This window comes from Roseicella aerolata (genome assembly GCF_020523605.1).
GTDB classification, from domain to species: domain Bacteria; phylum Pseudomonadota; class Alphaproteobacteria; order Acetobacterales; family Acetobacteraceae; genus Paracraurococcus; species Paracraurococcus aerolatus.
The window spans coordinates 1-56,822 of the sequence record NZ_JAJAQI010000016.1; the positions used below are offsets into that span (position 1 = coordinate 1).

Below are 56,822 nucleotides of genomic sequence, written 5' to 3' on the forward strand. Positions count from 1 at the left end.
CACCCGCAGCGGATGGTCGGCCCGGACCCGTTGTTCCAAATCCACGTAGCTGAACAGCGACCCAACCACCGCATCACTGCCACGCATCCTCACCCCGCTCGCTGCCGGGGGTAGGGAATCACGCAGGCGGCATCACCACAATGAATTTCAGCAGCCTGCTAGAGCAGATCGCCAGAGGCCATGAAGGACCGAAGGCGTGAATCTGCTCGGAAAACAAGGAGCTACAGCGGATGAGCGTTCAGTTCTGAACGCAATCCGCTGTAGTCTGTCATGCGCCAGACATGAACATGCGCCAGACATGAAGCGGTAACTCGACGGTCGCGAGGGGCAAGGTGCCGTTGCGGGCGATGCCTTCGCGGACATCCCCCCTTGCATCGCGCCGTCTTGTTTCGAGCGCGACCTGCCGATGTGCCGCACCGGCCCCGCCCCGCTCGATCCGAGAAGGAAGGAGTCCGGCCGCAATGCCATGCGAAGGCTGACCCTGGCCGTGCCCATGACGCCTATCCACTACAGCGGATTGCGTTCAAGACTGAACGCCCATCCGCTGTAGACCGCTGTTTGTAGAGCAGATTCACGCTGCGGGGCGTTCACGCCCCTCCGCGATCTGCTCTATCCCAAGCGCGCGGCCTTTCGCCGGCCCTACCGTCCGCGCCCGGTCTTCGCCTGCAACTCGTCGATCCGGCGGGAGGCCTCGGCCTTGGTGAGGTCCGGGTCGAACTCCTCGCCCGCCTCCTCGCTCAGCGTCTTCAGATAGCTCGCCTGCGCGCCGGTCATCTGCTCGTCGCCGGTGGTCCAGTCATCCGGGTCCTTGATGGTGTTGGAGCCCGGATCCGGATCCCGCTTCGGGTTTTCGGGCGCGTCATGCTGTGGCTGCTTCGCCATACCTCTGGAGTCCTTATTCCCGTTGCGTGTTCCCTCAACGTTCGCCTGTGCCTCGCGTTGCCTCAGGCCGTGCTGCAAGTCTGCATCGCAAGACGCCAGAAAGTTATGCTGCAGCGCAGCGAAACCCGTTCCGTCCGCTGGCGCTGCTCTCAAAAGCCATGTGGCGTGGCCCCTGGAAGGACCCTCGTCTTGACCCCTCCCCGCCTCGACCTCGCCGATCTCGTCCGTCGCAGCCAGAGGCTGGCCCTAGGGTCGGCCCAGGGGAAAGCCCTTCTCGGCGGGGCTCCTGCCGGGGACGGCGTCCTGCGGGAGGTGACGGGTTTCGGCGGCAATCCCGGACGGCTTCGCATGCTGGCTTTCGTGCCGGAGGGGTTGCCGCCCGGTGCGCCGCTGGTCGTCGCCCTGCATGGCTGCACCCAGACCGCCGGCGACTATGACCGTGGCACCGGCTGGTCCATCCTGGCAGCGCGCCAGGGCTTCGCCCTACTGCTGCCGGAGCAGCGCCAGGCCAACAATCCCAACCGTTGCTTCAACTGGTTCGAACCGGCGCATACGCGCCGCGACCAGGGCGAGGCAGCCACCATCCGCCAGATGGTGGCCCATCTGGTGGCCCGGCACCGGCTGGACCCTCGGCGTATCTTCGTCACCGGCCTGTCGGCCGGCGGCGCGATGGCTTCCGTCATGCTGGCGACCTATCCGGAGGTCTTCGCCGCTGGCGCCATCCTGGCCGGCCTCCCCTATGGCGCGGGCCGGTCGATGTCGGAGGCCTTCGAGGCCATGGCGACCGGCCGGCCACGCCCCGCAAGGGACTGGGGCTCGCTGGTCCGCGCCGCCTCCCCGCATCCCGGGCCTTGGCCACGCGTCTCCGTCTGGCAGGGGGAGGCCGATACCACCGTGCGCCCGGCCAATGCCGAGGAAATCCTGAAGCAGTGGCGTGACCTGCACGGCCTCACCGGAGTGCCGCTGGCGGGCGAGGCGCGCAGCCCGGCCCATCGCCACCGTCTCTGGCGCGGCCCGGACGGCCTGCCGCTGCTGGAGCACCACGCCGTCACCGGCATGGCGCATGGCGTGCCGATCGCGCCGCGTCATGGCGATGCGCCGCTCGGCCAGGCGGGCCCCTACATGCTCGATGTCGGGCTGTCCTCCACCGAGGCGATCGCCGCCTTCTTCGGCCTCGGTCCGGAGGTCCAGCCGACGCCGCAGCCTTCCGCACCGGGCTGGCTGGACCGCATCATCGCCGTCGGGCGCGATGGCGGGGCACGGGTCGAGCAGACACGGTCGGTGCCCGGGCCCGTCCATGCGCCATTGCGGCAGGCGGCGAAGCCGGACCGCGAGGAGACAGCGGCGGACCCTGCGGCGCCCACCCCCCGGTCGGCCTCCGCTTGGCTCGACCGGATGGCCTTGACACGCCGGGCGGAGACGGGAAAGCCGCCGCCGGACATGCCCGATGCCGGCGGCGGCTTCGATCCCGGCCGGATCATCCGCCGCGCCCTCAAGGCCGCGGGGCTGCTCGAGCGCTGACGGTCGGGAATTGCCGGCTGGCCGCGCCACGCGCATCCTGCATGCGAGCGAGAGGAGGGGCGCGTGGAACAACGGCAACTCGGGCGGACCGGCATCGCGGTGCCGCCCATCGTCTTCGGCGGCAATGTCTTCGGCTGGACGCTGGACAGGCAGGCGTCCTTTCGAATCCTCGACAAGCTGCTGGATATGGGGCTGACCTGCATCGATACGGCGGATGTCTACTCCGCCTGGGTACCGGGAAACCAGGGCGGCGAGTCGGAGACGATCATCGGCGAGTGGATGGCTGCACGCGGCAACCGTGCGCAGGTGACCATCCTGACCAAGGTCGGCATGCAGATGGGCCCGCGCGACGCCCAGGGGAACGGCCCAAAGCATGCCGTCGGCCTGTCCCGCCGCTGGATCATGCAAAGCGTGGAGGACAGCCTCCGCCGCCTGCGCACCGACGTCATCGACCTCTACCAGGCGCATAAGGATGACCCGGAGACGCCGCTGGAGGAGACGCTCGGCGCCTTCGCCGAGCTAATGAAGGCGGGCAAGGTGCGCGCCATCGGTGCCTCCAACTATTCGGCGCAAAGGCTGAAGGCGGCGCTGGACACCAGCGCCAGGCTTGGCCTACCGCGCTACGAGACGTTGCAGCCGCACTACAACCTGATGGAGCGGGAGGGCTTCGAGGCGGAGCTTGGTCCGCTCTGCGCCGGGGAGGGCCTGGGCGTGATCAACTACTACGCCCTCGCCTCCGGCTTCCTCACGGGCAAGTACCGGTCGGAGGCGGATTTCGGCAAGAGCGCGCGCGGCGCCGGCATGGCGAAATACCTGACGTCGCGTGGCCAAGCGGTGCTCGGCACCCTCGATGCCATTGCCGGGGAGGTGTCGGCGACGCCGGCGCAGGTGGCGCTGGCCTGGCTGCTGGCGAAGCCTGTCGTCACCGCGCCGATCGCCAGCGCGACGAACGAGGCGCAGATCGAGGATCTCGTGAAGGCGGCGGCACTGAAGTTGCCGGCGGAAGCCGTCGCCAGGCTCGACAAGGCCAGCAGCTGATGCCGACCGGCATAGGGTGGCAGCCGCCATGGACGGCTGAAGCCGCGAATACGGCCCGCGGCCCATGCCGCGTCGCCAGACTGCCGGCGGCGGCAGCGGTGATAAGGCCGCATTGATGTCTCGGCATTGATGCGGGACGATGCAGGCCATGCGGGGGCTCCGCGCGCTCCGCATCGCGCAAGCGCGATGGGCTGCCTCGCCCCTCGCGCTCCCGTGCTGGCCGGTTGAAGGCGTCCATCCAGCCGGCCCGCAAACCACACCCTGAACGGGCAGAAACCTCCACCCGTCTCCTGCCGTTCCCGCAGCAGCGCGGCCATCCCGGCCGCGAAGGACGGGGACGCAGTCCATGGACGAGATCAACAAGCTGATGATCGAGCAACTCCGCGATGCCTACAGCGCGGAGAAGCAGGCTCTCCGCGCCATGCCGCGGATGATGAAGAAGGCCACGGCGCAGTCCCTGAAGGACGCGCTGCAGATGCATGTCGACCAGACCGAAGGCCAGATCGAGCGGCTGGAGAAGGCGCTCGAGCTCATGGGCGGCAAGGCCGGCCGCAAGGTCTGCGAAGGCATGCGCGGCATCATCGAGGAAGGCCAGCACGAGCTGGAGGACCACGACAAGGGCCCGCTGATGGACACCCTGATCGTCGCCTGCCAGCAGCGGATCGAGCATTACGAGATCGCCTCCTACGGCACCATGGCCGCGCTGGCCAAGGCGGCCGGGCAGAAGGAGGTTGCCGACCTGCTCGCCCAGACGCTGCAGGAGGAGAAGCAGACCGACGAAAAGCTGACCCAGCTGGCCGAGAGCGAGCTGAACCCGGCTGCCCTGCAGGGCATGCAGGAGCCAGAAGCCGCGAACGATCGCCGCGGCGGCAGCAAGAAGTCGGCCTGACGCGAGCGGCAGCGGCGGGCACACAGGCCCGCCGCACGCTTTCGGGAGCCGCTGGCATCATTGCGCCTTCGCGCCCGAACCTTGGGCGGCACATCCTGTTGGCGCCCGGTCACCAGCCCACCGGGAGAAAGCATGTTCTACACCGACGGCAAGCTGCAGTACCCCGTTCGCGTCGAGAAGCCGAACCCCATCTTCGCCCGCGCGCTCCAGCAGGCGATCGGCGGCGTGGAGGGCGAAATCCGCGTCATGATGCAGTACCTCTTCCAGGGCTGGGGCAGCCGCGGTCCGAAGAAGTACCGCGACATGCTGATCAACACCGGCACGGAGGAGATCGGCCACATCGAGATGCTGGCAACCGCCGTCGCGCTGAACCTGGAAGGCGCGCCGCTCTCGCTGCAGGAGGATGTGGCAAATGACGGCGTCGCCGGCGCCATCCTCGGCGGCATGAACCTGCGCCACATCCTGAGCACCGGCTTGGCCGCGACGCCGGAGAACGCCAACGGCGTGCCCTTCAACGCCAGCCATGTCTATGCCAGCGGCAACATCACGGCCGACATGGTTGCTAACGTCACCGCCGAGGCCACCGGCCGGGCGCTCGCCGTCCGGCTCTACGGCATGACGGACGATCCGGGCATGCGCGACATGCTCTCCTTCCTCATCGCCCGCGATACCATGCACCAACAGCAATGGCTGGCGGTAATCGAGGAGCTGGGCGGCTGGGAGAAGGCGCTGCCAATTCCGAACAGCTTCCCGCAGGAGCAGGAGGCGAACCGCTTTTCTTATGCCTATTTCGGCCACCGCACGGACAAGCAGGTCCCGGCCGGCCGCTGGACCACCGGTCCGTCCTATGACGGCAACGGCAAGTTCGAGCCGATGATCAGCGAGCCGCTGGGCCAGGAGCCCGTGCTGGCTCCGCCGCGGCCCGACAGCGGCGCGCAGACGGAGCAGGTGAAGGGCGGGCCGGCGACGCCGCAGGCGGCGAACGATCCGACGATGGGCGGATCCCCGAACGTCGCCTGACGGCAGCGAAAGGTGCGGGCCGCGACGGATCGGTTTCGTCGCGGCCCTTTCCTTGACAGCACCGCGCCGCCTTCCGCAGGATGATCGCATGGGGTTCCGCGATCACCCCGTGAGGCCTCGGCCCAAGCGTCGCGTCCATCCCCTGGAGTGGACGCCATGCCTGCGCCCGATGCCATCACTGTCCCACAACTGTCCCGCCTGACCGGGACGCCCGACGCCCCGACCATCATCGATGTTCGCCTGCCCGAGGACCGCGCCGCCGACCCGCGGCTGTTGCCGGCGTCGATCACCCGCGATCATGCGGATGTCGCCGCCTGGGCACCGGGTTTCGCCGGCCGGCACGTGGTCGTCGCCTGCCGGCGCGGCCTGAAGCTCAGCCAGGGCGTCGCCGCCTGGCTGCGGCATGAAGGCGCGCGTGCCGAGGTGCTGGAAGGCGGCTTCGAGGCCTGGGCTGCGGCCGGACAACCCCTGCTGTGCCCTGCGCGCATCCCGCCACGGGACGCGCTCGGCCGCACGGTCTGGGTAACCCGCACGCGGCCGAAGGTCGACCGGATCGCCTGCCCCTGGCTGATCCGCCGCTTCCTCGATCCTGCCGCCATCTTCCTCTTCGTCGCGCCCGCCGAGGTGCCGGCCGTCGCCGAGCGCTTCGGCGCGACGCCCTTCGACATCGAGGGCGTCTTCTGGAGCCATCGCGGGCCGCTCTGCACCTTCGACATCATGCTGGCGGAATTCGGCCTGGAGACGGAGGCGCTGCGGCGCCTGGCGGTGATCGTGCGCGGGGCCGACACGGCGCGTCTCGACTTGGCGCCGCAGGCGGCGGGGCTGCTGGCCGCCTCGCTCGGTCTCTCGCGGATGCATCGCGACGACCTGGCGCAACTCGATGCCGGCATGAGCCTCTATGACGCTTTCCACCGCTGGTGCCGCGATGCGGTCGAGGAGACGCATAACTGGCCGGCGGCGCGCCCGGCATGACGCCCTCCGCAAAGCCGCCGGCCTCGCCTATCCTGCCGTCCGCGACGGCTGGGGGAGCAGGACATGCGCTGGGTCAGCAGGATGCGGGCAATGCTGCGACCGAGCATCGCACCTTGACGGCCGAATCTCGACCGCCGGCCCCCTTTCCCGGCTTCGGCGAGGCGCTGCGGGTCTGGTTCCGCATCGGCTGCCTCTCCTTCGGCGGTCCCGCCGGGCAGATCGCGCTGATGCACCGGGAGGTGGTGGATGAGCGTCGCTGGGTCTCCGACTCGCGCTTCCTGCATGCATTGAATTTCTGCACCCTGCTGCCGGGGCCGGAGGCAACGCAGCTCGCCACCTATCTCGGCTGGCTGCTGCATGGGGTGAAGGGCGGCGTCGCCGCCGGCGTGCTGTTCATTCTGCCCGGCGCGCTGGTGATGCTGGCGCTCTCGGCCATCTATGCCGCCTTCGGCGGGGTGCCGCTCGTCGATGCGCTGTTCTTCGGCCTGAAATGCGCCGTCCTGGTGCTGGTGGTCGAGGCGTTGCTGCGCGTGGCGAAGCGCGCGCTCAAGGGCCGGGTGCCCTGGGCGGTCGCGATCGCAGCCTTTGTGGCACTGTTCCTGCTGAACCTGCCCTTCCCCGTCGTCGTGCTGGCGGCCGTGCTGCTCGGCTATGCGCTGCCGGGCATCTTCGCGGGCGGCGGCCATGGCGCGACGAAGGAGGGGCCGCCCTCGCTGCTTGATGCGATGCTGGCGGCCGAGCCGGACCGGATCACGCGCCTGACCGGCGCCGCGCGCCGGGCCGGGCTCGTCGCCCTCGTGCTCTGGCTCTGGCCGGCGGCGATGCTCATGGGCTCCGGCGTCTGGGGCGACATCGCCTGGTTCTTCTCAAAGATGGCGGTCGTCACCTTCGGCGGCGCCTATGCCGTGCTGGCCTATGTGGCGCAGGAGGCGGTGGAGCATTACCGCTGGCTGACCGCGGGGCAGATGTTGGCGGGGCTCGGCCTGGCGGAGACGACGCCCGGGCCGCTCATCCTCGTGCTGCAATTCGTCGGCTACCTCGCTGGCCATGCCGAGGGCGGGTTCTGGGGCGGCGCGCTCGGTTCATTGCTGACGCTCTGGGTCACCTTCACGCCCTGCTTCGCCTGGATCTTCCTCGGCGCCCCCTATGTCGAGCGGCTGCATGACGCACCGCGGCTGAAGGGCGCGCTGGCGGCGGTGACGGCGGCGGTGGTCGGCGTCATCGCCAACCTCGCGGTCTGGTTCGGGCTGCGCGTCCTGTTCAGTACGGTACGGGAGGTGCCGGTCGGGCCGGTGGCGTTGGAACTGCCGGTGCTGACGAGCCTTGACCCGCTGGCGGCGCTGCTGGCGATGCTGGCGGCGGTCTGCCTGTTCCGGATGAAGCTCGGCGTGGTGACGACGCTGGCAGTGGCGGCGCTGGCGGGGCTGGTGCTGAGAACAGCCTCCGGTTGGCTGCTGGGGTAGAGCGCTACGCCGCCTGCCCCGCCACCCAGCCGCTGCTCCAGGCCCATTGGAAATTGTAGCCGCCGAGCCAGCCAGTGACGTCCACTGCCTCCCCCACCACGAAGAGGCCGGGGACGGATTTCGCCTGGCAGTCGCGGGAGGAGAGCGCGGCGGTGTCCACGCCGCCCAGTGTCACCTCGGCCTTGGCATAGCCTTCCGTGCCGCTCGGGGTCAGGTGCCAGCCCTTCAGCAGCGCGGCAAGGGCATCGAGTGCGCGGTCGGGCAGATCGGCCATGCGCAGCCCCGGCAAATGCTGCGTGGCGAGAGCCTGGGCCAGGCGCTGCGGCAGCAACTCGCCCAGCACCGTGCGCGGCTCCGCCCTCGGGCGGGCGCGCTTGGCGGCGCGCAGCAGTGCGGCGGCCTCCCGGCCGGGCAGCAGGTCCAGCAGCAGCGGCTCCCCCTCCCGCCAGTAGGAGCTGGCCTGCAGGATGGCGGGGCCGGAGAGGCCGCGATGGGTGAAGAGCATCGCCTCCCGGAAGGCGATGCGGCCGCAGCGGGCGATGCTGTCGAGGGCGACGCCGGAGAGCGGGCGCATGAGCTCCAGCAGCTCCCCCTGGAAGGTCAGCGGCACCAGGCCCGGGCGCGGCGGGACAAGAGGCAGGCCGAAGCGGCGGGCGATGTCGTGGGAAAGGCCGGTCGCGCCCATCTTCGGGATGGAGAGGCCGCCGGTGGCGAGCACCAGCGCCGGGGCCTCGAAACCGCCATGATCGGTTACGACGCGGAACTGATCGGCGCGGGTCACGCCGATGATGCGATGCGCCAAGCGCAGATCGACCTGCATGGCGCGCGCCTCGGCCAGCAGCATGGCGACGATCTGCCGGGCGGAGCCGTCGCAGAAGAGCTGGCCCAGCGTCTTCTCATGGAAGGCGATGCCATGCTTCCGCACCAGCGCGATGAAGTCGTGCTGGGTGTAGCGGGCCAGCGCCGATTTGGCGAAGTGCGGATTGGCCGAGAGGAAGCGGTCCGGCGCGCAGTGCAGATTGGTGAAATTGCACCGCCCGCCGCCGGAGATAAGGATCTTCTTGCCCGGCTCATCGGCATGGTCGAGGAGGAGGACACGACGCCCGCGCTGCCCGGCCGCGATGGCCGCGAACAGCCCCGCCGCCCCCGCCCCGAGCACGATGACATCGTAATGTTGGTTGTGCGGCAGAACGGCGGACTCACGAAAATCGATGGGGTGCGGGGGGAATGCCTTCCCCCGCTCTTTCCTAGCTCAGTGTGAACGCCTCGTGCACGGAGGACTGCACGTCGCGGCCGCTACCGCATGGCGGGGGTCGGCATGGGCAGGTGCCTGTGCCAAGCGTCGGTCACCGGGTCGTGGCTCTCCATTCGGCCGAAGTCCCTGGCGTCGCGCGGCATGCCGCGCTTGATGATGCTGCCCCTATCGGCCCCGGATCGCCGCCACCATCCGCCGCAGCCCGACCACCTGCTGCCGGAGCCACCCGCCCGTCGCCAGCGCCTCCGGCCCCTCCGGCACGCCGGTCGGCAGGTAGGTCTTGCGCTGGAAATCCGCCGTGCCGAAGACCCAGTCCCAGACCGGCAGCAGCACTGCGTAGTTCTTGCCCGACGCACCGGCCGAGAGCACGCCATGGTGCAGCCGGTGGAAGCGCGGCGAGACCAGCAGCCGCTCTCCCAGCCAGCCATAATCCAGCCGGACATTGGCGTGGGACAGGCTCTCGGCCAGGCGCAGCAGCAGAACGACCAGCGGGAACTGCCCGGGGGGCACGCCGATCAGCAGCGCGATCCCGCCGAACCAGAGCGCCGCGATGACGTCGTCCAGCAGGTGGTTCCGGTCGTCGGTCCAAAAGGTCATCTGCCGCTGGGCATGGTGGATCTCATGCAGCGCCCACCACCAGCGGAACCGGTGCTGGGCCCGGTGCCGCCAGTATTCGCCGAAATCGAGGATGACGACATAGCAGGTGAAGGCCAGCACCGGGTGGTCGCGCAATGCCGGGACCAGTTCCTCCAGCGTCGGCGGCAGCAGCCCGTTCTCCGTCAGCCAGCCTTCCCAGGCCGACTGCATCGTGGCCAGGAAGACGAAGGCGATCAGCGGCAGCAGGCCGAGCCGCGTCAGCGCGGTATAGAGGATGTCGGTGCGGATCGCCCGGCGGTCCGCCACGGGCTCGACCGGCCGCCAGGCCTCCAGCGGCCGGCAGACCAGCCAGACCACGGCGATGCCGATGAGGCCGAACAGCGCGAAGTCCAGCCATTCGTAGATGTCTTCCGCCCAGTCCATGAGCCCGGCAGCGTAGAGCCATGGCTGCAACGCGTGCTCGAACAGCCAGCCGGTGAAGCCGGCATACAGATCGGCGATGGCGTTCATGCCCTTCCCAATCACCTTCCCCCAGCCGGCAGTGAGGCGAAGCAGAAGCCCCGCGCCTGCAGTCCCTCGATCACCTGCTCCAGCACGCCGGCGAAGGGCTCCCGCCGGCTGCGCACGCCCCAATGAAGCACGACCACCTCCCCGTCCCGGGTCCGCTCGATGGCACGGCGGGCCAGCATGGCGTTGGGGTGGGCGGCACTGTCCAACTCATCGCCCCAGAATCCGTTGGCCGTCCAGCCCTGGTGCCGCAACCCGCAGGCGGCAGCCATTGCCAGGGCGTTCGGCGTGGTGATGCCGCCCGGGGCGCGCCAGAGCGGCAGGACCTGCGCCTCCGGCACAAGTTGCTTCAGGCGCTCCATCGGACGGCGCAACTCGGCGCAGAGGGCGGCGGCGTCGAGCACCTCCTCCCCCTCCCTCTGCCGCGACACGTAGCGCACGCGGTCCGGCGCCGGGTCACCGCGGAAATACCAGTGCCGCCAGGTATGGCTGGCGAAGACATGCCCCTCCGCCGCCCGGGCCCGCCAAAAGGGCGCCCAGTTCTCGTCGAGCGTGCGGTCGCCCCGCCAGGTCGGCTCATCCGCGAGGAAGAGCGTCGCGCGCACGCCGCGGCGGGCCAGGATGGCGGCGATCTGCTCCGCCTCCCGGCTCCAGCCCGTGTCGATGGTCAGGTAGATGGTGCCGCGGCAGGAAGCCTGCGGCCGGGCGGGGACCGGCAGCAGGGCAGCGGCCGGGAGCCCTGCCAGCACCGCCCGCCGGCGGAGGCAACTCATCGGACCGGGTCGCGCTGCCACACTGCCGGCTGGGGAGTGGGAGCGTCCTGGCCAGCCTTGGCCGGAGCCAGCGCGGGCTCCGCGGTCGCGACGAAGGGCTCCGTCCCGGCGGCCGGCAGCGGCTCCCGCCGCGGATGCACGTAGATTCCATGCGGGGAGCGGCCGACCGGGATGGTCTCGACCGCGCCGGTCGCCGGGTCCAGCACCGCGATGCGGGCGATCCAGCGCAGCGTCATCCAGATCCGTCCCTGCGGGTCGAAGGACATGCAGTCCGGCCCGCCGGGAATGTCCCAGCGGTCGCGCGGCTCGAGCGTCTCGGCATCCAGGGCCGTGACCCGGCTGTCCACGCGGCTGGTGGCGTAGAGCGTCTTGCCATCCGGCGAGGGAAAGATGGTATGCGCGCCACGCCCGACCGGGATGGTCCGCTCCAGCCTGCCATCCGCGGGGTTGACCACCGCAACGTGGTCGGCGCCCATGATGCCCACCAGCAGCCTACCGCGATGCCAGATCACCCCGGCCGGCTGGGAGCCGACCTGGGCAGTCCAGAGCGGCTTGCGGTCCTGCAGGTCGATCGCCATCAGCCCGCGGGCGCCTTGCAGGGTGACGAAGACGACACGGCTGTCCGGCGTATAGGCGAGGTGGCTCGGCTTGTCCGGCACCTTCAGCCGGGCAAGCAGGGTCCGGGTCGGCGCATCGTAGATGTCCACTTGGTCCCGGCGCAGGCTGGTGATGACCAAGTGCTTGCCGTCCGGGCTGTGCTCCAGGTGGTAGGGGTTGCTCAGCTTCTCCCGCCGCGTCACCTCGGCGGTGGCGGGGTCGATGAAGATCAGTTCATTGGCCACGCTGTCGCCGACGATGAGTTCCCGCCCGTCGAGCGTCGGGATCAGGTGGTGCACCTCCCGCAGGACGGGGATGCGCCGCACCTCCTCCCGGGTGGAGCTCTCGATCACGCTGATGGAGGCGTCGCCGCTGTTCAGCACATAGACAAGGTCGGCCCGGACCGCGGCGGGCGCGAGGCCGAGCAGCCCGAGGGAAAGCGCGAGACAGGCGCGCCGCATGGTCCTGGCATCCGGTAAAAGGGGCCGCAAAATTCCCCGGGGCGCGCGGAAACGCAAGCGGCGTTCCGCTCTGCGCGCCGGAGTTGAACAATCTGTCCCGTATCTTACTCCTGCTCCGCGGCTTCGAAGCGCATCGCAGCCCCGTTCATGCAGTAGCGCTGGCCGGTCGGCGGCGGCCCGTCCGGGAAGACATGCCCCAAATGGCCGCCGCAATTGGCGCAATGCACCTCCGTCCGCACCATGAAGAAGCTGCGGTCCGTGGTGGTGCCGACGCCGCCCTCCAGGGGCTGCCAGAAGCTCGGCCACCCGGTGCCGCTCTCGTACTTTGTCGCGGCGTCGAACAGGGGCTGGCCGCAGCCGGCGCAGACGAAGGTGCCCGGGCGCTTCTCCCGGTTCAACGGGCTGGTGCCCGGCCTCTCCGTGCCGTGCTGGCGGAGGACACGATAGGCCTCGGGCGACAACTCACGTCGCCACTCGGCATCGGGTCTCTCGACCGGATAGTGCCCGGCAGGCTTTTCCTTACGGAACAGGGACATGGCAGCAGTCCTTGAGAAGATGCGCGGTGTCGCCGCGGGGCTCAGGCGGCCGGACGTTTCAGGCGCTCGGCATAGGTCTTGCGAAATTTCGCGACCTTGGGCGCGACCACCACGCGGCAATAGCCGCTCCAGGGGTTATGGGCGAAGTAGTCCTGGTGCTCCGGTTCGCCCGGCCAGTAGCGGTCGAAGGGCACCAATTCGGTCACCAGCCTGTCGCGCCAGATGCCGGCCTCGGTCACCTCCGCCATCACCTGCTCGGCCGCCGCCTTCTGCTCCGGCGAGTGATACAGGATGATGGAGCGGTATTGCGGGCCGATATCGTTTCCCTGGCGGTCCTTGGTGGTGGGGTCATGGATGGTGAAGAAGACCCGCAGCAGGTCGGCATAGCTGAGCTCCTTCGGATCAAAGGTCACCTGCACCACCTCGGCATGGCCGGTCTGCTTGCCGCAGACCATCTCATAGGTCGGGTTGGGCACATGGCCGCCGGCATAGCCGGAATGGACCCGGGTAACGCCGCGCAGATCCCGGAACACGGCATCGAGGCACCAGAAGCACCCGCCGCCGAGGGTTGCGACCTCCAGGTCCGCCCCCTCGCCTTCCGTCCCGCTCATTGCATCTCTCCTTGGCTTTCCCCCCTAGATAGGGTCGTGCAGCCGCCGGTGCAGCGGGCAAGGCTGCTGGAGCCCGCCGGTTCATCGTCCTGTTGCGCTGCCGGCTTCGCCTGCGGCGAATCCGGTGACCTTCCGCCCCCCCTCGGCGCGCGGCCGGTGGCGTCGGACACTTCTTTCCCTGGTCCTGAACGGCAGCGCTGACGATGGCGCCCCGGCTTTTCGCTGCCCCCGCCATGCGCGCCCGCTCCGCCCCCTCTCGTCCTCCACGACACCGACAGGTCCGCTTGAACTCAAGGACGATCATCTCCTCGGTGTCGGGCAGGGTGATGCTGCATCGCCGGGTCGGTCCCGTCGCCGATGTGCGCCTGCGCCACCTGGCGACGGGCCTTGGGTTCAGCCCGCAGAGCGTGGTCAGGGTGCGGGTGCCCGCTTTCGCCGCCTGTAACTCCGCCCTGATGCGTGGTATCCATGCGGCCTGAGCCGTGAAGATTGGCTGCCTCTTGAGGGGGGCCTCCTGCGCGCGCGAGAACGCACCACCGGACCCTGGGGCAACCCATCTAGACGGCGCGGATCCAGCCCCCATCGACATCCAGGATGGCGCCCTGGATGTAGCCGGCCTCCGCGCTCGCGAGGAAGGCGACCACGGCGGCAATCTCCTCCGGCTCCCCGAAGCGGGCGACGCCAGTCGCCTTGGCCAGCGCGTCCGCTGCAGCGGCCTCGTCCAGCTCCTGTTCCTGCATGACGGTCGTGATGCGGCCGGTCAGCCGGTCGGTCCGGATGCTGCCCGGGTTGATGCAGTTCACCCGCACACCGTCCTGCACGCCGCGGTCGGCCAATGCCTTGGTCAGATTCATCAGCGCGGCGTTGACCGAGCCGCCGATGGTGAAATCCGCGCTGGCGATCTTCCCGCCTGCCCCCGCGACATGCACCACGCTGCCCTGGGTGGCCATGAGATGCGGCCAGGCGGCGCGGGTCAGGCGCATGGCAGCGAAGAACTTGCCGGCATAGCTGTCCGTCCAGGCGGCATCGTCGAGCGCCAGGAAGTCCCCACGCCGGGTCGCGCCGGCGCTGTTCACCACCAGATCCAGCCGGCCGAAGGCCTCTACCGCCCGCGCCACCACGGCGGAAGGGGCCGCCGGATCGCGCAGATCGGCCGGGAAGCCGACCGCACCCGGCACGTCGCAACCGCCCCGCGCCGTGCCGAGCACCTGCATCCCTTCCGCCACGAGTCGCGCGACGATGGCCCGGCCGATCCCCTTGCTGGCGCCGCTCACCAGCGCCGCCTTGCCCTTCAGCCCGCGATCCATGCCCTTACTCCACCCTGATGCCGGCGCTGCGGATCAATGCCTCGGTCCGCGTCATGTCGGTGCGGAGGAAGGCAGCGAAATCGGCCGGCGTGCCGCCCACGACCTCCGCCCCCAGATCAAGCAGCTTCGCCCGCCCCTCCGGCGTGCCGACGATGGCCATGATCTCATGGTTGATGCGCTCCACCACCGGCGGCGGAATGCCGGCGGGGCCGATCATTGCGTACCATTCCGAGACGGCGAAGCCAGGAAAGGCGGCCTCGGCGATGGTCGGCAGGTCCGGCGCATAGGCCTGCCGGGTTGCCGCGGTCACCGCCAGTGGCCGCACCTGGTCGCCCCGCACGAAGGGCAGCGTGGAACTGGCATTGCCGAACATGAGTTGGAGATTGCCGGCAACGAGGTCCGTCAGGGCCGGACCACCACCGCGATAGGGCACGTGCACCATCTGGATGCCGGCCGCCTGCGCGAAGAGTTCGCCGGAAAGATGGACCGAGCTGCCGATGCCCGGGCTTCCGTAAGAGAGCCGGCCGGGATTCGCCCGCGCATGGGTGATGAGGTCGGCGACGCTATGGATGGGCATCGCATTGTTGACCACGAGGATATTGGCGACATTCGCCAGATGGAGGATGGGCGTGACGTCGTCGATGGGGTGATAGGGCTGGCGGGTCAGCAGCGCCTGGGTGATCAGCGTGCTGATGCTCATGCAGATGGTGTGGCCGTCCGGCGTGGCACGAAGCGTCTCCACCACGCCGACCGCGCCGTTCCCGCCGGTGCGGTTGTCGATCACGACGGATTGGCCGAGTGCCGCTGCCAGCGGCGGGGCCAGGTAGCGCCCCAGGATGTCCGTGGTGCCTCCGGGTGGGAAGGGAATGACCATCCGGATCGGTCGGCTGGGCCAGGCAGGCTGGGCCCGCAGCAGGGCCGGCGCGGCCAGGCCGGACATGGCCAGCGCCGCGAGCACGCCGCGTCGTTGCATTCTCGTCGCCTCCCATCGCGATTGGGCCTACCATTCCATGGCCGAGGCGGCGGCGCAAAGGGCTGGCGGGAGGCGTGGGATGGGCTATGCCATCCCGGTCCAGGAACAACGAGGCAGCCCACCATGCCCGGCCCAACCGCCTCAGAGGCACTCGGCCGATTTGTCGCCGGCTCCGATTGGCGCGACATCCCGCCCGCGCTGCGGCATGAGGCGAAGCGCTCCCTCCTCAATCATATCGGATGCGCTCTGGGTACGGCGCGGGACCCGGCGGTGCGGACGGCGGTGCGGGTCATGCGGGGGCTGGGCGGCGCGCCAAGGGTGACAGTGTTCGGACAGAGCACGCGGCTGGACGCCATGGGCGCGGCCTTCGTGAATGCCGTCGCCTCCAACCTGCTGGACTATGACGACACGCATCTCAATACGGTCATTCATCCGGCCGCGCCCGTCGCCCCGCCGCTCTTTGCCCTGGCGGAGCAGGGTGGGCTCAGCGGCGCCGCGATTCTGCACGCCTTCCTGCTCGGCGGCGAGATCGCCTGCCGCATCGGCAATGCCGTCTCACCCGGCCATTACGCGCGAGGCTGGCACATCACCTCCACCTGCGGCGCCTTCGGGGCCGCGGCGGGCTGCGCAAAGCTGCTCGGCCTCTCCGCCGGGCAGACCGCCCATGCCATTGGCATCGCCAGCAGCCAGGCCGCGGGAACAGTGGAGAACCTGCCTTCTGCCGCCAAGAATGTCAGCGTGGGAAACGCCGCGCGGCACGGGATCATGGCGGCGTTCTTCGCGGCCGAGGGCTGGGAGGCCGCCCCAGCTGCGATCGAGGGCCCGCTCGGCTGGGCGCGCGCCACCGGCGATGTGCCGGATGTGGCGGCGATCACCGAGGGGCTTGGCGAGCGCTGGGAGATCGGCCGCAACACCTACAAACCCTATCCTGCCGGAATCGTCTTCCATTCGGTGATCGATGCCTGCCTGGCGCTGCGGGACCGGCTCCGCGCACCGCCGGAAGCGATCGCCGCCGTCTCCGTCGCGGGCGATGCCCTGTTGCTGGCGCGGGGCGACCGGGTCGTGCGGAATGAGCGGGATGCGCGCGTCAGCATCCATCACAGCGCCGCGCTCGGCCTGGTGCGGGGCCATGCCGGCGTCGCGGATTTCGAGATGCCGGCAGTGGCGGACCCGGCGCTAGCCGCTTTCCGGGCGAAGGTCGCAGCAGTGCTCGATCCCTCCCTGCCGCGCGGCGCGGCCCGTGTCACGGTGCGGTTGGCTGACGGCCGTGTCGAGGAGGCGCTGGTCACCACCCCCCGGGGCAGCGAGGCGCGGCCGATGAGCGATGCCGAATTGGAAGCGAAGTTCCGCGACAATGCCGCCATGGGCGGCTTCGCGGACCGGGCGGAGGCGCAGATCGCCGCCATCTGGGCGCTGGAGGAAGCGCCGGACCTGTCCTGTCTCATGGGTCTGCTTGCATGACCGGCGGAATGCGGGGGTGCAGTTCTTTGCAGTAAGGATCCCCGGCCTGTGGCGAAGTGGCGGCGCATCTGGCCGCGGGGTGATGGGCCCAGGCCAGTGCACCCGCTTTCCGGCCGCGATGCGCAAACCGGCCACTCACTTGCCGGCGCATGCCATGACGGGGCTTTGAGGCTGCGGGATGTGGGACGGGACCACTGGGGCGCCAGCCACCGCCGAGGCTGGGCCGCAGGGCGGACTTGCCGCAGGCGGCGCGCCGGTCCAGCCTTCCCGCAACGACAAGGGAGGGAGCCATGAAGGTCGGCGCTGCGATGTTCTTCACAGACACCTCCATGGCGCCGGCTGACCTTGCCACGGCGCTCGAGGAGCGCGGGTTCGACAGCCTCTGGGCGCCGGAGCACTCCCATATCCCGGTCAACCGCACCGTTGCCTATCCGGGTGGCGGCGATCTGCCGAAGATGTACTACGAGGTCATGGATCCCTTCGTGACGCTGACCGCCGCCGCGGCGGCGACGAGGACCCTGAAGGTCGGCACCGGCATCTGCCTGGTGGTCCAGCGGGACCCGATCCAGACGGCAAAGGCGGTTGCCTCGCTCGACCAGGTCTCCGGCGGGCGCTTCCTGTTTGGCGTCGGCAATGGCTGGAATCGCGAGGAGATCGAGAACCATAACACCGCCTTCGCCACCCGCCACAAGCTGGCACGAGAGCGGATCGAGGCCATGCAGGCCATCTGGACGCAGGCGGAGGCCGAGTACCACGGCGAGTTCGTGAACTTCGGCCCGCTCATGGCCTGGCCCAAGCCGGTGCAGAGACCCCACCCGCCCATCATCGTCGGTGGTGCGTTCCCCTGGGGCGCCAGGCGCGCCGTGCGCTACGGCAATGGCTGGATGCCGCACCGCGTGCGCAAGCACTATGCCGATGTCGCAGCGCTGGTCCCGCGCTTCCGCGCCCTGCTGGCGGAGGCCGGTCGACGCGAGGAGGACTGCCCGGTCACCATCTGGGGCGTCAGGGAGGATCGGGATGCGTTGCTGGCCGACCGCGACCTCGGCATCCAGCGTGTGGTGCTAAGCCTGGATGCGGCGAAACGTGACGTCATCCTGCCTGAGTTGGACCGCTGGGCGAAGCTGATCGCGGCGGTGGCGTGACCGCCCGGACATTGGCATGAGTGCGACGGCCGAGCCGCAGGGCGGGCTCTTTACCATCAGCGGGCGGCAGTGGCTGATCCTGTTGATGGTGCAACTCGCCAATCTGTTGTTCGGCATGACCATCACCCTCGCCAACCTCGTCCTGCCGGAGGTGCGGGGCGCCGTCTCCGCGACGCAGGACGAAATTTCCTGGGTCATCACCCTCAACCTCGCCGCGACCGCCGTGGCGACGCCGATGACTGGCTGGCTCGCCGGGCGGCTTGGCTGGCGGAGTCTCATGTTCGGCACCGTGCTTGGCTTCACCCTTGCCTCGCTCGCCTGCGGGCTGGCGACCAGCCTCGATCAGCTCATCCTTGCGCGCGTGGCGCAGGGCGCCTTCGGCGCGCCGATCATGCCCCTGGGCCAGGCCGTGCTGCTCGGCACCTTTCCGAAGCACCTGCATTCGACGGCGCTGGTCGTGTGGGGCGTGGGCGCGGTCTTCGGCCCGGTGCTCGGGCCCATCCTCGGCGCCATGGCGACTGAGGCCTGGAACTGGCGCGCCGCCTTCTTCATGATCGTCCCGCCCGGGATCTGTACCCTGGTCTGCATCTGGTTCGCACTCCGTGACCACACCAGCCAATCCAGCACCCGCTTCGACTGGACCGGTTTCCTCGCACTCTCCGTCGCGCTGATCGCCGCGCAGCTTGTGCTCGACCGGGGCCAGCGAATGGACTGGTTCGACTCACCCACCATCATTGCCTGCTGCGTCATGGGGGCGCTGGCTCTCTGGATCTTCGTCGCGCATTGCCTGACGACGGAGCACCCCTTCCTCAACCCGCGCCTGCTGCTGGACCGGAATTTCAGCGTCGGGCTGCTGATCTCGCTGGTGATGGGCATGCTGGCCTTCACCAGCCTCTCCCTGTTCCCGACGCTGCTGCACGACCTGCGGGGCTACCCGCATAATGCGATCGGGCTGCTGATCGCCGCACGCGGCATGGGAAACTGGCTGGCCTTCCTGGTGGTCATCCAGTTCACCAGCGTGGCGCCGCGGCTGGCCATCGCCACCGGCCTCGCGCTGCAGGCGGCCTCGGCCTTCTGGATGGCGCAGTTCGACATCAACCTGACCGAGTCGGACATCTTCTGGAGCCACCTGTTGCAGGGCTTCGGCCAGTCCATCGCCTTCACGCCCATGGCGGTGATGGCCTTTTCGACCCTGCCGTCGCATCAGGTGACGGAGGGATCGGCCGTCTTCACCCTGATGCGGAATTTCGGCTCCAGCCTCTTCGTCTCGCTTTCCGTCCTGGTGCTGATCCGCACCACCGCGATGAGCTATTCGGAAATGACCAGCCTGGTCAGCCCCTACAACGAGGCGCTGGCGCTGCCGGGGCTGCCGAGCCAGTGGGATATCGGCAGCACCAGCGGGCTGCTGCGCTTGTCGAATGAGATCCTGCGCCAGGCCTCGATGATCGGCTACATCAATGCCTTCCACCTGATGGCCTTCACCGCGGCGGCGGCCGTGCCGCTGGCCGGGCTTATGGGAGCCCGGCCGAAAGCGCCCTGACGGCGACGGATTGCGTCCTGGGCCGAACGCCAATCCGCAGTGGATGGTTGACCAAAGGCGGGGTACGCCCCGCCGCGCCGCTCTACAGCACCGCCTCCGCCACGATGCGCAGCGCCTGCTGCGTCGCGCCGGTCAGCACCAGCGTGCCGACCTTTCCCCCCTTCGCCACCGCCCGCCAGTCCTGCAGGCGGCCGCGGATACGGTCCGGCGGGCCAACCAGGGCGATCTCGTCCACCAGCCTGTCCGGAACCAGCGCCGCCGCGTCCCGGTGGCGCCGCGCGAGATAGGCGTCCTGGATCTTCGCCGCCGCCTCGGCATAGCCGAGGCGCCTGGCATAATCGTTGTAGAAATTCTTGCCCTTGGCGCCCATGCCACCGATATAAAGCGCGAGTTCCGGCTTGCAGGCGTCCCGGCAGGCCTGCAGGTCGTCGCCGACGCGAATCTTGGTGTAGGGCGCGATGTCGAACTGCATCAGGTCGGCGGGCCTGCCGGACTTTGCCATCCCCTCCATTGTCGGCTTTGCCACCAGATCTGCTCCTTCCGGCGACATGAAGATGGGCAGGTTGCCGTCCGCGATCTCGCCCGCCAGCCGCATTCCCCCCGGGGTGATGGAGGCGCAGTAGAATTTCAGCGGCTTGCCATGGAGGATGCTCTTCAGCGGCTTGCCCAGGCCGGTGGCGTCCGGCCCGTCATAGGGGATGCGGTAATGCTGCCCCTGATGTTCCAGCGGCTTGTCCCGTGCGACGATCGCCCGGATGATGGAGATGTATTCGCGCGTGCGCTCCAGCGGCGTGCCATAGGGCTGGCCGTGCCAGCCCTCCACCACCTGCGGGCCGGAGGGGCCGACGCCGCAGAGGAAGCGGTCCTCCGAGAGTTGTTGCAGCGTCATCGCCGTCATGGCGGCACAGGCCGGGGTGCGGCCGGGCATCTGCATGATGCCGGTGCCGGCCTTGATGCGGGAGGTGCGGGCGAGCACCCAGGCGATGGGCGTGACGGCATCGCTGCCATAGCTCTCCCCGCACCAGACGGCGCTGTAGCCGAGCCGCTCCGCCTCCAGCACCAGCGCCGTATCGACGCCGGCACCCATCCCGAGGGTAAGACCGAGCCGCATCGTCAGAGCCTCGTCATCACGCTGTCGCGGAACTCGCGCATGCTGGCGATCATTTCCTCCGCCGTGGTGCCGGGGAAGCTGAAATCGACAGCAGAGACACCAAGATCCCGCATTGCCTTCAGGTCGTCCGCGATCTGCGCCGGCTGGCCGGAGAACATCCGCCGCTCCCCGTCCCCCGCCGTCCCGGGCACCTCCGGCCCGTATCTTTGCACGCGGTAGGCGAGGCCGATGCTCGCCGGGTCTCGCCCTGCCCGCTCGACCATCTCCCGCAGCTTTGCCACCCCGGCGCGGTAGCGCGGCAGGCTCTCGAGCGGGAAGGATGGGTTGGTGCCGATCGGGTACCAGGCATCGCCGAGGCGCGCCACGCGGCGCAGCGCCGGGCCGCTTTCCCCGCCCACCCAGATCGGCGGGCCGCCGGGCTGGACCGGCTTCGGCTCGAAGGTGATGTTGTCGAAGCGGACGAACTCCCCCTCGAAGCGCGGGAGCGGTGCGGTCCAGAGTTCCTTCGCCGCCAGGATGTATTCATCCGTCACCTTGCCGCGGGCGGCAAAGTCCGGCGCCTGCAGCGCCTCGAATTCCTCGCGCAGCCAGCCGGCGCCGATGCCGAGGGTGAGGCGTCCGCTCGAGAGAACATCGATGGTCGAGAGGATCTTCGCCGCCAGCATGGCCGGGCGATGCGGGACGACCATGACGGAGGTGACGAGGTGCACCCTCGTTGTCTTCGCCGCAACGAACATTACCTGGGTGAGCTGCTCGTGCCGCTCGCCGCGACTGCTCGCCGGGAATTCGCCGCTGTCGGTATAGGGATATTTCGCATGGATGTCGGTCGGGATGACCACGTGATCGCTGAAGGTGCCATAGCCGAAGCCCATGGCCTCGCCCTCCTGCGCCAGGCGGGTCAGGTTCTCCGGGGTGGCGAGCGGCCCGCCGGTCGGCGCGTTGAAGCCGATCTGCATGGTGTTTCCTCCAGTGCCCACGCATTATCCGGGATTGCATCCCCCTGGGGCTTCACCCACGATGCGGCGCGAGGAAGGGGGAAGGCAAGGGTGCAGGACCGGCTGGAAGCCATGCCGCTGGACGCGCTGATGGCGGAAGCGGCGGCGCTGCGCGATGCGGCGCATGGGCGGGTGATCTCCTACTCCCGCAAGGTTTTCATCCCACTGACGAAGCTTTGCCGCGACGTCTGCCACTACTGCACCTTCGCCGAGACGCCGCGCCCTGGCCGGAACGCCTATCTCTCGCCGGAGGAGGTGCTGGCGATCGCCCACGCCGGCGCCGCCGCAGGCTGCACCGAGGCGCTCTTTACCCTTGGCGACAAGCCGGAACTGCGCTGGCGCCAGGCGCGGGAGGCGCTGGCCTCGCTGGGACAGGAAACGACCATCTCCTACCTGCAGGCGATATGCGCGCTTGTCTTGAAGGAAACCGGACTGCTGCCGCATGCCAATCCCGGGGTGATAAGCCGGGAGGAAATCGCCGCACTGCGCAGCGTCTCGGCCAGCCAGGGGCTGATGCTGGAGAGCGTCAGTGCGCGGCTCTGCGAGCCGGGCCAGGTCCATCACGGCAGCCCGGACAAGCACCCGGAGGCGAGGCTGGAGGTGTTGCGCCAGGCGGGCGAGCTGCGCGTGCCCTTCACCACCGGCATCCTGATCGGCATCGGCGAGACGCGGGGGGAGCGGCTGGAAGCGCTGCGGGCGATCGCCGATCTGCACGCTCGCCATGGACATATCCAGGAAGTCATCATCCAGAATTTCCGCGCCAAGCCTGGCACCCGGCGGGCGGGCGCGGCGGAGCCGGATCTCGACGATCTTCTCTGGACCATCGCCGCGGCGCGGATCGTGCTGGGGCCGGAGATGAACATCCAGGCTCCCCCGAACCTTTCACCGGGCGTGTACCAGAAGCTGGTTGCGGCAGGGCTGAACGATTGGGGTGGCGTCTCCCCGGTGACGCCGGACCATGTGAACCCGGAAGCGCCCTGGCCGCATCTGGAGGAACTGGCCGCCCGCACCGCTGATGCCGGCAGCGTGTTGGTACAAAGGTTGCCTGCATACCCGGCCTATGTTCTTGCGCCCGAGACCTGGTTCGCGCCGACGGTCGCTGCGGCGGTGCGGCGGATGAGCGATGCCGAGGGCTTCGCGCGCGGGGACGACTGGTCGCCGGGCGAGACGCGGCTGCCGATGCTGCCCGCCCCGAGGCTGGCGGCGGCCGATGCAGCGGTGACCCGCGTCGTGGAGCGCGCCAGCGCCGGCACGAGACTGGACGCACCCGACATCATCAGGCTGTTCGCGGCCCGCGATGCCGACCAGGCCCATGTCACGGCAGCGGCGGATACGCTGCGGGCGTCGGTATCCGGCGACGTGGTCCGCTACGTGGTCAACCGCAACATCAATTACACCAATATCTGCACCTATCGCTGCCGCTTCTGTGCCTTCAGCAAAGGAAAGACGCATGAAGCGCTGCGTGGCCCGGCCTATGACCTGGATCATGCCGAGGTCGTACGCCGCGCCGAGGAAGCCTGGGCACGTGGCGCCACCGAGGTCTGCCTGCAGGGCGGCATCCACCCGGACTATACCGGCGCAACCTATGAGGGCATATGCCGCGCCATCCGCGAAGCCGTGCCCGGGATGCACATCCATGCCTTCTCGCCGCTCGAGGTCACGCAGGGTGCGGCAACCCTCGGCCTCTCGCTCCGCGACTACCTCGCGCGGCTGAAGGATGCGGGGCTGGGCACCTTGCCGGGCACCGCGGCGGAGATCCTGGATGACGAGATCCGGGCCATCATCTGCCCGGACAAGGTGACCACCGCCGAATGGCTCGCGGTGGCGCGCACGGCCCACGCGCTCGGCCTGCGGACCACCTCAACCATCATGTTCGGCCATGTCGAGGGACCGCCGAACTGGGCGCGGCACCTGTTGGCGTTGCGCGACCTGCAGGCGGAGACGGGGGGCTTCACGGAATTCGTGCCCCTCCCCTTCGTTCATATGGAAGCGCCCATGTATCTGCGCGGCCAGGCCCGCCGGGGGCCCACCTTCCGGGAGGCGCTGCTGATGCACAGCGTCGCCCGGCTGACCCTGCACCCGCATATTACCAATATCCAGACAAGTTGGGTCAAGATGGGCCCGGAGGGTGCCAAGCTGGCGCTGCGGGCCGGCGCCAACGACCTCGGTGGGACCTTGATGAACGAGAGCATCAGCCGCGCCGCCGGCACGCAGCACGGGCAGGAATTCCCGCCGGCGGCGATGGAGACATTGATCCTCGCGATTGGTCGCCGCCCGCGGCAGCGCACGACACTGTACGGGACGGTGCCGGAGGAGCGGCAGCGCGCGTCCCATGCAGCGGTGGCGCTGGCGCCATTGGTGCAGACGGCACCCCGCCGGAAGGGGCAGCATTCGGCGCTCCTGCCGACCAGCGGCCAGCCTTAAAGGCGCGCCAGCACGCCCGCCTTGCGCAGCCAGGCCAGCGTGCGCGTGCCCGCAGCAACATCAAGCCGCGCGAACATTGCCAGATCCGCCGGGTGGTCGATATCCATCGCCACCCCAGGAAGCCGCAGGATCTGCGGTTCCAGGCCCCTCGCCCGTGCGGCGGCGAGGTGTGGAATGTAGCTGTCATTCCCGAAGCACAGCGGCACCGCGTCCGGCGGCGAAAGGACCACGCCGTTCGAGCCCCTCCCGTCATGTGCCGGCGCGATGGTGAAGGACGGCGCCGGCCGATGCGCTGCCAGCAGTGCCTCCACCTCGGCCGGTGCTACCGCGGGGATGTCGCCCGGCATGGTCAGGATGCCTGTGGCGCCCTCGGCCGCCAGCATCTGTGCCGCGGCGGTCACGCTGCCCGTATGCCCGTCCCGCGCGCCTTCCGTGATCACCCGCAGGCCGCGCTGCTCCGCCTCGTCACTCGTCCATGCATCCAGCGTGGCCACGGCGATCCCCGCCAGCCCGCGCGTTGCGCAGAGCGTGTCCAGCACCTCCGCCACCATCACGCGCATCAGGGCCACGCGCTCCTCCGCCGAGAGCAGCGGCGCCAGACGCTGCTTCGACCCGGCCATCTCCTTGACCGGCAGGATGGCCCAGATGCTCATCGCAGGGCATCCGCTGCGGCCAGTACGGCCCGCGCCAGCGCCAGCTTGTCCTCCAGCCCCCGCATCAGCGTCCGCGCCCGGAAAACGCGCGGCGTGATGCCGGCGGCGTCGTCACCCTCCTCCATGACAAAGCCGGACAGCAATGCGCCATAGCGCGCGGCCACGGCGCTGGCGGATGGCGCCATGCCCAGTTCTGCGAACATCTTCGCCGTCGGCCCCTTCACCGCCTGGCCTGCGATGATCGGCGAGACGGCGACCACCGGTGCGCCGCATGCGGCAATCGCCTCCCGCATGCCGGGAATGGCCAGGATCGGCTCGATGCTGATGAAGGGGTTGCTCGGGCAGATCATCACCGCGCGCGGGCGCGCCCGCAGCGCCGCCAGCACCTCCGCCTGCGGCCGTGCCGAACCCGCACCGGCAAATTCCACCGCGCGGACGACAGGTGCCGCGCGCCGGCGCACGAACCAGTCCTGGAAGTCGATCCAGCCCTCATCGCTCCGGATGCGCGTGCGGACCGGGTCGTCGCTCATTGGCAGGATGCGCGGGCCGATCCCCAGCCGCCGCCGAATGTCATCCGTGATGGAGGACAGCGCCTCGCCCTGGCGCAGGCGATGCGTCCGCAGCACATGCAGCGCCAGGTCGCGGTCGCCGAGGCGGAACCAGTCCTCCCCGCCCAATTGGGCGAATGTCTCCATGAAGGCCCAACTCTCGTCGCGCCTTCCCCAGCCCAGCACCGGATTGTCGAGACCCGCCAGCGTATAGGTCAACGTGTCGATATCGGGGCAGATGGCGAGGCCAGAATGCTCGAAATCATCACCGGTGTTCGCGACGATCAGCAATTCCTCCGGCGGCAGGATTTTCGACAGGCCGAGCGCGAGCTTCGCCCCGCCGATCCCACCCGACAATGCGACGATCACCGGAACAGGTCCTCCGCCCCCACGCGCAGCAATGCCGCGGCCGGCATGGCCGGCGCGGACCAGGCAAGACCACGGACCAGGACCGCCGGCCGCCCCTCAGCACCCTGGCCCATGACCAGCCCGGCCGCCGCGGCAATCTCGTCGGCGTAGCCGGTGATGCTGACACGCAACTCCCGTCCGAACAGGTCCGGCTGCCCACGCAGGTCCAGCAGCGCCGGCAATCCCGCTGCGCCGATCGCGACCCCCACCGTCCCACGCCGCCAGGCCCGGCCGAAACTGTCGGTGATCACCACCGCCAGCCCCAGCCGTGCCGAGAGCCGCGCCGCGCTGGCCTCCGGATCGACCGGCAGCAGCAGCGCATGCCCTTCCTGCCCGACATTCGATTGGTCGATACCGGCATTGGCCATGACGAAGCCGAGCCTGTGCTCGACGATGATCAGGTTGGGCCGTGCGCGTACCACGCGCAGAGATTCCGAGAGAATGAGTTCGACGAGTCGCGGGTCCTTCCCCGTCTCCTCGGCCAGGCGACATGCCGAGGCGGAGGGCGTGACGGAGGCGAGCGGCACGCTCCGCCCCTCCGCCTTGCTCACCACCTTCTGGGCAACAGCCAGCACGTCGCAGGGCTGCGGGGAGAGCCCCGCGCGCGCCATGCCCTCCGCCAGCATCGCCCCGAGATCATCGCCCGCCTGCACCATCGGCAGATCGGGCAGCGCCGTCAGGCTCAGTGTGGCACTCACCCGAAGCGGCGGCGCAGCAGGGGCAGCACGCGCTCCCCAAACAGGCTCAAGAAACGCGCCTGGTCCGGGCCCGGAGCGTGGAAGACGAGGTGGCGGAAGCCGAGGCCGACGTAATAGCCGATCCTCTCCACCTGCTCCTCCGGATCGTCGGAGACGATCCAGCGGCTGGCCGCGCGCTCCAAGGGCAGGGCCTCGGCCAGCCGCTCCATCTCCGCCGGGTCCTCGACCGTCATCTTCTCCTCCGGACTGAGCGCCAGCGCGGCCCAGCGCCGGGTGTCCTCCAGCGCGCGCTGCCGGTCGGTATCGAAGGAGACCTTCACCTCAATCATGCGCTCGTATCCGGGCTTTTCCACGCCCGCGGCCTCCAGCCCGGCCACCACATTCGGCAGCAGCGTCTCTGTGTAGAGTTCCGGCTTCTTGCCGCTGGTGCAGATGAAGCCGTCTCCGGCACGGCCGGCATATTTGGCCACCAGCGCGCCGGCGGCGGCGACATAGATCGGCACCGGCGTCTCGGGCCGGTCATAGATCGTCGCCTTCTCGGTCCGGTAGTACTGGCCCTCGAAGCTCACGCGCTCCTCGCTCCAGAGCCGGCGCATCAGTTGCACCGCTTCGCGCATCCGCGCGAAGCGTTCCTTGAATTCGGGCCAGGGCTGGCCTGTAGAGGGCACCTCGTTCAGCCCCTCCCCCGTGCCGATGCCCAGGATGACGCGGCCCGGGAACATGGCGCCCAGTGTGCCGAAGGCCTGCGCGACGATCGAAGGATGGTAGCGGAAGGTCGGCGTCAGCACGCTGGTGCCCATCACCAGCCGCTGCGTCCGCGCGCCCAGGGCGCCAAGCCAGACCAGCGAGTTGGGCGCATGGCCGTCCGTATGCTTCCATGGCTGGAAATGGTCGGAGATGAAGCAGGAATCGAACCCCGCCTGCTCCGCCAGCACGCCGAACTCCAGCAGCCTGTCCGGCGCGAACTGCTCCGCCGAAGCCTTGTAGCCGAGCCTGATCATGCTCCGGACTCCCTCAACTGTCCGCCAGCGCGGCGAGCATGGCGTCGCGGTGCCTGGTATCGCCCTCCTCGGTCACCGGCTGGATGCAGACATGCGTGGCGCCGGCCGCGAAATGCGTCCGCAACCCGGTCTTCACCGTCTCCGCATCGCCCGAAAGGACCATGGCATCAATGAAGCGGTCGCTGCCGCCGTCCTTCAACTCGTCCTCGGTGAAGCCCAGCCGCAGCCAGTTGTTCACGTAGTTCGGCAGCGTCATGTAGCGCGCCAGCTCGCGCCGCCCCAGGGCGCGGGCACGCGCCTTGTCGGTCTCGACGCAGACCTTCTGCTCCACTGCCAGGACCTTGCCCGGGCCGAGGATCTGGGCCGCCTGCCGCGTATGCTCCGGCGTCACATTGTAGGGCACCGCCCCGTCGGCCTGCGCCGCCGACAGCGCCAGCATCTTCGGTCCGAGCGCGGCCAGCAGCACCGGCCCTTCCGGTGCCTCGCCCCCCGCCCTGCGGATACCCTCCAGATAGGCGCGCATGGCCGGCACGGGCTTGTCGTAATGATGACCGCGCAGCCCCTCGACCATCGGGATATGGCTGACGCCGAGCCCGAGGGCGAAGCGCCCATCGTGGAGCGCATTCAGCGAGGCCAGTGCCCGGCGTGCGGTGAAGGCGTCCCGCGCATAGATGTTGGCGATCGAGCTGCCGATGACGAGGCGCGTGCTGTTGGCCAGCAGGAAGCTGCCCAGCGCGATGGATTCGTAGCCGCGCGATTCGGGGTACCAGAGGGTACCGTAGCCCTCCTTCTCGACGCTGCGCAGCAGGGAGCGCAGCCCGGCCGCATCCAGCCGGTCGGTCGAGCACCACACGCCGAGACGTCCGAATTCCATGACCGTATCCCCCTCTGGCCGGCATTATGGGCTCCGCTGGCCTGCCCCGCCAATGGACGACCGGAGACACAGCCCTGGCGGTGGGGACAGGGGAGAGCTCTTCACCTCCTGGATGACAAGCGAAAGCGCTCCCGCCGTACGCCCTCCCCGCACAGCCGCCGCTGTGCTCCGGCGCACAGACTGTTCGAACTCCGCATTTTAAGCGGCAGCCTGCAATATACGGAGGACCTGCCCATGCCCCGCCTGCCGCTGCTTTTCCTCGCCTCGGCCGCCCTTTGCCTCGTCCTGGGTGTCGGCATGGGGATCGCCATGGGCATCGCCCATGACTTCCATCTGGCGCCGGTGCATGCGCACCTCAATCTGCTGGGCTGGACTTCCCTGGCGCTGATCGGCCTGACCTACCGCGCCTGGCCGGAACTCGCGGAGCAGCGGCTGCCGGCGCTTGCGCAATATGCGCTCTCGGCCGGGGCGGCCTTTGCCTTCCCCCTCGGCATCTACCTGTCCATCGAGCATCACGCGCCGGGGCTGGCGATCGGTGCCGCCATGGTGTGGATGGCGGGCGCCCTGCTGTTCCTTGCGCGTCTGGTATTGCTGATGCTGCGCGGCGCGCCGGCGGAGCGGCGGATGGCGGCGATGATGCCGGCGGAATAGGCTGCGGCTACGCTTCCGCCACCCGGCCGTCCCGCAGCGTCACGGTCCGGTCCATCCGCGCCGCAAGCTCGGGATTGTGGGTGGCGATCAGCGCCGCCAGCCCCTGGCCGCGCACGGCCTGCAGCAACTCCTCGAAAACCAGTCCGGCGGTGCCGACATCCAGATTCCCGGTCGGCTCGTCGGCCAGCAGGATGCGCGGCGCATTGGCCAGCGCCCGGGCAATCGCCACGCGTTGCTGCTCCCCGCCCGAAAGCCGCCCGGGCCGGTGATGCTCGCGCCCGTTCAGGCCGAAATTTGCCAGCAGGCCCCGCGCCCGCTCCCGCGCCGCCGCCCGGGCGGTGCCGGCTGCGAGTTGCGGCAGCACCACATTCTCCTCTGCCGTGAATTCCGGCAGAAGGTGGTGGAATTGGTAGACGAAGCCGATTGTCGTCCGCCGGATGGCGGTACGCGCATCGTCGGACAGCGTGCCGGCAGCGCGCCCCTCGACGAATACCTCCCCGCCATCCGGCCGCTCCAGCAACCCGGCCAGATGCAGCAGGGTGGATTTTCCGGTACCGGAGGGCGCGACCAGCGCAACGATCTCGCCCGCCCGCAGCACGAGGTCGGCGCCGCGCAGCACCGGCAGCTCGCCGGCCTCGGTGCGATAGCGGCGCTCGACTGTGGCGAGGCGCAGCGGGGGCGTGGTGTCACTCATTCCGCAGCGCCTCCACGGGGTCGAGCCGCGCCGCGCGCCAGCTCGGGATCAGGGTCGCCAGCAGCGACAGGGCAAGGCCCAGCCCGACCACCTGCGCCACCTCCGCCGGATCGACCACAGCGGGGATCTGCGTCAGGAAGTAGATTTCGGGGTCGAAGACCGTGGTACCCGTGATGCGCATCAGCACCTGCCGGATGGATTCGATATTGGCGCAGAAGAGCAGCCCGATGCCGAAGCCGGCCAGCGTCCCGACGCCGCCCACTGCCGCGCCGCAGAGCAGGAAGATGCGCAGGATGGCTCCCCTGCCCGCCCCCATGGTGCGCAGGATGGCGATGTCCCGGCCCTTGTCCTTCACCAGCATGGTGAGCGACGAGACGATGTTGAAGGCGGCTACCAGGATGATCAGCGTCAGGATCAGGAACATGACGTTCCGTTGCACCTGCACCAGCTGGAAGAAGCCGCTGTTGGAGTCCTGCCAATCGGCAATGCGTATGGGGCGCTCGGCCAGGGCCTGGCGGATGGCATAGGCCGCCGCCGCGGAGGCGTCCGGGTCGCGCAGATGGACCTCGATCTGGCTGACCGCATTGGGGAGCTGGAAGAAGAGCTGGGCGGCAGGGAGCGGCAGGAAGACGAAGCCCCCATCGTATTCCTGCATTCCCACCTCGAAGATCGCCACCACGCGATAGGCACGCAGGCGGGGGACCGTGCCGAAGACGGTGACGCGCCCCTGCGGCGAGACCACCGTGACCCGGTCACCGACGCTGATATCCAGCCGGCGCGCGAGGGCGCTGCCGATGACGAGGGCATCCTCGCCCTCGAACTGCGCCAGGCTGCCTGCCCTGATGTTGCCGGCGATGATGGCGCGGGCGCGAAGGTCCTCCGGCGCGATGCCGCGCACCAGCCCGCCGGCGGAGCCGCCGGCATCCGTCGTCAGCAGCACCTGCCCCTCCACCACTGGTGCGGCCTGCGCCACCTCCGGCAGGGCGCGGATGCGTCGGGCGGCTGCGGCATGGTCGGTCAGCGGCCCCTGCATGGCGGAGACGCCGAGATGGCCGTTCAGCCCAAGGATGCGCCCCAGCAATTCCTGCCGGAAGCCGCCCATCACGCTGAGCACCACGATCAGCGTGGCAACGCCAAGGGCGATGCCGACCAGCGAGAAGCCGGCAATGACCGAGACGAAGCGCTCCCCCTTGCGCGCGATCAGGTAACGGGCGGCGACCGCCCGCTCGAAGGGCCCGAACATGCGGTCCTCAGCCATGCCGCAGCGCCTGCGCCGGGTCGATGCGGGCGGCCCGCCAGCTGGGATAGAGCGTCGCCAGGAGCGAGAGGCCGAGGCCCATGGCCAGCACCTGCGCCACCTCCCGCGGGTCCACGACAGCGGGAAGCTGGGTGAGGTAGAGCAGTTCGGGACGGAACAGCGGCGTGCCCTCCAGCGCCAGCAGACCGGCCCGAAGGCTGTCGAAATTGGTGGCAATGCCGAGGCCAAGCGCGAAGCCGATCAGCGTGCCGCCACAGCCAACCGTCGCGCCGCAAAGCAGGAAGATGCGCAGGATCGCCCCCCTGCCCGCCCCCATGGTGCGCAGAATGGCGATATCCCGGCCCTTGTCCTTCACCAGCATGGTGAGGGAGGAGATGATGTTGAAGGCGGCCACGAGCACGATCAGCGTCAGGATCAGGAACATCACGTTCCGCTCGACCACCACCGCGGCATAGATGCTGCTGTTGGCGCCTTGCCAATCGGTGATGCGCAGGGGCTGGCCGGCAAGCGCCTGGCGCACCGCCGTCGTCACCGGCGCGACCTGGGACGGGTCGGCGACGAAGAGTTCCAGCTGGCTGGCGGCCTGCTCCAGCCCGAAGAGCGACTGCGCCGCGGCGAGCGGGATGAAGATATGGCGGCCGTCATATTCCGGCATGCCGACATCGAACATGGCCACCACCCGGAAGCCGCGCATCTTCGGGGCCGTGCCGAAATCCGAGCCACGCGCCTGTGGCAGGACCAGGGTCAGCCGGTCCCCGATCCGGAGCCCCATGCGGGCAGCGAGGCGCAGGCCGACCACCACCGTGTCCTCACCGCCGAACTCCGCCAGGCTGCCGCGGCGGATCCCCCGGGCGATGACGGCGCGCGCCTGCAATTCCTCCGGCGCGATGCCGCGGACCAGGCCGCCGGAGGCCCCGCCCCCCTCGCCGGTCAGCAGCACCTGCCCCTCCACGGTGGGGGAGACCTGCAGCACGCCCGGCAGGCCGCGCAGCCGCCCGGCCAGCATGGCGTCATCCGGCAGCGCACGGCCGCTCGCGGGTTGCACGGTCAGATGTCCGTTCAGGCCGATGATCCGGCCGATCAGGTCCTGGCGGAAGCCGTTCATCACCGCGAGAACGATGATCAGCGCCGCCACGCCAAGGGCGATGCCGAGCAGCGAGAAGGCTGCGGTGATGGAGACGAAGCGCTCCCCCTTGCGGGCGCGCAGGTAACGCCAGGCCACCATGCACTCGAAGGGTCCGAACATCGGCGGCGCGCTACGCTCAGGCGCCCCTGATCCGGGCAATGGCGTCCTCGAGCGAGAGTTCCACCCGCTCGCCGGTCGCTCGGTGCTTCAGCTCTACCTTGCCGGCCGCGGCGCCGCGCGGGCCGATGATGGCCTGCCAGGGATAGCCCATCAGGTCGGCATCGGCGAACTTCACCCCCGCCCGCTCGTCCCGGTCGTCATAGACGGCATCAGGGTCGAAGGTGGCGTAGAGCTTCTCGGCCAGCGCATCCGTGCCGGCATCGCCCTTCTTCAGGTTTAGCACCGCCAGCTTGAAGGGCGCCACGGCCTCAGGCCAGCGGATGCCGTTCTCGTCATGGTTCGCCTCGATGATGGCGCCGACCAGGCGAGAGACGCCGATGCCGTAGCTGCCCATCTCCGGCGTGACCATCTTGCCGTCCGGGCCGCTGACCTGCAGGCCCATTGGCGCGCTGTACTTGGTGCCGAAATAGAAGATGTGGCCGATCTCGATGCCGCGGGCTGAGACCTGCGCCTCGGCGGGCACCTGCGCCCAGGCCGCCTCGTCATGCTTCTCGTCGGTCGCGGCGTAGCGGCTGGTCCAGAAATCGACGATGGGCGAGAGGTCGCCGTCATAGTCCACGGGCTGGGACAACACGTCGAACTCCAGCAGGTCCTTGTGGAGGTAGACCTGGCTCTCGCCGGTCTCGGCCAGGATAAGGAATTCATGGGAGAGGTTGCCACCGATCGGGCCGGTATCGGCCTGCATTGGGATGGCCTTGAGCCCCATCCGCGCGAAGGTGCGGAGATAGGCGACGAACATCTGCCGATAGCTCTTCTGCGCCCCGGCATAGTCCAGGTCGAAGGAATAGGCGTCCTTCATCAGGAATTCGCGGCCGCGCATGACGCCGAAGCGCGGGCGCACCTCATCCCGGAACTTCCACTGGATGTGATAGAGGTTGCGCGGCAGATCGCGGTAGCTCTTCGCATAGGTGCGGAATATGTCGGTGACCATCTCCTCGTTGGTCGGGCCGAACAGCATCTCCCGCTCATGCCGGTCCTTCAGCCGCAGCATCTCCGGCCCATAGGCGTCATAGCGGCCGGATTGCCGCCAGAGATCGGCGGTCTGGATCGTCGGCATCAGGATCTCCTGCGCGCCGGCGGCATCCTGCTCCTCGCGGACGATCTGCTCGACCTTCTGCAGCACCCGCCAGCCCAGCGGCAGCCAGGCATAGATGCCGGCGCTGGTCTGCCGGACCATGCCGGCACGCAGCATGAGGCGGTGGGAGGCGATCTGCGCCTCGGCCGGGGTTTCCTTCAGCGTCGGCAGGAAGGCGCGGGACAGGCGCAAGGCAGACTCCTGGGGCAGGGTAATCGTTCGGAGACCCTTTAGCCTGGATTTGCCGCGACGGGGATGGGGGCGGTATGGGGGCGAGGCTCCACCAGCGCAGCAATTTTCTTTCCTTGCTGCGTGGGGGGACGCACGAAGCCACCAGAATTCGGGACGAAAGCGTCATTTCAGCTTGGCCCAGGCGATTCCGTAAGCTAGACAAAAAAAGGGCCGCACCCGAAGGGCACGGCCCGAGTTTAGGGAGGAAACGCCAGTCACACGGCAGAGAGAGGACCAACCCTCTCTCTGCAAGCATGGTGACGCGGAGGCCGAACGTCGGACAACGGCAAAGGCTTCCGAAAAAGCGAAAAAAAGCGGCTTCCACACGGCATCTGCACAACACGAAGGCGGCACTGGTCAAAAGACCAGAAAGCCGCTCATTTTTCAGGCAATGCCAGCCAGCCGCTGCGGAAGCTCAGCCACTCACTTTCGACCAGCACATAGACGCCCAGCCAGAGAACGGCCGAGACCACGGTGGTCAGCAGGACTTTGCGGAGGAGCCGCGGCCGTTCCGGTACGCCGCGCCAGCCTGTCTCGGGATCACCCTCCGGATTCGGCCGGGTGCCGATCGGCAGCACGGCGAACAGCGCCGTCCACCAGATCAGGAAGAAGACGACAATTCCGCTGACCCAACCCATGCGGGGCTCCGTGGGGGTATCGGGCCGGGCGCGCGCGGCTGGGGCCAGCGCGCTCTGCCGGCCTGGAGACGGGACAACCGGGAAATCCCCGGCCAGGACGCATCGGGGCGATGCCGCGGGCTAGACCCGCAGCAGATGCACCTCGACATTAGGGCGTTTGCGGAGCCGACGGCCGACCGCCTTCCGCAGCACGCTGCGCGCCGCCTCGCGCAGTGCATCGTCCTCGCGCCGCAGCGAACTCGGCAGATCCGTCAGGGCCCGCGTCAGGTCCGCCGCCAACTGGGCGCCGAGGCTCTCATCGCCGTCCAGCAGGCCGGGCGCCGAGACCTGCGGCGTGCCGAGCACCCGCCCTGCCTCGTCCACCGCCAGGGAGGCCATGACGACGCCATTGAACAGCATGCGCTTGCGCGCCGCCAGGACGCCGCCCGAGAGCGGTAGCAGCCGGCCATTATCGACCGCGAGACGCCCGGTGGGAATACCTTCCACCACCTCCGGCCGACCGGGGCCGAGGCGCAGCACGTCGCCATCCTCGACCAGCACCGGCGTGGTCTGCAGCTCCTTCGCCAGCGCCGCGTGCTCTGTCAGGTGGCGCCACTCGCCATGCACCGGCACGGCGAATTTCGGCTTCACCAGCTGGTAGAGCCGCCGCAGTTCGTCACGCGCCGGGTGGCCGGAGACATGGACCATGTGATCATCGGCGGTCATCACCTTGCAGCCGCGCCGCGCGAGCTGGTCCTGCAATTGCAAGATCCCCCGCTCATTGCCCGGGATCATGCGGGAGGAGAAGATGACCGTATCCCCCTCCCCCAGCGCGATGTGCGGGTGGGTATCGGCGGCGATCTTTGCCAGCGCCGAACGCGGCTCGCCCTGGCTGCCGGTGCAGATGATGAGAAGATTGTCGTCCGGGATGTAACCCGCTTCCTCCTCCGGCACATAGGGCGGGATGTCGGTGAGGTAGCCGCATTCCCGCGCCGCCGCTTCGGCATTGCGGAGCGACCGGCCGAAGAGCGCGACCTGCCGGCCCGACGCCATGGCGGCGCGGGTGATGCTCTCGACCCGGGCGAGGTTGGTGGCGAAGCAACTGACGGCCACGCGACCCTTCAGGCTGCGGATGATGGCGGTGAGGTTTCGCCGCACCTCACCCTCGGACCCCGAATGCCCCTCGACCAAGGCATTGGTCGAATCGCAGACCATGGCGAGCACGCCTTCCGCCCCAAGCCTGGCGAAAGCGGCCTCATCGGTCGGGCCACCAATCAGCGGGTCCGGGTCCAGCTTCCAGTCGCCGGTATGCAGCACGATGCCGTGCCGCGTGCGGATGGCGACCGCCTGCGCCTCCGGTACGGAATGGGCGACGCGAAGGAATTCCAGGTCGAAGGGCGGCAGGGAGAGCTTGCCGCCGAGCGGGATGGTGGTGATCTTCGCCTCGCCCAGCAGACCGGCCTCCCCCAGCTTGCGGCGCAGCACGGCGGAGACGAAGGGGCCGGCATAGATCGGGCAGCGCAACTGCGGCCAGAGATGGGCGACGGCACCCACATGGTCCTCATGCGCATGGGTGACCACCAGGCCCACCAGCCGGTCACGCCGCTCGGCCAGCCAGACGGGGTCGGGGACCATCACCTCGACCTCGGGATTCTCCGGCCCGCCGAAGCCGATGCCGCAATCAATGGCGAGGAGCCTGCCATCGCAGCGGTACACATTCAGGTTCATTCCGATCTCGCCGGTCCCGCCGAGCGGAATGAATGCAAGATCACCGGCCGGATCGGGTCCGGCCGTCGCCATGAAATCGTCCATACCTGTCTCCAGGGCGGTACCGAGGTGGCCCGGCCCCAGCCTTTTCGTTGCAAACGCGATGCAGTGTCCGGCCGCCCCTCGGGCGGAGGGCCGGACGCTGGCTCGCGGTCACGGAACGTCGCGTACCGATTTCGGCAAAATGGGGACCGGATTGCGCGCCGCCAACAGGCGGAGCCCTTCCAGCGTGATGTCGGGATCGATCTTCTCGATCACGGCCGTGCCCTCGGCAAAGAGCGGTGCCAGGCCACCGGTGGCGACCACCTTCAGATGAGCCTCGTGCTCGGCCTGGATGCGGCCGACAATGCCTTCGATCATCCCCACATAGCCCCAGTAGATCCCCGACTGCATGGCCGCCACCGTGTCACGCCCGATCACCGCCTGCGGCCGGCCGATGCCGATCCGTGGCAGGCGAGCCGCCGCCTTGTGCAACGCCTCGATCGAGAGATTGATCCCGGGCGCGATGACGCCGCCGAGATAAGCGCCATCGGCATCCACCACATCGAAGGTGGTGGCCGTGCCGAAATCGATGACGATCAGCGGCCCCCTGTAATGGTGCTGGGAGGCGAGCGCATTCAGCAGCCGGTCGGCGCCCACCTCCTGTGGCCGCTCCACCCGGATGTCAAAGCCCCAGTCCACGGCAGCGCGGGCAATGAGCGGTTCGACATTGAACCATTCCCGCGACAGGCGACGGAGGTTGTACAGGGCCGCCGGTACCACGGTCCCGATGACGCAGCGGTCGATTTCGCCCGGTTTGAGGCCGCAATGCTGGAACAGCGCCATCAGCCAGACGGCATACTCGTCCGAGGTGCGGTCGGACCGGGTCGCGATCCGCCAGCGGCCGCGCCACTCCGTGCCGTCATGCACGGCAAAGACGACATTGGTATTCCCCGCATCCACCGCGAGCAGCATGGTTCCAGGCGTCCCCTTGGAGCGTCGCCGCGCCGGACGAACCGCGCGACGATACCCCATTTTCGTCTTTGATGGCGCTTTTGCACCGCCGGACATTCGCGCCCGGCAATATCCTGCTCTAAGCCAGGATCTCCCCGGCGGGAATGGCCCGCTTCGCCCCGTCGATCTCCAGGAGCAGGCTGCCATCCTCGGCCAGCCCCGCGAAGCGTCCAAACCCGGGGATGCCGCGAACCGTCATTGCCTCACCCTCCGCCGGGCCGAAGCGGCGCCAGGCGGCACGGATCGGGGCGAAACCGGCATCGCGCTGGACCTTCCGCCAGCATTGCAGGCGGCCGAGCAGCCGGGCGGCGAATTCCTCGGGCGACTCCGCCCCTCCGAGTGTCGCGGTCGGGCGGTCCGGCAGTGCCGGCGCATGGGCGAGGTTGACGCCGAAGCCGAGGGTCAGCCAAGCAAGCCCGCCGCCAGCCGCCAACGCGCTCTCGGCCAGGATGCCGGCGCATTTCGCGCCCTCGCGCAGCAGATCGTTCGGCCATTTCAGTCGCAACGCCCGGGGATCGGGGACAAGTTCGGCCGCCGCCTCGGCCAGCGCGACACCGGCCAGCAGGCTCCATTGCGGCGCCTCCCGCGCCGGCCCCTCGGGCCGCAACAGGACGGAGAGGTAGAGATTGCCGGCCGGCGACGCCCAGACCCGGCCCGATCGGCCACGGCCCGCGGTCTGCTGGCGCGCGAGGATGGCGAGGCCTTCCGCCTCGCCATCCTCGGCCCTCTGCGCAAGGAGGTCGGAGGTGCTCGGCAGCGCCTCATGCACCTCCAGCCGCCATCCGGTCGGCAGGGCCGAGGCCGCGCCCCCTCGGGCCGCCCCGGCCTGGCCGGATCCGCTCACCCCAGCAGCGCCGTGGCCGCGGCCTGCGCCGCCGCCAGCATGGGCGCTGGCCAGAGGGCGAAGAGCAGGGTGAAGAGACCCGTGCCGGCCATCACCACCGTCAGGCTCGCCGGGGCACGGTCCAGGCTACCGATGGGCGCGTCGAAGTACATCACCTTCACGATACGTAGATAGTAGTAGGCGGAGATCACACTGGTGAGCACACCGACCACGGCGAGCGTCCAGAAGCCGCCCTGCACCGCCGCAAGGAAGACGTAGAGCTTGCCGAAGAAGCCCGCCAGCGGCGGGATGCCGGCCATGGAAAACATGAAAACGGCCATCCACATCGCCATCACCGGGTCGGTGCGGCCGAGGCCGGCAAGGTCATCCACGCCTTCGACCGCCCGACCCTGCCGCCGCATGGCGACCAGCACGGCAAAAGTGCCGAGATTCATGAAGACGTAGATGGCCATGTAGATAAGGAGGCCACGCAGCCCGATATCGGACCCGACGGCGAGGCCCATCAGCGCATAGCCGACATGGCCGATGGAGGAATAGGCCATCAGCCGCTTCAGGTTACGCTGCCCGATGGCGGCGAAGGCGCCGAGAATCATCGAACCGATCGAGACCAGCAGGATGACCTGCTGCCACTGCGCGACCAGGTCGCCGAAGGGTCCGAGCAGCACGCGGGCCAGCAGGGCAATGGCCGCGACCTTGGGCGCCGAGGCGAAGAAGGCGGTCACCGGGGTCGGCGCGCCCTCATAGACGTCCGGCGTCCACATATGGAAGGGCACGGCCGAGACCTTGAAGGCGAGCCCGGTGATGACGAACACGATGCCGACGATGACGCCGGCCGAGATGCCGTGCGGCTCGGCGAAGGCCTCGCCCAGGCGGTCGAAATTCGTGGTGCCGGCGAAGCCGTAGACCAGCGAGCTGCCATAGAGCAGCAGGCCGGAGGCGAGGGCGCCGAGCACGAAGTACTTCAGGCCAGCCTCGGCTGAGCGGCTGCTGTCGCGGTTGAAGGCGGCGATGACATAGAGCGGCAGCGACAACAGCTCGAGCCCCAGATAGAGCGCCAGCAGGTCGTTCGCCGAGATCATGACCATCATGCCGAGCGTGGCGAACAGCATAAGGACCGGAAATTCGAACCGCGCCAGCCCCTCCTTCTCGTTGAAGTCGAGCGAGAGGAGGATGCCGACCGCAGCCGCGCCGATGGCCAGCACCTTCATGAAGTTGCTGAAGGCATCGGCGACGTAGTGTCCACCGAGCGCAGTACCCTCCCCCTGGCCGAGCACGAGCACGGCGGCGAGCAGCAGGGCACCGACGCAGGCCATGGACACCGGGAAGAAAGTGTCCTGCTTCGGGATGACACCCGCGGCGAGGATGATGAGGCCGGAGACGGCCAGCGCCAGCTCCGGCAGGGCAAGGGTCCAGATCATGGTCATTGAATCCCGGCCAGGCGCGCGGCGCCGAGCGCCGCCTCATGCCGCGCCACGAGGTTGGCCACCGAGGCCTCGAAGAAGGACAGGAAGGATTGCGGATAGACGCCCATCCAGAGCGTCAGCAGGATCAGCGGCGCGAAGACCGCATATTCCCGGGGCCTGAGATCGAGCAGCGCCCGCAAATCCTCCCGCGTCACCTTCCCGAAGCTGACCCGGCGATAGAGGTAGAGCATGTAGGCCGCGCCCAGGATCATGCCGAGCGCGGCCCCGAAGGCCACCCAGGGATTCACGCGCCAGGCGCCGACAATCACCAGGAACTCGCCGACGAAATTGGCCAGTCCGGGGAGGCCGACCGAGGCCATGGTGAAGAAGAGGAAGACCAGGCCGTAGGAAGGCATGATCGCGGCGACGCCGCCATAGCGCTGGATCTCGCGGCTATGGACGCGGTCATACAGCACGCCAACGCAGAGGAAGAGCGCGCCGGAAACCACGCCATGCGCCAGCATGGTGAAGAGCGCGCCGGCAAGGCCCTGCTGGTTGAAGGTGAAGATGCCGATCGTGACGATACCCATATGGGCGACCGAGCTGTAGGCGATCAGCTTCTTCATGTCCTCCTGCGCCAGGGCGACGAGGGAGGTGTAGACCACGGCCACGACGGAGAGGACGAAGATGAGCGGCGCGAAAGCGGCCGAGGCTTCCGGCAGCAGCGGCAGGGTGAAGCGCAGGAAGCCGTAGGCGCCCATCTTCAGCAGCACGCCGGCCAGGATGACCGACCCCGCGGTCGGCGCCTCGACATGCGCGTCCGGCAGCCAGGTATGCACCGGCCACATCGGCACCTTCACCGCGAAACTGGCGAGGAAGGCGAAGAAGATCCAGGTCTGCGCGGCGCGCGGCACCTGATACTCGAAGAGCTGCGGGATGTCGGTCGTGCCGGCATTGTACCAGAGATAGAGGATCGCCAGCAGCATCAGCACGCTGCCGAGCAGCGTGTAGAGGAAGAACTTGAAGGCGGCATAGACGCGCCGCGCCCCGCCCCAGACCCCGATGATGAGGAACATCGGGATCAGCACCGCCTCGAAGAACACATAGAAGACAATGAAGTCGAGGGCGGCGAACATGCCGACCATCATCGTCTCCAGGATCAGGAAGGCGACCATGTACTCGCGAACGCGGGTTTCGATCGCCTCCCAGGAGGCCAGGATGCAGATCGGCGTCAGGGCGGTGGAGAGCAGGACGAAGAGCACGGAGATGCCGTCCACACCCATGTGGTAGCCGACGCCGAACTCCGGCAGCCAGGACACCTTCTCGACGAACTGGAAGGCGGCCGAGCTCTGGTCGAAGCGCGCCCAGAGTATGAGGCTGAGCAGGAAGACGATCAGGCTGGTCCAGAGCGCGGTCCAGCGAGCGTTGCGGGCGACGACAGCCTCGTCACCGCGCACCGACATGATGATGGCTGCTCCCGCCAGGGGCAGGAAAGTGATCAGCGAGAGCAGCGGGAAGCCGGCGGCGTTCATTCTCAGCGCCCGATCAGGAAGAGGGAGACGAAGACGACGAGGCCGATGATCATGGCGAAGGCATAGTTCGCCACCCGCCCCGTCTGGATACGCACTGCCCCGCGCGAAGCCTGAACGGCGAGGTCGGCGGCACCGTTCGGCATGCCGTCGATGATCCGTGCATCGCCCACTTTCCAGAACACCGTGGCGAGGCGGCGGGCCGGCTGGACGAAGATCAGGTCATACAGCTCGTCGAAGTACCACTTCTTCAGCAGGAAGCCGTAGAGCCCGCCCGGATCGGGCTCCGTCCGCTGCTCCGCACCTTCGCGCGGGACGAGCGGCAGGCGCTGAACCATCTGCGGGCGGGCGCTGAAGGTCTGGGCGATGCGCGCCGGCAGGCCCGGCATGGCCATGTACAGGATATAGGCCAGCGCGATGCCTCCGACGCCCATGACGGTCGGGGCCAGCGGCACCCAGTCCGGCACCTCATGCATTGCATGCAGGATATGGTTGTGCTCGGCGTTGAAGATCGAGCCGTTCCAGAAGGCGTGTTCGTGCTCTCCGATGAAGAGCGGCGCGAAGACATAGCCGGTTAGCACCGCACCGACGGCCAGCAGCAGCAGCGGGACGAGCATGACCAGCGGACTCTCATGGACATGCTCCATGGTGTGCCGATCGGCCCGCGGCGCGCCGTGGAAGGTCAGGATCAGCAGGCGCCAGGAATAGAACGCGGTCAGGAAGGCGGCGGCGAGACCGAGGACAAAGGCATAGAAACCGACACCGCTATGGCTGGCGAAGGCTGCTTCCAGGATCGCGTCCTTGGAGTAGTAGCCGGCGAAGAAGGGAATGCCGGCCAGCGCCAGGTTGCCGATCCACATCACCGCATAGGTGACCGGAATCTTGGTCCAGATGCCGCCCATGCGGCGGATGTCCTGCTCGTCCGACATGGCATGGATCACGCTGCCGGCGCCGAGGAACAGGAGAGCCTTGAAGAAGGCATGGGTGAAGAGGTGGAACATCGCCACCTGATAGGCGCCCACGCCCGCGGCGAAGAACATGTAGCCAAGCTGCGAGCAGGTCGAATAGGCGATGACCCGCTTGATGTCATTCTGAACGCAGCCGATGGTTGCGGCGAAGAAGGCTGTGCTCGCACCGACAATCGTCACGATGGCAAGCGCTGTCGGCGCGAACTCCATCACCGGCGACATGCGGCAAACCAGGAAGACGCCGGCGGTTACCATGGTCGCGGCATGGATGAGCGCGGAGACCGGCGTCGGCCCTTCCATCGCATCCGGCAGCCAGGTGTGCAGACCGAGCTGAGCCGACTTGCCGCAGGCGCCGAGGAACAGGAGCACACCGATCAGCTCGATAGCATTGATGCCGAGGAAGGTATCGCCGGCATGCGCTTCGACCGAGCTGAAGATGGTCGAGAACTCGATGCTGCCGAAAACATGGAAGGTCAGCGCCAGACCGAGCATGAAGAACACGTCGCCCACGCGATTGACGATGAAGGCCTTCATCGCCGCACGGTTCGCGCTCTCCCGGTCATACCAGTAGCCGATCAGCAGGTAGCTCGCGAGGCCGACGCCCTCCCAGCCGAAGAAGAGTTGGGCCAGGTTGTCCGCCGTCACCAGCATGAGCATCATGAAGGTGAAAAGCGAAAGATAGGCGAAGAAGCGCGGCGGCGTCGCGTCATGCGACATGTAGCCGACGGAGTAGAGGTGGATCAGGGTCGAGATGAAGGTGACCATGGCCACCATCACCACCGACAGCGTGTCGTAACGAAGGGCCCAGGAGACCTCGAGCCCACCCACATCCATCCAGGTGACGATGGGAACTGTGGTGGGGTCGCCGCCGAGGGCAACCTGCGCGAAGGCCAGCACGCCGCAGATGGCGGCGAGCACCATGCAGATCACGGTGGACCACTGCGCGGCCTTGTCGCCGATCCAGCGGCCGAAGAAGCCACTGATGGTCGCCCCGAGCAGGGGGAAGAAGATGGCGCCGACGAACATGGCCCTCAGCCCTTCAGGGTCGAGATATCCTCGACCTCGATGCTCCCGCGGTTGCGGAAGTAGATGACGACGATGGCGAGGCCGATCGCCGCCTCGGCGGCTGCGACCGTGAGGACGAACATGGCGAAGACCTGGCCCGTCAGGTCATCCAGCCAGGCCGAAAAGGCGACAAAGTTCAGGTTCACTGAGAGCAGAATGAGTTCGACGCTCATCAGAATGACGATGACATTCTTCCGGTTGAGGAAGATGCCGAAGACCCCGAGCACGAGAAGGATCGCGCCGACGGTCAGATAATGGGCAAGACCGATAACCATCTCAGTGATGCCCCCCATGACCCTGGCCATGCCCAGCGCCATGCGCGACCTTGGGCTTCTCTGGTTCCGGCTCCGGCGGGCGACGGATGCCAAGTTCCTTCACGCCAGCGCCGACCGGCACCTTCTCAAGGCTGATGGAGCCGCTGCGCGCGACCTGCGCGGAAACATTCTGGCGTCGCGTGCCAGGCCTGTCGCGCAGGGTCAAAACAATGGCGCCGATCATGGCCACCAGCAGGATCAGGCCGGAAGCCTGGAAGAGGTACACGTAGTCCGTGTAGAGGATCCGCCCCAGCGCCTCTGCATTGGTCACGCTTGCGCCCGGATTGGGGGAGAGTCGCAGATCATCGGCCGTGTCCGCGAAGGACCAGCTGCCGAGCACCAGGACCAGTTCCAGGAAGAGAATGCCGCCGACCACCGCGCCGAAGGGAGCGTAGCGCTGGAAGCCTTCGCGTAGGCGCGCGAAGTCGATATCCAGCATCATGACGACGAAGAGAAAAAGGACCGCGACCGCGCCGACATAGACGATGACCAGAATCATTGCCAGGAACTCGGCGCCCGCGATCAGGAACAGCGCCGCCGCGTTGAAGAAGGCGAGGATCAGGAACAGCACGCTGTGGACCGGGTTGCGCGCCGTGACCACCATGACCGCGGAGGCGATCAGGATGGCCGCGAAGAGATAGAAGGCGAGCGCGGCGATCATCGCATGCCTCCAGGCCGTTGCTGCGTCATGGCGTCGTCCGGTGTGGCGCCCAAGGGGCGCGTTCGACAGGAACCGGGCCGCTCATCGCGGCCCGGGGAAAGGTCTCTCAGCGATAGGGGGCGTCAAGTTCGAGCCGCTTGGCGAGTTCCGGCTCCCACCGGTCGCCGTTCGAGAGCAGCCTCTGCTTGTCGTAGAGCAGCTCCTCCCGCGTCTCCGTGCTGAACTCGAAATTCGGCCCCTCGACGATGGCGTCCACCGGGCAGGCTTCCTCGCACATGCCGCAATAGATGCACTTCACCATGTCGATGTCGTAGCGCGTGGTGCGGCGGCTGCCATCCTCGCGCGGCTCGGCCTCAATGGTGATCGCCTGGGCGGGACAGACCGCCTCGCACAGCTTGCAGGCGATGCACCGCTCCTCCCCATTCGGATAGCGGCGCAACGCATGCTCCCCCTTGAAGCGGGGGGAGATCGGCCCCTTCTCGTAGGGGTAGTTGATCGTGACCTTGGGCTTGAAGAAATACTTCAAGGTCAGCGCCATGCCCGAGACCAGCTCGGACAGCAGCAGGCTGCGCGCAGTGCGATCGAGGGTGGCCATGGTCGTCGGTCCTTACGCCGGCAGCCAGCCGGTCAGCTTGAGCACCGCCGCCGTCAGCACCAGCCAGAGCAGGCTGAAGGGCAGGAACACCTTCCAGCCCAGCCGCATCAGCTGGTCATAGCGGTAGCGCGGGAAGGTCGCGCGGACCCAGATGAAGGTGAAGAGGCAGAGCGCGATCTTCAGCGCGAACCAGATCGGCCCGGGGATCCAGGTGAAGGGCTCGGCATTGATCGGCGGCAGCCAGCCACCCAAAAACAGGATGGTGGTCAGTGCGGACATGAGGATCATGTTCGCGTACTCGCCGAGGAAGAACAGCGCGAAGCTCATCGAGCTGTACTCGACGAAGAAGCCCGCCACCAGCTCGCTCTCGCCCTCCGGCAGATCGAAAGGCGCCCGGTTCGTCTCCGCCAGCGTGCTGATGAAGAAGATGATGAACATCGGGAAGAGCGGCAGGAAGAACCAGACGGTCTCCTGCGCCTTCACGATAGCCGTCAGATTCAGCGAGCCCACACACATCAGCACGGTCACGATGACGAAGCCCATCGAGACCTCGTAGCTGACCATCTGCGCCGCCGAACGCAGCGCGCCGAGGAAGGCGTATTTCGAGTTGGACGCCCAGCCCGCGATGATGATGCCGTAGACGCCGAGCGAGCTGATGGCGAAGAGGTAGAGGATGCCGACATTGATGTCGGCGATCGCCCAGCCCTCGTTCACCGGAATCACCGCCCAGGCCAGCATCGCCAGCATGAAGGTCAGCATCGGCGCGAAGAGGAAGAGGTAACGGTTCGCGCCCGAAGGAACGATCGTCTCCTTCATCAGCATCTTCAGTGCATCAGCGAAGGGCTGCAGCAGGCCGAAGGGGCCGACCACGTTCGGTCCCTTCCGCATCTGCATCGCCGCAAGCACCTTCCGCTCGGCGAGCGTCAGGTAGGCAACGCCCATCAGCACCGGCACCAGCAGCGCCAGCGTCTGGGCGAGGGTGATCGCCAGGATGCCGACGGGGGTGGAAAGGAAGCCGTCCATCGCGGTCACTCCGCCGCCAGTTGGGTCTGTGGCGTGCTGTAGACGCGCGCGCATTCCGCCATGGTGGCGGAGGCGCGGCTGATGACATCCGCCTGCCAGTAGTTCTGCAGCACCGGCGCGAAGGGCGCATCAGACACGGCCGAGGCATCGCCCGCCGGGCCCGTCAGGTCCGTGCAGCCATGCGGCGCGAAGCCGCCATCGGCGAAGGCCGGGTTCACCTGTCCCAGCCGAGCCCGGACCGCATCCAGCGAGTCATAGGGCAGCCGCTTGCCGAGCACCTCGGAGACGGCGCGGATGATCTTCCAGTCTTCTCGCGCCTCGCCCGGCGGGTAGACTGCGAGGCGTCCGCGCTGCACGCGACCTTCGGTGTTCACCCAGGTCGCGTCCTTCTCGGTATAGGCCGCGCCCGGCAGGATCACATCGGCTCGCGCCGCCGCGGCCTCGCCGTGATGACCCTGGTAGATGACGAAGGCGCCGGCCGGTATGGCGGCCGCATCGACCTCGGCGCCCAGCAGCCACAGTGCCTCAACCGCCGGCGAAATGGCGGCACCACCCTGCTGCGGCAGGAAGCCGAGATCGAGCGGCGCCACCTGACCGCCGAAATGGTGCAGCAGGTTGAAGCCGTGCCAATCGGCCTGCAGCATGTTGTTCTCGGCCGCGATCTTCCAGGCCGCGGCGAGGATCGCCACACCGTCGGGCCGGGTCAGCGCGCCGCGGCCAAGGATGAGCATCGGCCGCTTCGCCTTGCGCAGCACCTCATTGAAGCGGTGGCCGCCCTCGGCCAGGACGCGAAGCGTCTGGCCCCCCTCCCCCAGCCAGTCGTGCGGATAGGTGAGGTTGAGCCCGCGTGGCCCGATGAAGCCCACAGGGAAGTGGCCGGCCGTCACCCGCTTGCGGATGCGGGCATTCAGCACCGGCGCCTCGGTCCGGGGATTGCTGCCAATGATCAGCAGCGCATCCGCCTCCTCAATGCCGGCAATGCCGGTATTGAAGGTGTAATAGTCCCGGCGGGAAGCGTCGATCGCTGCACCATCGATGCGGCATTCGAGGTTGCGGCTACCGAGCGCGCCCATCAGATCCTTCAGCGCGACGATTGCCTCGGCATCGGTTAGGTCGCCAACCACGGCGCCAATGCGCTCGCCCGAGAGACCCTTCAGCTTCGCGGCAATGGCGCCGAAGGCCTCGGCCCAGGTTGCCGGCTTCAGCTTGCCATCCACCTTCACCCAGGGGCGGTCGAGGCGGCGTCGCTTGAGGCCATCGAAGGAGAAGCGGCCTCGATCGGCCATCCACTCCTCGTTCACGTCGTCATTGGTGCGCGGGAGAATGCGCAGCACCTCGCCCGAGCGGGCGTCGACGCGGATATTGGTGCCGACGGGGTCCAGCACATCGACGCTGTCGGTCTTCCGGAGCTCCCAGGGGCGCGAGACGAAGGCGTAGGGCCGCGAGGTGAGCGCGCCGACCGGGCAGATATCGATCAGATTGCCGCTGAGTTCGGTGGTCAGCGCCTTCTCGACATAGGTGCCGATCTCCATGTTCTCGCCGCGATTGGTCGCGCCGAGTTCCGGCACGCCGGCCACTTCGGTCGCGAAGCGCACGCAGCGGGTGCACTGGATGCAGCGGGTCATGATCGTCTTGATCAGCGGACCCATGTACTTGTCTTTGACCGAGCGCTTCTCTTCGAGGTAGCGGCTCTTGTCCATGCCATAGGCGACCGCCTGGTCCTGCAGATCGCACTCGCCGCCCTGATCGCAGATCGGGCAGTCCAGCGGGTGGTTGATCAGCAGGAATTCCATCACGCCGCGGCGGCCCTTGCGGACCATCTCGCTATCCGTGAAGACTTTCATGCCGTCCGCCACCGGATAGGCGCAGGAGGCGATGGGCTTCGGCGCCTTCTCGACCTCGACCAGGCACATGCGGCAATTGCCGGCGACGCTGAGACGTTCGTGGTAGCAGAAGCGCGGGATTTCCTTGCCCGCCGCCTCGCAGGCCTGCAGGACGGAGACGCCATTCGGCACCTCCACCTCGATCCCGTCGACCGTGACCTTCGCCATCGGGGCTTACTCCGCCGCCATCGGCAGCGTCGGGGCCGGCGAGCCCTTCCGCGCCTTGTAGGCGGCAATGCGTTCTTCCATCATCGGCCGGAAGTGGCGGATCAGGCCCTGCACGGGCCAGACGCCGCCATCGGCCAGGGCGCAGATCGTGTGTCCCTCGATCTGCCGCGTCACCTGCTCCAGCACGTCGATCTCGGCCACCTCGGCGCGGCCCTCGACCATGCGGTCCATCATGCGCTTCACCCAGCCCATGCCCTCGCGGCAGGGCGTGCACTGGCCGCAGCTCTCATGCTTGTAGAAGGCGGACAGCCGGGCGATCGCCTTGATCAGGTCCGTGGACTTGTCCATGACGATGACGCCGGCTGTGCCGAGACCCGTCCTCTGCTCCCGCAGCGCGTCGAAATCCATCAGGACGGTGTCGCACACCTCCTTCGGGATCAGCGGCGTGGAGCTGCCGCCCGGGATCACGCAGAGCAGGTTGTCCCAGCCGCCGCGCACGCCGCCCGCATGGCGCTCGATCAGTTCGCGCAGCGGGATCGACATCTCCTCCTCCACATTGCAGGGCTTGTTCACATGGCCCTGGATGCAGAAGATCTTGGTGCCGCTGTTCTTCGGCCGACCGAAGCCGGCGAACCAAGCCGCGCCGCGGCGGAGGATGGTCGGGACCACTGCGATGGTCTCGACATTGTTCACCGTTGTCGGCGCGCCATAGAGCCCGACGGCCGCCGGGAATGGCGGCTTCAGCCGCGGCATCCCCTTCTTGCCCTCCAGGCTCTCGATCAGCGCCGTCTCCTCGCCGCAGATATAGGCGCCGGCGCCGCGATGGACATAGAGGTCGAAGTCCCAGCCGCTGCCACAGGCATTCGGGCCGAGCAGCCCTGCCGCGTAGGCCTCGTCAATCGCGGCCTGCAGCACCAGGTGCTCGTTGTAGTACTCGCCGCGGACATAGATGTAGCCGGCATGCGCACCCATGGCGACACCGGCAATCAGGCAGCCCTCGATCAGCGTGTGCGGATCATGCCGCAGGATGTCGCGGTCCTTGCAGGTACCGGGCTCGGACTCGTCCGAGTTGACCACCAGGTAATGCGGCCTTCCGTCCGACTGCTTCGGCATGAAGGACCATTTCAGCCCGGTCGGGAAGCCCGCGCCGCCGCGGCCGCGGAGGCCGGAGTTCTTGACCTCCTCGATGATCCAGTCGCGGCCCTTGGCGATCAGGGCGCCGGTGCCGTCCCAGTTGCCGCGGCGGCGCGCCGCCGGCAGCCGCCAGTCCTGCAGCCCGTAGAGGTTCGTGAAGATGCGGTCCTTGTCGCTCAGCGCCATGACCTTATTCCCCCGGCACGTCGAGCAGAGTCAGCGGCCCGCCTTCCGGCGCGCTGGTTTGGCGCCCGATGACGGAGCCCGGCGCGGGCCGCTCGCCGCGTTTCAGCGCCTCGATCAGCCTGACCGTGCTCTCGTAATCCATGTCCTCGTAGTAGTCGTCGTCCACCTGCAGGATCGGCGCGTTCACGCAGCCGCCGAGGCACTCGACCTCGGTCAGGGTGAAGAGCCCGTCGGCGCTGGTATGGCCGTAGCCCGGCACATGCGCGGCCTCCTTGCAGGCGCGGAAGACGTCGTCCGATCCGCGCAGCCAGCAGGGCGTGGTGCCGCAGACCTGCAGGTGGAACTTCCCGATCGGCTTCATGTTGAACATGAAGTAGAAGGTCGCGACCTCGTAGACGCGGATGGGCGCCATGCCGAGCCGCTCGGCCACCGCATCCATACCCTTGTTCGGCACCCAGGCGCTGCCGGTCTGCCGCTTCATCTGCCGCTGCACCACATAGAGCAGCGGGATGACGCCGCTGGCCTGCTTGCCCGGTGGATAACGCTTCAGGATCTTCTCGATCGCCGCCTCGCTCTCCGCGTCGAAGGCGAAGCTCTCCGGCTGCACGATCTCATTCGCAGTAGAAATCTCGGCGACCATCAGCGGTCGATCTCCCCGAAGACGATGTCGAGTGACCCGATGATAGCCACCGCATCGGCGAGCATATGGCCCTTGGAGAGCACCTCCATGGCCTGCAGGTGCGCGTAGCCCGGCGCGCGGATCTTGCAGCGATAGGGCCGGTTGGTGCCGTCGGCGACCAGGTAGAAGCCGAACTCGCCCTTCGGCGCCTCGGTCACGGTATAGGTCGCGCCCTCGGGCACGTGGTAGCCTTCGGTGTAGAGCTTGAAGTGGTGGATGAGCGACTCCATGGACCGCTTCATCTCGCCGCGCTTCGGTGGCGTGATCTTGTTGTCCTGGATCTTCACCGGCCCCGGCTTCAGCCGCGCGAGGCATTGCTCCATCATCCGCAGGGACTGCTTCATCTCCTGGATGCGGACCAGGTAGCGGTCGTAGCAGTCGCCATGCCGGCCGACCGGGATGTCGAAGTCGAGATCGGCATAGATCTCGTAGGGCTGCGACTTCCGTAGGTCCCAGGGCACGCCGGAGGCACGCAGGCATGGACCCGAGAAGCCCCAGGCCATCGCCTGCTCGGCGCTCATGACGCCGATATCCACGGTGCGCTGCTTGAAGATGCGATTCTCCGTCAGCAGGCCTTCGAGGTCATCGAGGAATTTCGGGAACTGCTTGCACCAGTTGCCGATCCGGTCTTCGAGCGACTTCGGAATGTCCTTCGCCACCCCGCCGGCGCGGAAGTAGTTGACGTGGTAGTGGCTGCCGCCCGCCGCCTCGTAGAATTCCAGCAGGTGCTCGCGCTGCTCGAAGCCCCAGAGCGCCGGCGTGATGGCGCCGCAATCCAGCGCATAGGTGGTGATGTTCAGCAAGTGGTTCAGGATGCGCGTCAGCTCCGCAAACATGGTGCGGATGACCCGCGCCCGTTCAGGGATCTGGTCCTCGATGCGCAGCAGCTTCTCCACCGCGAGGACGTAGGAGTGCTCCATGCACATCGGCGAGACGTAATCCAGGCGGTCCATATAGGGCATCGCCTGGAGATAGGTCTTGTACTCCGCCAGCTTCTCGGTGCCGCGATGCAGCAGGCCGATATGCGGATCGGCACGCTCCACCACCTCGCCCTTCATCTCAAGGATGAGGCGCAGCACGCCATGGGCTGCCGGGTGCTGCGGGCCGAAATTGATGGTGTGGCTGTCGACCTCGACGGTCCGGCGCTGCTCGGAGTCGCCGGAGGCGGAGGTCAGGCTGGCGGGATCCGCGGCGGTGGTCAGCGGCCCCGCCTCGGACGCCATGGCGGAGCTGCCGCTCATGCTTCTGTCCCCTGGGGCTTGGGCCCCTCGATCCGATTGAGATGGACCTTCTCATCGCCCGGCAGGGTGGTCATGCCCTCCCAGGGGCTGAGGAAGTCGAAATTGCGGAAGTCCTGGGTGAGCTTCACCGGCTCATAAACGACCTGCTTCCGCTCCTCGTCATAGCGGACCTCGACATAGCCGGTCAGCGGGAAGTCCTTGCGGAGCGGATGTCCCTCGAAGCCGTAATCGGTCAGCAGACGGCGCAGATCGGTCTGCCCTTCAAAGACGACCCCGTACATGTCCCAGGCCTCGCGCTCATACCAGGTGGCGTTCGGCCAGATGGAGGCAATGCTCGGCACCGGGGTCGCGGCATCGGTCGCCACCACCACGCGGATGCGCTGGTTCAGCGACAGGCTGAGCAGATTGTAGACAACCTCGAAGCGCAGCGGCTTCTCGGGCCAGTCGGTGCCGCACAGGTCCATCAACTGCTCAAAGGCAAAGTCCGCGCCGTCGCGCAGCAGCGTCATGAGCTCGACCAGCCCGTCGCGGCGGACGCGCAGCACGAGTTCGTCGCCGCGCTCCACCTCGATCGACTCGATTGTTGCGCGCGGCAGTGCCTGGCGCACCGCCTCGCCCAGGGCCTGCAGGCGCGCACCCTTGCTCGGGGCCGCCGTCTCGATGCTGTCAGCCACGCAGGATGGTCCCCGTCCGACGGATCTTCTTCTGCAGCTGCATGATGCCGTAGACCAGCCCCTCCGCCGTCGGCGGGCAGCCCGGGACATAGACATCCACCGGCACGATGCGGTCGCAGCCACGCACCACGCTGTAGGAATAGTGGTAGTAGCCGCCGCCATTGGCGCAGCTGCCCATGGAGATGACCCAGCGCGGCTCCGACATCTGGTCGTAGACCTTGCGCAGCGCGGGGGCCATCTTGTTGGTCAGGGTGCCGGCCACGATCATCACGTCCGACTGCCGCGGCGAGCCGCGCGGGATGATGCCGAACCGGTCGAGGTCGTAGCGCGCCATATAGGCATGGATCATCGGCACCGCGCAGCAGGCCAGGCCGAAGGTCATCGGCCAGAGGCTCCCGGTGCGCGCCCAGTTCACCACCTTGTCGAGGTTGGCGACAACGAAGCCCTTTTCTTCGATCTCGCCGGTGATGCCCTTGATCACCGCATCCTGCGCCGGCCCCGGAGCCATGTGCTCGCGGTTCCAGGCAATGGAGTCCGTGTTTCCGCTCATGATCCTCTCCGGTCGGGCGCGGCCTCGGGCCGTCACTCCCAGTCCAGGGCGCCCTTGCGCCATTCGTAGATGAAGCCAACCGTCAGAACGCCCAGGAAGGCGATCATCGACAGGAATCCGAACCAGCCGATCTCGCCGAGCGCAATGGCCCAGGGGAAGAGGAAGGCGACCTCAAGGTCGAAGATGATGAAGAGGATCGCGACCAGGTAGAACCGCACGTCGAAACGCCGGCGCGTGTCGTCGAAGGGCTCGAAGCCGCATTCATAGGCCGAGAGCTTCTCGGCATTCGGCTTCTGCCGGGCCAGCAGCAGGCTGCCGCCCACCATCGCCGCGGCGATCCCCCCGGCGATCGCCAGGAAAACCAGGATCGGGAAATACTCTGCCAGCAGAGGCTGGGTCATCGTTGCTCCGCCCTTCGTGGCGCCGCATCGGCCCTGGCGGACCAGCGGCGGGCCTCGCCCCGACAGATGCCGCGGCGCAGCGCGGGCGGACATTAGCCGTGCCCTGCGCGCTTCGCATAGAGGGGTGCGCGCCCTACTCAAGACCGAGGTGGTGATTTTTTTGCAGAACGAAAAGGGGGTAAAATGCGGCAAAGGCGCCGCTCCCAGGTGGGAGCGGCGCCTTTGCTGAATCCGACGCATGGCGCGAGTGACGGGGCTCGAACCCGCGACCTCCGGCGTGACAGGCCGGCGCTCTAACCGACTGAGCTACACCCGCTTGCGACGTGGCGGGGGTATAGGGCCGCTCGCAGGGGGCGTCAACGGGGTGCCGCCGGGCAGGCGCCCATGAACCGCGATCGGGCAGAGGAGTCGGGCGCCACGGCTAGGCGACAGGCGCCCTGGGCGGAGCGGCAGCGGCGACAGGGCCAGGGTGATCGACGCAGCGAATGGGCGCTGAGGGATTCGAACCCCCGGCATCTTCGGTGTAAACGAAGCGCTCTACCGCTGAGCTAAGCGCCCATACCGCACGGCGGCCGAGAATGCGCTCAATCTCGGACAAAAAGAAAGGGCCGACGTTGCCGCCGGCCCATTTCCTGATCCTGCCCCCCTGAAGCTCGCCGCTCAGTTCACTGCGTCCTTCAGGCCCTTGCCGGCCTTGAAGCGCACCGTCGTGGTCGCAGCGATCTTGATCTCCTCGCCGGTGCGCGGGTTGCGGCCCTTGCCGGCCTTGCGCTTCGAGGTCGAGAAGGTGCCGAAGCCGACGAGCCGGACATCCTGCTTTTTCTTCAGGGATGTGGTGATCGCCTCGAAGACCGCATCCAGGACATCGCCCGCCTTCGCCTTCGGTAGATCGCCTGCTTCGGCGACGATGGCGATGAGATCCTGCTTGTTCATGCCTGCCCCCCTACCCCGGCAAAAACACCGGGTATGCCCGGATGATCCGGGCAGGAAACCGGAAGCGACTGTAGGAGGCGCGATTTTGGCACGTCAATGACGCGGCCCGGCCAAGATGGCGGCGATCCGCCGCTCCCCAGGGTCTCGTGGCGGCAGCCCGGAGATCCGGGGCGGGCGAACCCGCCCCGGTTCATGCATGAACGGTCAATGTGGGAGAGCGGGCTTCCCGGCCTCGCCATCCGTCGCACGCGGCGCCGGCGGCTCGGGCGGCTCCTCCCAGGCGATCGCCTCGGGCTTGCGCACGAGAGCGCTCGCGATGACCTCGTCCACATGCGAGACGGGGATGATCGTGAGCCCCTTCTTCACATTGTCCGGGATGTCCGCCAGGTCCTTCTCGTTGTCCTTCGGGATGAAGACCGTGGTGGTCCCGCTGCGCAGCGCCGCCAGCAGCTTCTCCTTCAGCCCGCCGATCGGCAGTACGCGGCCGCGCAGCGTGATCTCGCCCGTCATCGCCACGTCCTTGCGCACCGGGATGCCGGTGAGGACGGAGACGATGCTGGTCGCCATGGCGATGCCGGCGGAAGGCCCGTCCTTCGGCGTCGCACCTTCCGGCACGTGCACATGAAGGTCGCGCCGCTCGAACAGCGTCGGCTTGATGCCGAAATTGGTCGAGCGGGAGCGGACATAGGACATGGCCGCGCTGACACTCTCCTGCATCACGTCGCCGAGCTTGCCGGTGTGCTGCACCTTGCCCTTGCCCGGGACCATGACGCTTTCGATCGTTAGGATCTCGCCGCCCACTTCGGTCCAGGCCAGGCCGGTGACCACGCCGACCATGTCCTCGGACTCCGCCTCGCCGTAGCGGAATTTCCGCACACCGGCGAATTTGTCGAGGTTCTTGACGGTGATCTGGACCTTCTTCGCCTTCTTCGAGACGATCTCGCGCACCGCCTTGCGGGCCAGGCCGCCGATCTCCCGCTCGAGGTTCCGGACGCCGGCCTCACGCGTATAGTAGCGGACCAGGTCGCGCAGCGCGTCCTCGCTCACGCTCCACTCGCCCTCCTTCAGCCCGTTCGCCTCGGACTGCTTCGGGATCAGGTGGCGCTTCGCGATCTCGACCTTCTCATCCTCGGTGTAGCCGGGGATGCGGATGATCTCCATCCGGTCCAGCAGCGGCTGCGGCATGCGCAGGCTGTTGGCGGTCGTGACGAACATCACGTCCGACAGGTCGTAATCGACCTCCAGGTAGTGGTCGGCGAAGGTCGCGTTCTGCTCCGGATCCAGCACCTCCAGCAGCGCGGAGGACGGATCGCCGCGCCAGTCGGCGCCGAGCTTGTCGATCTCGTCCAACAGGAAGAGCGGGTTGGAGGTCTTCGCCTTCTTCATGCCCTGGATGACCTTGCCGGGCATGGAGCCGATATAGGTCCGCCGGTGGCCGCGCACCTCCGCCTCGTCCCGCACGCCGCCGAGCGACATGCGCACGAAGTTTCGGCCGGTGGCCTTGGCGATCGACTTGCCGAGCGAGGTCTTACCGACGCCGGGCGGGCCGACGAGGCAAAGGATCGGACCCTTGATCTTCGGCGAGCGCGACTGCACCGCCAGATATTCGATGATCCGCTCCTTGACCTTCTCAAGGCCATAGTGATCGGCATCGAGCACCTTCTCCGCCTCGACAATGTCGTTGCGGACCTTGCTGCGCTTCTTCCAGGGTATCGAGAGGATCCAGTCGAGGTAGTTGCGCACCACCGTCGCCTCGGCGCTCATCGGGCTCATGGTGCGGAGCTTCTTCAGCTCGGCCATGGCCTTCTCGCGCGCATCCTTGGACAGCTTGGTGGCCTTGATCTTGGCCTCCAGCTCGGCGGCCTCGTCCTTGCCGTCCTCGCCTTCGCCCAGCTCCTTCTGAATCGCCTTGAGCTGCTCGTTCAGGTAGTACTCGCGCTGCGTCTTCTCCATCTGCCGCTTCACGCGGTTCCGGATGCGCTTCTCCACCTGCAGGACGCCGATCTCGCTTTCCATATGGGCGAAGACCCGCTCGAGCCGCGCGGCGGTGCCGGCCGTCTCGAGCAGCTCCTGCTTCTCGGGGATCTTCAGCGAGAGATGGGCGGCAACCGTATCGGCCAGCTTGTTCGGGTCGTCGATCTGGTTGATCGAGACCAGCACTTCCGGCGCGATCTTCTTGTTGAGCTTGATGTACTGCTCGAACTGGCCGACCACGGTGCGGGCCAGCGCCTCGGTCTCAGAGGCGGCGGCGGCCGGCTCCTCAAGCGCGGTCGCATAGGCCTCGAAATGCGACTGCGTCTCCTTGAAGCCGGCGATCCTGGCACGCCGGCCGCCCTCGACCAGCACCTTCACGGTGCCGTCCGGCAGCTTCAGCAGCTGGAGAACGGTGGAGACCGTGCCGACATCATACAGGTCGTCGGCACCGGGATCGTCCTGCGCGGCGTTCTTCTGGGCGACCAGCAGGATCTGCTTGTCGTCCCGCATGACCGCTTCCAGCGCGCGTACGGATTTCTCGCGACCGACGAAGAGCGGCACGATCATGTGCGGGAAGACGACGATGTCGCGGAGCGGCAGGACGGGAAGCAGCTCGCCGTGGAGTGTTTCGGGCTTATCCGCCATTGTGGACCTCGCTGAGGGACAGTCGACGCCTGGGACACCCGATCGCGGCATGTCCCATGGCGTCACGGGATTGCGAAAAGAGATGGGGACCCGGCGATCCCCCACAACCCCTTGAAAACCGGGCGGCCGAGCAGCGGCCGCTCCGGGCGTCGATTCGGAACGTGCGTCAGGCCGAGCTCTGCTCGGCCGCGCGCTCGCCATAGATGAAGAGCGGCGTGGCGCGTCCTTCGGCCACTTCGCGGTTCACCACCACCTCGTCCACGTCGTCCATGCCGGGCAGGTCGAACATGGTCGAGAGCAGGATCGATTCCATGATGGAACGCAGGCCGCGCGCGCCGGTCTTGCGCTGGATGGCACGGGTGGCCACCGACCGCATGGCGTCCTCGGTGAAGGTGAGCTTGGTCCCCTCCATCTCGAACAGCCGCTGGTACTGCTTGACAAGGGCGTTCTTCGGCTTGGTCAGAATCTCGACCAGCGCCTTCTCGTCCAGGTCCTCGAGCGTCGCCACCACCGGCAGGCGGCCGATGAATTCGGGGATCAGGCCGAATTTCAGCAGGTCCTCCGGCTCCACTTCGCGCAGCACCGCGCCGGCGCGGCGCTCATCCGGGCTGCGCACCTCGGCGCCGAAGCCGATCCCGCTGCCCTTGCCGCGGGCACCGATGATCCGCTCGAGCCCCGCAAAGGCACCGCCGCAGATGAAGAGGATGTTGGAGGTGTCGACCTGCAGGAATTCCTGCTGCGGGTGCTTCCGGCCGCCCTGCGGCGGGACGGAGGCGACCGTGCCCTCCATGATCTTCAGCAGCGCCTGCTGCACGCCTTCGCCGGACACGTCGCGCGTGATGGACGGGTTGTCCGACTTGCGGCTGATCTTGTCGACCTCGTCGATATAGACGATGCCGCGCTGCGCCCGCTCCACGTTGTAGTCGGCGGCCTGCAGCAGCTTGAGGATGATGTTCTCGACATCCTCGCCCACGTAGCCGGCCTCGGTCAGCGTGGTGGCGTCCGCCATGGTGAAGGGGACATCGAGGATGCGGGCCAGCGTCTGGGCCAGCAGCGTCTTGCCGCTGCCGGTCGGGCCGAGCAGCAGGATGTTAGACTTCGCG

Annotated in this window: 52 protein-coding genes and 2 tRNA genes (1 of these 54 running past the window's edge); 11 read left to right on the plus strand and 43 right to left on the minus strand. The window is 68.1% G+C overall.

Annotated elements, in window-relative coordinates; all coding sequences use genetic code 11:
* Window positions 1–639: 639 nt before the first annotated feature.
* Window positions 640–882, minus strand: coding sequence for a DUF3072 domain-containing protein (locus LHA35_RS11995; RefSeq protein ID WP_226608509.1), 243 nt, complete (start codon window positions 880–882; stop codon window positions 640–642).
* 189 nt (window positions 883–1,071) lie between these two features.
* Between LHA35_RS11995 and LHA35_RS12000 the strand changes: the two genes are divergently transcribed.
* From LHA35_RS12000 to chrA, 6 genes are all read left to right on the plus strand, one after another.
* Entirely contained in the window at window positions 1,072–2,403 is a 1,332-nt protein-coding gene (locus LHA35_RS12000; protein ID WP_226608510.1) for an extracellular catalytic domain type 1 short-chain-length polyhydroxyalkanoate depolymerase, read from the plus strand.
* A 63-nt stretch (window positions 2,404–2,466) separates the two neighbouring features.
* Complete coding sequence (locus tag LHA35_RS12005) at window positions 2,467–3,441, plus strand: aldo/keto reductase (RefSeq protein ID WP_226608511.1); 975 nt, start codon at window positions 2,467–2,469, stop codon at window positions 3,439–3,441.
* Window positions 3,442–3,787: 346 nt separating this feature from the next.
* The gene (locus LHA35_RS12010) at window positions 3,788–4,330 is read left to right on the plus strand and encodes a YciE/YciF ferroxidase family protein (protein ID WP_226608512.1); all 543 of its coding nucleotides are present in this window, start codon (window positions 3,788–3,790) and stop codon (window positions 4,328–4,330) included.
* Window positions 4,331–4,462: 132 nt separating this feature from the next.
* Window positions 4,463–5,350, plus strand: coding sequence for a manganese catalase family protein (locus LHA35_RS12015; protein ID WP_226608513.1), 888 nt, complete (start codon window positions 4,463–4,465; stop codon window positions 5,348–5,350).
* Window positions 5,351–5,506: 156 nt separating this feature from the next.
* The gene (locus LHA35_RS12020) at window positions 5,507–6,322 is read left to right on the plus strand and encodes a chromate resistance protein ChrB domain-containing protein (protein WP_226608514.1); all 816 of its coding nucleotides are present in this window, start codon (window positions 5,507–5,509) and stop codon (window positions 6,320–6,322) included.
* A gap of 113 nt (window positions 6,323–6,435) precedes the next feature.
* A complete protein-coding gene (gene chrA / locus LHA35_RS12025; protein WP_226608515.1) occupies window positions 6,436–7,785 on the plus strand; it encodes a chromate efflux transporter in 1,350 nt (449 codons plus the stop codon).
* 4 nt (window positions 7,786–7,789) lie between these two features.
* Here chrA and LHA35_RS12030 read toward each other — a convergent pair whose 3' ends face one another.
* The 8 genes from LHA35_RS12030 to LHA35_RS12065 form a co-directional block, all read right to left on the minus strand.
* Entirely contained in the window at window positions 7,790–8,947 is a 1,158-nt protein-coding gene (locus LHA35_RS12030; RefSeq protein WP_338050870.1) for a BaiN/RdsA family NAD(P)/FAD-dependent oxidoreductase, read from the minus strand.
* 258 nt (window positions 8,948–9,205) lie between these two features.
* Window positions 9,206–10,147 carry a sterol desaturase family protein gene (locus tag LHA35_RS12035; RefSeq protein ID WP_226608516.1) on the minus strand — a complete coding sequence of 314 codons (942 nt, stop codon included), beginning with the start codon at window positions 10,145–10,147 and terminating at the stop codon, window positions 9,206–9,208.
* A gap of 11 nt (window positions 10,148–10,158) precedes the next feature.
* Complete coding sequence (locus tag LHA35_RS12040; protein ID WP_226608517.1) at window positions 10,159–10,917, minus strand: polysaccharide deacetylase family protein; 759 nt, start codon at window positions 10,915–10,917, stop codon at window positions 10,159–10,161.
* Window positions 10,914–11,975: a YncE family protein gene (locus tag LHA35_RS12045; protein WP_226608518.1), complete on the minus strand. Its 1,062-nt coding sequence runs from the start codon at window positions 11,973–11,975 to the stop codon at window positions 10,914–10,916. The genes LHA35_RS12040 and LHA35_RS12045 overlap by 4 nt, the downstream gene beginning before the upstream one ends.
* Before the next feature lie 104 nt (window positions 11,976–12,079).
* Window positions 12,080–12,511, minus strand: a complete 432-nt coding sequence (msrB, locus tag LHA35_RS12050; protein WP_226608519.1) for a peptide-methionine (R)-S-oxide reductase MsrB — start codon at window positions 12,509–12,511, stop codon at window positions 12,080–12,082.
* Window positions 12,512–12,552: 41 nt separating this feature from the next.
* Window positions 12,553–13,122, minus strand: coding sequence for a peptide-methionine (S)-S-oxide reductase MsrA (msrA, locus tag LHA35_RS12055; protein WP_226608520.1), 570 nt, complete (start codon window positions 13,120–13,122; stop codon window positions 12,553–12,555).
* A 557-nt stretch (window positions 13,123–13,679) separates the two neighbouring features.
* Complete coding sequence (locus LHA35_RS12060; protein WP_226608521.1) at window positions 13,680–14,429, minus strand: SDR family NAD(P)-dependent oxidoreductase; 750 nt, start codon at window positions 14,427–14,429, stop codon at window positions 13,680–13,682.
* Window positions 14,430–14,433: 4 nt separating this feature from the next.
* Window positions 14,434–15,402 carry a Bug family tripartite tricarboxylate transporter substrate binding protein gene (locus LHA35_RS12065; RefSeq protein WP_226608522.1) on the minus strand — a complete coding sequence of 323 codons (969 nt, stop codon included), beginning with the start codon at window positions 15,400–15,402 and terminating at the stop codon, window positions 14,434–14,436.
* Between the two features lie 123 nt (window positions 15,403–15,525).
* On the opposite strand from LHA35_RS12065, the gene LHA35_RS12070 reads away from it, so the two are divergent.
* The 3 genes from LHA35_RS12070 to LHA35_RS12080 all read left to right on the plus strand — a co-directional run bounded on the left by LHA35_RS12070 (window position 15,526) and on the right by LHA35_RS12080 (window position 19,545).
* Window positions 15,526–16,863: an MmgE/PrpD family protein gene (locus LHA35_RS12070; protein ID WP_226608523.1), complete on the plus strand. Its 1,338-nt coding sequence runs from the start codon at window positions 15,526–15,528 to the stop codon at window positions 16,861–16,863.
* A gap of 290 nt (window positions 16,864–17,153) precedes the next feature.
* A complete protein-coding gene (locus LHA35_RS12075; protein WP_226608524.1) occupies window positions 17,154–18,005 on the plus strand; it encodes an LLM class F420-dependent oxidoreductase in 852 nt (283 codons plus the stop codon).
* A gap of 16 nt (window positions 18,006–18,021) precedes the next feature.
* A complete protein-coding gene (locus LHA35_RS12080) occupies window positions 18,022–19,545 on the plus strand; it encodes a DHA2 family efflux MFS transporter permease subunit (RefSeq protein WP_226608525.1) in 1,524 nt (507 codons plus the stop codon).
* Between the two features lie 82 nt (window positions 19,546–19,627).
* On the opposite strand, the gene LHA35_RS12085 is transcribed toward LHA35_RS12080, so the two are convergent.
* Both LHA35_RS12085 and LHA35_RS12090 read right to left on the minus strand, forming a co-directional pair.
* Window positions 19,628–20,656, minus strand: coding sequence for an LLM class F420-dependent oxidoreductase (locus tag LHA35_RS12085; RefSeq protein ID WP_226608526.1), 1,029 nt, complete (start codon window positions 20,654–20,656; stop codon window positions 19,628–19,630).
* Window positions 20,657–20,658: 2 nt separating this feature from the next.
* Entirely contained in the window at window positions 20,659–21,612 is a 954-nt protein-coding gene (locus LHA35_RS12090) for a TIGR03619 family F420-dependent LLM class oxidoreductase (protein WP_226608527.1), read from the minus strand.
* Between the two features lie 90 nt (window positions 21,613–21,702).
* On the opposite strand from LHA35_RS12090, the gene cofH reads away from it, so the two are divergent.
* Window positions 21,703–24,075 carry a 5-amino-6-(D-ribitylamino)uracil--L-tyrosine 4-hydroxyphenyl transferase CofH gene (cofH, locus tag LHA35_RS12095; protein WP_226608528.1) on the plus strand — a complete coding sequence of 791 codons (2,373 nt, stop codon included), beginning with the start codon at window positions 21,703–21,705 and terminating at the stop codon, window positions 24,073–24,075.
* On the opposite strand, the gene cofC is transcribed toward cofH, so the two are convergent.
* From cofC to LHA35_RS12120, 5 genes are read right to left on the minus strand one after another with little or no spacing between them, the layout of a single operon-like run.
* Window positions 24,072–24,728 (minus strand): 2-phospho-L-lactate guanylyltransferase, encoded by a 657-nt coding sequence (cofC, locus tag LHA35_RS12100; protein WP_226608529.1) that lies wholly within the window; start codon window positions 24,726–24,728, stop codon window positions 24,072–24,074. The two genes, cofH and cofC, sit on opposite strands and share 4 nt — an antisense overlap.
* Window positions 24,725–25,645 (minus strand): 2-phospho-L-lactate transferase, encoded by a 921-nt coding sequence (cofD, locus tag LHA35_RS12105; RefSeq protein WP_226608530.1) that lies wholly within the window; start codon window positions 25,643–25,645, stop codon window positions 24,725–24,727. The genes cofC and cofD overlap by 4 nt, the downstream gene beginning before the upstream one ends.
* On the minus strand, window positions 25,642–26,382 hold the full coding sequence (cofE, locus tag LHA35_RS12110; RefSeq protein ID WP_226608531.1) for a coenzyme F420-0:L-glutamate ligase: 741 nt from the start codon (window positions 26,380–26,382) through the stop codon (window positions 25,642–25,644). Before cofE ends, cofD begins: the two co-directional genes overlap by 4 nt.
* Window positions 26,379–27,383 carry a glucose-6-phosphate dehydrogenase (coenzyme-F420) gene (fgd, locus tag LHA35_RS12115; RefSeq protein ID WP_226608532.1) on the minus strand — a complete coding sequence of 335 codons (1,005 nt, stop codon included), beginning with the start codon at window positions 27,381–27,383 and terminating at the stop codon, window positions 26,379–26,381. Before fgd ends, cofE begins: the two co-directional genes overlap by 4 nt.
* A 13-nt stretch (window positions 27,384–27,396) precedes the next feature.
* Window positions 27,397–28,257 carry a TIGR03620 family F420-dependent LLM class oxidoreductase gene (locus LHA35_RS12120; protein ID WP_226608533.1) on the minus strand — a complete coding sequence of 287 codons (861 nt, stop codon included), beginning with the start codon at window positions 28,255–28,257 and terminating at the stop codon, window positions 27,397–27,399.
* Window positions 28,258–28,491: 234 nt separating this feature from the next.
* Here LHA35_RS12120 and LHA35_RS12125 point away from each other — a divergent pair, with 234 nt between their 5' ends.
* Complete coding sequence (locus LHA35_RS12125) at window positions 28,492–28,908, plus strand: hypothetical protein (RefSeq protein ID WP_226608534.1); 417 nt, start codon at window positions 28,492–28,494, stop codon at window positions 28,906–28,908.
* Window positions 28,909–28,915: 7 nt separating this feature from the next.
* Here LHA35_RS12125 and LHA35_RS12130 read toward each other — a convergent pair whose 3' ends face one another.
* The 27 genes from LHA35_RS12130 to clpX form a co-directional block, all read right to left on the minus strand.
* Entirely contained in the window at window positions 28,916–29,602 is a 687-nt protein-coding gene (locus LHA35_RS12130; RefSeq protein WP_226608535.1) for an ABC transporter ATP-binding protein, read from the minus strand.
* Complete coding sequence (locus LHA35_RS12135; RefSeq protein WP_226608612.1) at window positions 29,595–30,845, minus strand: lipoprotein-releasing ABC transporter permease subunit; 1,251 nt, start codon at window positions 30,843–30,845, stop codon at window positions 29,595–29,597. Before LHA35_RS12135 ends, LHA35_RS12130 begins: the two co-directional genes overlap by 8 nt.
* 7 nt (window positions 30,846–30,852) lie before the next feature.
* Window positions 30,853–32,106, minus strand: coding sequence for a lipoprotein-releasing ABC transporter permease subunit (locus LHA35_RS12140; protein WP_226608536.1), 1,254 nt, complete (start codon window positions 32,104–32,106; stop codon window positions 30,853–30,855).
* A 16-nt stretch (window positions 32,107–32,122) separates the two neighbouring features.
* Window positions 32,123–33,433, minus strand: coding sequence for a proline--tRNA ligase (proS, locus tag LHA35_RS12145; RefSeq protein WP_226608537.1), 1,311 nt, complete (start codon window positions 33,431–33,433; stop codon window positions 32,123–32,125).
* Between the two features lie 416 nt (window positions 33,434–33,849).
* On the minus strand, window positions 33,850–34,110 hold the full coding sequence (locus tag LHA35_RS12150; RefSeq protein WP_226608538.1) for a DUF1467 family protein: 261 nt from the start codon (window positions 34,108–34,110) through the stop codon (window positions 33,850–33,852).
* Between the two features lie 120 nt (window positions 34,111–34,230).
* A complete protein-coding gene (locus LHA35_RS12155) occupies window positions 34,231–35,901 on the minus strand; it encodes a ribonuclease J (RefSeq protein ID WP_226608539.1) in 1,671 nt (556 codons plus the stop codon).
* Window positions 35,902–36,009: 108 nt separating this feature from the next.
* Entirely contained in the window at window positions 36,010–36,810 is an 801-nt protein-coding gene (locus LHA35_RS12160) for a type III pantothenate kinase (protein WP_226608613.1), read from the minus strand.
* 118 nt (window positions 36,811–36,928) lie between these two features.
* On the minus strand, window positions 36,929–37,693 hold the full coding sequence (locus LHA35_RS12165; protein WP_226608540.1) for a biotin--[acetyl-CoA-carboxylase] ligase: 765 nt from the start codon (window positions 37,691–37,693) through the stop codon (window positions 36,929–36,931).
* Window positions 37,690–39,111, minus strand: coding sequence for an NADH-quinone oxidoreductase subunit NuoN (nuoN, locus tag LHA35_RS12170; protein WP_226608541.1), 1,422 nt, complete (start codon window positions 39,109–39,111; stop codon window positions 37,690–37,692). Before nuoN ends, LHA35_RS12165 begins: the two co-directional genes overlap by 4 nt.
* A gap of 2 nt (window positions 39,112–39,113) precedes the next feature.
* Window positions 39,114–40,628 carry an NADH-quinone oxidoreductase subunit M gene (locus tag LHA35_RS12175; RefSeq protein ID WP_226608542.1) on the minus strand — a complete coding sequence of 505 codons (1,515 nt, stop codon included), beginning with the start codon at window positions 40,626–40,628 and terminating at the stop codon, window positions 39,114–39,116.
* 2 nt (window positions 40,629–40,630) lie between these two features.
* Entirely contained in the window at window positions 40,631–42,619 is a 1,989-nt protein-coding gene (gene nuoL, locus LHA35_RS12180; protein WP_226608543.1) for an NADH-quinone oxidoreductase subunit L, read from the minus strand.
* A gap of 5 nt (window positions 42,620–42,624) precedes the next feature.
* Window positions 42,625–42,933: an NADH-quinone oxidoreductase subunit NuoK gene (gene nuoK, locus LHA35_RS12185; protein ID WP_226608544.1), complete on the minus strand. Its 309-nt coding sequence runs from the start codon at window positions 42,931–42,933 to the stop codon at window positions 42,625–42,627.
* Window position 42,934: 1 nt separating this feature from the next.
* Window positions 42,935–43,633 carry an NADH-quinone oxidoreductase subunit J gene (locus LHA35_RS12190; protein ID WP_226608545.1) on the minus strand — a complete coding sequence of 233 codons (699 nt, stop codon included), beginning with the start codon at window positions 43,631–43,633 and terminating at the stop codon, window positions 42,935–42,937.
* Window positions 43,634–43,739: 106 nt separating this feature from the next.
* Window positions 43,740–44,228, minus strand: coding sequence for an NADH-quinone oxidoreductase subunit NuoI (gene nuoI / locus LHA35_RS12195; protein ID WP_226608546.1), 489 nt, complete (start codon window positions 44,226–44,228; stop codon window positions 43,740–43,742).
* A 12-nt stretch (window positions 44,229–44,240) separates the two neighbouring features.
* Window positions 44,241–45,251: an NADH-quinone oxidoreductase subunit NuoH gene (gene nuoH, locus LHA35_RS12200; protein WP_226608547.1), complete on the minus strand. Its 1,011-nt coding sequence runs from the start codon at window positions 45,249–45,251 to the stop codon at window positions 44,241–44,243.
* 5 nt (window positions 45,252–45,256) lie between these two features.
* Complete coding sequence (gene nuoG, locus LHA35_RS12205; protein WP_226608548.1) at window positions 45,257–47,302, minus strand: NADH-quinone oxidoreductase subunit NuoG; 2,046 nt, start codon at window positions 47,300–47,302, stop codon at window positions 45,257–45,259.
* A 6-nt stretch (window positions 47,303–47,308) separates the two neighbouring features.
* Complete coding sequence (nuoF, locus tag LHA35_RS12210) at window positions 47,309–48,622, minus strand: NADH-quinone oxidoreductase subunit NuoF (protein ID WP_226608549.1); 1,314 nt, start codon at window positions 48,620–48,622, stop codon at window positions 47,309–47,311.
* 4 nt (window positions 48,623–48,626) lie between these two features.
* A complete protein-coding gene (locus LHA35_RS12215) occupies window positions 48,627–49,262 on the minus strand; it encodes a complex I 24 kDa subunit family protein (protein ID WP_226608550.1) in 636 nt (211 codons plus the stop codon).
* Entirely contained in the window at window positions 49,262–50,542 is a 1,281-nt protein-coding gene (locus LHA35_RS12220) for an NADH-quinone oxidoreductase subunit D (protein ID WP_226608551.1), read from the minus strand. Before LHA35_RS12220 ends, LHA35_RS12215 begins: the two co-directional genes overlap by 1 nt.
* Window positions 50,539–51,216: an NADH-quinone oxidoreductase subunit C gene (locus tag LHA35_RS12225; protein WP_338050868.1), complete on the minus strand. Its 678-nt coding sequence runs from the start codon at window positions 51,214–51,216 to the stop codon at window positions 50,539–50,541. The genes LHA35_RS12220 and LHA35_RS12225 overlap by 4 nt, the downstream gene beginning before the upstream one ends.
* The gene (locus LHA35_RS12230) at window positions 51,209–51,766 is read right to left on the minus strand and encodes a NuoB/complex I 20 kDa subunit family protein (RefSeq protein ID WP_226608552.1); all 558 of its coding nucleotides are present in this window, start codon (window positions 51,764–51,766) and stop codon (window positions 51,209–51,211) included. The genes LHA35_RS12225 and LHA35_RS12230 overlap by 8 nt, the downstream gene beginning before the upstream one ends.
* A gap of 32 nt (window positions 51,767–51,798) precedes the next feature.
* Window positions 51,799–52,167: an NADH-quinone oxidoreductase subunit A gene (locus LHA35_RS12235; RefSeq protein WP_226608553.1), complete on the minus strand. Its 369-nt coding sequence runs from the start codon at window positions 52,165–52,167 to the stop codon at window positions 51,799–51,801.
* A 239-nt stretch (window positions 52,168–52,406) separates the two neighbouring features.
* A tRNA-Asp gene (locus tag LHA35_RS12240) sits at window positions 52,407–52,483 on the minus strand.
* 170 nt (window positions 52,484–52,653) lie between these two features.
* Window positions 52,654–52,725: transfer RNA gene (locus tag LHA35_RS12245), tRNA-Val, on the minus strand.
* Window positions 52,726–52,827: 102 nt separating this feature from the next.
* Window positions 52,828–53,100, minus strand: coding sequence for an HU family DNA-binding protein (locus tag LHA35_RS12250; protein ID WP_226608554.1), 273 nt, complete (start codon window positions 53,098–53,100; stop codon window positions 52,828–52,830).
* A 204-nt stretch (window positions 53,101–53,304) separates the two neighbouring features.
* Window positions 53,305–55,719 carry an endopeptidase La gene (lon, locus tag LHA35_RS12255; protein WP_226608555.1) on the minus strand — a complete coding sequence of 805 codons (2,415 nt, stop codon included), beginning with the start codon at window positions 55,717–55,719 and terminating at the stop codon, window positions 53,305–53,307.
* 166 nt (window positions 55,720–55,885) lie between these two features.
* A protein-coding gene (gene clpX, locus LHA35_RS12260) for an ATP-dependent Clp protease ATP-binding subunit ClpX (RefSeq protein WP_226608556.1) crosses the window boundary here: on the minus strand, window positions 55,886–56,822 show its 3' portion. It continues 320 nt past the right edge of the window; the window shows 937 of its 1,257 coding nt (coding positions 321–1,257); its start codon lies beyond the right edge, outside the window — the gene reads right to left on this strand; the stop codon is at window positions 55,886–55,888.

Bases quoted from the DNA above. Each gene is read 5' to 3' on its own strand.
- LHA35_RS12125 (WP_226608534.1), top strand. From the start codon at position 28,492: ATGCCCCGCCTGCCGCTGCTTTTCCTCGCCTCGGCCGCCCTTTGCCTC.
- nuoN (WP_226608541.1), bottom strand. From the start codon at position 39,111: ATGATCTGGACCCTTGCCCTGCCGGAGCTGGCGCTGGCCGTCTCCGGC.
- LHA35_RS12190 (WP_226608545.1), bottom strand. From the start codon at position 43,633: ATGATCGCCGCGCTCGCCTTCTATCTCTTCGCGGCCATCCTGATCGCC.
- LHA35_RS12020 (WP_226608514.1), top strand. From the start codon at position 5,507: ATGCCTGCGCCCGATGCCATCACTGTCCCACAACTGTCCCGCCTGACC.
- LHA35_RS12120 (WP_226608533.1), bottom strand. From the start codon at position 28,257: ATGGAATTCGGACGTCTCGGCGTGTGGTGCTCGACCGACCGGCTGGAT.
- LHA35_RS12010 (WP_226608512.1), top strand. From the start codon at position 3,788: ATGGACGAGATCAACAAGCTGATGATCGAGCAACTCCGCGATGCCTAC.
- fgd (WP_226608532.1), bottom strand. From the start codon at position 27,383: ATGATCAGGCTCGGCTACAAGGCTTCGGCGGAGCAGTTCGCGCCGGAC.
- LHA35_RS12150 (WP_226608538.1), bottom strand. From the start codon at position 34,110: ATGGGTTGGGTCAGCGGAATTGTCGTCTTCTTCCTGATCTGGTGGACG.
- LHA35_RS12045 (WP_226608518.1), bottom strand. From the start codon at position 11,975: ATGCGGCGCGCCTGTCTCGCGCTTTCCCTCGGGCTGCTCGGCCTCGCG.
- LHA35_RS12090 (WP_226608527.1), bottom strand. From the start codon at position 21,612: ATGCAGATCGGCTTCAACGCGCCGACCGGCGGGCCGCTCGCCACCCCG.
- LHA35_RS12070 (WP_226608523.1), top strand. From the start codon at position 15,526: ATGCCCGGCCCAACCGCCTCAGAGGCACTCGGCCGATTTGTCGCCGGC.
- LHA35_RS11995 (WP_226608509.1), bottom strand. From the start codon at position 882: ATGGCGAAGCAGCCACAGCATGACGCGCCCGAAAACCCGAAGCGGGAT.
- LHA35_RS12040 (WP_226608517.1), bottom strand. From the start codon at position 10,917: ATGAGTTGCCTCCGCCGGCGGGCGGTGCTGGCAGGGCTCCCGGCCGCT.
- LHA35_RS12130 (WP_226608535.1), bottom strand. From the start codon at position 29,602: ATGAGTGACACCACGCCCCCGCTGCGCCTCGCCACAGTCGAGCGCCGC.
- LHA35_RS12140 (WP_226608536.1), bottom strand. From the start codon at position 32,106: ATGTTCGGACCCTTCGAGTGCATGGTGGCCTGGCGTTACCTGCGCGCC.
- LHA35_RS12175 (WP_226608542.1), bottom strand. From the start codon at position 40,628: ATGAACGCCGCCGGCTTCCCGCTGCTCTCGCTGATCACTTTCCTGCCC.
- nuoG (WP_226608548.1), bottom strand. From the start codon at position 47,302: ATGGCGAAGGTCACGGTCGACGGGATCGAGGTGGAGGTGCCGAATGGC.
- nuoI (WP_226608546.1), bottom strand. From the start codon at position 44,228: ATGGCCACCCTCGATCGCACTGCGCGCAGCCTGCTGCTGTCCGAGCTG.
- nuoF (WP_226608549.1), bottom strand. From the start codon at position 48,622: ATGGCGCTGAGCGACAAGGACCGCATCTTCACGAACCTCTACGGGCTG.
- LHA35_RS12060 (WP_226608521.1), bottom strand. From the start codon at position 14,429: ATGGATCGCGGGCTGAAGGGCAAGGCGGCGCTGGTGAGCGGCGCCAGC.
- LHA35_RS12065 (WP_226608522.1), bottom strand. From the start codon at position 15,402: ATGCAACGACGCGGCGTGCTCGCGGCGCTGGCCATGTCCGGCCTGGCC.
- LHA35_RS12075 (WP_226608524.1), top strand. From the start codon at position 17,154: ATGAAGGTCGGCGCTGCGATGTTCTTCACAGACACCTCCATGGCGCCG.
- LHA35_RS12080 (WP_226608525.1), top strand. From the start codon at position 18,022: ATGAGTGCGACGGCCGAGCCGCAGGGCGGGCTCTTTACCATCAGCGGG.
- LHA35_RS12015 (WP_226608513.1), top strand. From the start codon at position 4,463: ATGTTCTACACCGACGGCAAGCTGCAGTACCCCGTTCGCGTCGAGAAG.
- LHA35_RS12085 (WP_226608526.1), bottom strand. From the start codon at position 20,656: ATGCGGCTCGGTCTTACCCTCGGGATGGGTGCCGGCGTCGATACGGCG.
- nuoL (WP_226608543.1), bottom strand. From the start codon at position 42,619: ATGTTCGTCGGCGCCATCTTCTTCCCCCTGCTCGGGGCGACCATCAGT.
- LHA35_RS12220 (WP_226608551.1), bottom strand. From the start codon at position 50,542: ATGAGCGGCAGCTCCGCCATGGCGTCCGAGGCGGGGCCGCTGACCACC.
- LHA35_RS12160 (WP_226608613.1), bottom strand. From the start codon at position 36,810: ATGCTGCTCGCGGTGGATGCGGGGAATACCAATGTCGTCTTTGCCGTG.
- cofC (WP_226608529.1), bottom strand. From the start codon at position 24,728: ATGAGCATCTGGGCCATCCTGCCGGTCAAGGAGATGGCCGGGTCGAAG.
- LHA35_RS12135 (WP_226608612.1), bottom strand. From the start codon at position 30,845: ATGTTCGGGCCCTTCGAGCGGGCGGTCGCCGCCCGTTACCTGATCGCG.
- LHA35_RS12155 (WP_226608539.1), bottom strand. From the start codon at position 35,901: ATGGACGATTTCATGGCGACGGCCGGACCCGATCCGGCCGGTGATCTT.
- nuoK (WP_226608544.1), bottom strand. From the start codon at position 42,933: ATGGTTATCGGTCTTGCCCATTATCTGACCGTCGGCGCGATCCTTCTC.
- msrB (WP_226608519.1), bottom strand. From the start codon at position 12,511: ATGTCCCTGTTCCGTAAGGAAAAGCCTGCCGGGCACTATCCGGTCGAG.
- LHA35_RS12230 (WP_226608552.1), bottom strand. From the start codon at position 51,766: ATGAGCGGAAACACGGACTCCATTGCCTGGAACCGCGAGCACATGGCT.
- LHA35_RS12250 (WP_226608554.1), bottom strand. From the start codon at position 53,100: ATGAACAAGCAGGATCTCATCGCCATCGTCGCCGAAGCAGGCGATCTA.
- msrA (WP_226608520.1), bottom strand. From the start codon at position 13,122: ATGAGCGGGACGGAAGGCGAGGGGGCGGACCTGGAGGTCGCAACCCTC.
- LHA35_RS12215 (WP_226608550.1), bottom strand. From the start codon at position 49,262: ATGGTCGCCGAGATTTCTACTGCGAATGAGATCGTGCAGCCGGAGAGC.
- LHA35_RS12235 (WP_226608553.1), bottom strand. From the start codon at position 52,167: ATGACCCAGCCTCTGCTGGCAGAGTATTTCCCGATCCTGGTTTTCCTG.
- nuoH (WP_226608547.1), bottom strand. From the start codon at position 45,251: ATGGACGGCTTCCTTTCCACCCCCGTCGGCATCCTGGCGATCACCCTC.
- lon (WP_226608555.1), bottom strand. From the start codon at position 55,719: ATGGCGGATAAGCCCGAAACACTCCACGGCGAGCTGCTTCCCGTCCTG.
- LHA35_RS12035 (WP_226608516.1), bottom strand. From the start codon at position 10,147: ATGAACGCCATCGCCGATCTGTATGCCGGCTTCACCGGCTGGCTGTTC.